The following is a 56,079-nucleotide window of genomic DNA, read 5'->3' on the forward strand; positions in this document are numbered from 1 at the left end:
TCTTTCAGCCGGATGGCTTCTTCGACGGCGATCTCGTCAAACGGGTTCATCGACATCTTGACGTTGGCGAGATCGACACCGCTCCCGTCCGATTTGACCCGGACCTTCACGTTGTAATCGATCACTCTTTTTACGGGGACGAGCAGTTTCATGGGATCAATGCGTCTTTCCTGTTGCAGTCCGCTGCGGGCCCTTGGCGTGGGGTCAGGCGGGCCGGGCCGTGGCGAGGATATGCCGCGCCCGCAGCCGCACCGGGTCGTCGATCATCGCGCCGTCCAGCGCGACCGCGCCTTCGCCGGAGGCCAGCACCCGCCGCGCCCAGTCGATTTCGCGGTCGGTGGGCGCAAAGCCCCGCAGCACCTCCGGCACCTGCCGCGGGTGGATGCAGAGCTTTCCGGTCATGCCAAGCGCGCGCGCATGTTCGGCATCGCCCCGCGTCTCGTCGGGATCGTCGAGCCGGGCGGTGACGCCATCGACCGGGCCGGGCCTGCCCGCAAGGCGCGAGGCAAGCACCAGCTCGCTGCGCGCGGGCAGCAGGATGTCGCGCTCATGCGCGCAGCCCAGATCGGCGCAGAAATCGATGGAGCCGAAGATCAGCCGCGCCACGCCGGGCAGCGCCGCAAGGCGCCGCGCTTCGGCAAGGCCGCGGGCGGTCTCGATTAGGGCCAGCACCGGCACCCGCGCGCCAAGCTGGCGGCAGAGCGCGTCCACCACCGCCGCATCTTCGGCCTTCGGCAGCACGATCCCGGCGACCGGCAGCGCGCTGACCGCCGCAAGATCGGCCTCGTGCCATGGCGTGCCGCTGGCATTGATCCGCACCAGCACGGGTTTTGTGGTGAAATCGCAGCGCAGGGCGCGGCGCGCGGCCTCCTTCGCCTCGGGGGCCACGGCATCCTCCAGATCGAGGATCACCGCATCGGCCTCGCTCGCGGCGGCCTTGGCGAAGCGTTCGGGCCGGTTGGCGGGCACAAAAAGCGGGGCGCGGATCAGATCAAGGCTCACCATTCCGCCCGCGCCTCCATCGCCACCGGACCCTCGGGGCAGGCGGTCCAGAGATCCAGCGCATCCCCGGACGCGCGGGCGTTGAGCAGCAGCGTCGCGCCGCCAAAGACCGGCGACAGGCTGCGGAAGCGGAACCGGGCCGGGGCGGCGCCGCGCAGGTCGGCGGCATAGTGCACCAGCAGCATCGCCTGCAGCGGCCCGTGCACCACAAGGCCGGGATAGCCTTCTTCGGCGGTGGTATAGGGCGCATCGTAATGGATGCGGTGGCTGTTGAAGGTCAGCGCGGAGTAGCGGAACAGCCGCGCGGGCGCGGTGTCGATGCGGCGCTGCTGTGCGCCCGCCGGAGCAGGCGGCGGCGGCGCGGCGGGTGCCGTCCCCGCCGGGGGTTCGTCGCGATAGACGATGTCCTGCCGTTCGGTCAGCATGTCGCGCCCGCCGCTGCGGAAATGATGGGTCACCGTCACGAAACAGAGCCGCCCCGACCGGCCCTGTTTCAGCGTCACATCCTCCACCACCGAGCGCCGGGTCACGGTTTCGCCGATCCGGGGGGCGGTGCGGAAGGTGAAGGCGCCGCCCGCCCACATGCGCCGGGGCAGCGGCACCGGCGGCAGGAAGCCGCCGCGCTGCGGATGCCCGTCCGGGCCAAGTGCGGCGGTGGGGGCGGTCGGCTGGCACAGGCAGTGATGGACCAGCAGCGGCGCCTCGGCACCCTCCCCGGTGGGGCCCTCGCGGTCGAGCGTGGCGTAAAGCCGCGCGACCAGATTGGGCGTCAGCGGTTCGGAGGCATGCTCTTCGCGGCCGATCCAGCCGCGCAGATGGTCAAGATCGAAATCCGGTGTGGCGGGCATGGTCAGCTCTCCAGCGGGTTCAGGGCAGGAACGGCGCCATAGGCGCGGGGCGCGTCGTCCCAGACCGGGGCGGGCGCGGGATAGGAGACGGGGCCGTTCGGGGTGTCGACCGTGATGCGCCGCAGATGCGGGTGGGCGGCAAGCCCCGCCATGTCATTGACGAGGGCCAGCGCGACATCGGCGCGCAGCAGCGTCTCCACCGCCTCGGCGCCGCTGCGGCGGGCAAAGGCCGCCGCGACCAGCGCATCGGTTTCGGCCCGGTGTTCCACCCGCAGCACGTTGCTGCAGAAGCGCGGATCGTCGGCCAGATCCGCATCGCCCAGAAACAGCGCGCAGAGCTTGCGCCATTCCCGGTCGCTTTGCACCGACAGCAGAACCTGCGCGCCGTCCTTCGCAGTGAAGACGCCATAGGGGGCGATGGAGGGATGCGCGAGCCCGGCCCGTTTCGGGCTTTTGCCGCCCTCGTGGTTGAGCAGCGGCACGGTCAGCCAGTCGGCCATCACGTCGAACATGGAAATCGCGATGCTGGCGCCCTGACCGGTCCTGCCGCGCCGGATCAGCGCTTCGAGGATGGCCGACTGCGCGGTGGCGCCGGTGGCGATGTCGACCAGCGAAATGCCGACGCGGGCGGGTTCCGACGGGCCGCCGGTGATGGAGCAGAGCCCGGATTCCGCCTGCACCAGCAGGTCATAGGCCTTGCGGTCGGCCATCGGCCCGCCTTCGCCATAGCCCGAGATCGCGCAGGTGATCAGCTGCGGGAAGTCGCGCGCCAGCCGGTCGGCGCCAAAGCCAAGCCGGGCCAGCGCCCCGCGCTTGAGGTTCTGCACCAGCACGTCGGCGCTGGCGAGAAGCTGCGCCAGATCCTCCTGCCCGGAGGCGGAGGCGAGGTCGAGCGTGCGCGACTGCTTGCCCCGGTTGAGCCAGACGAAATAGCTCGACTGGCCCTTGGCCACATCGTCATAGCCGCGCGCGAAATCGCCTTCGGGGCGTTCGATCTTGATCACCTCGGCCCCGGCATCGGCAAGGCGCGAGGTGCAGAACGGCGCCGCCACCGCCTGTTCGATGGCGACGACCCTGATCCCTTCGAGGGGCCGCATCAGAAGCTCCGGGGCAGGCCGAGCACATGTTCGGCGATGTAGGAAAGGATGAGGTTGGTGGAGATCGGCGCCACCTGATAGAGCCGCGTTTCCCGGAACTTGCGTTCGATGTCATATTCGCAGGCGAAGCCGAAGCCGCCATGGAACTGGATGCAGGCATTCGCCGCCTCCCAGCTGGCCTTGGCGGCGAGATATTTGGCCATGTTCGCCTCGGCGCCGCAGGGCTGGCCCGCGTCATACAGGCGGCAGGCTTTCTGGCGCATGAGATTGGCGGCCTCGATCTCGATATAGGCCTCGGCGATGGGGAACTGCACGCCCTGGTTCTGGCCGATGGCGCGGCCAAAGACCTGCCGTTCAGAGACATAGCGCACCACGCGGTCGGTGAACCAGTAGCCGTCCCCGATACATTCCGCCGCGATCAGCGCGCGTTCGGCATTGAGCCCGGTGAGGATATATTTGAAGCCCTTGCCCTCTTCGCCGATCAGGTTTTCCACCGGAATCTCGAGATTGTCGAAGAACAGCTCGTTGGTCTCGTGGTTGACCATGTTGGGGATCGGGCGCACCTCCATGCCGGAGGCCATCGCCTGCCTGATGTCGACAAGGAAGATCGACAGGCCTTCGGATTTCTTCTTCACCTCCGACAGCGGCGTGGTCCGGGCGAGCAGGATCATCAGATCCGAATGCTGCACGCGGCTGATCCAGACCTTCTGGCCGTTGATCACATAGCGGTCGCCCTTCCGCACGGCGGTGGTCTTGAGCTGGGTGGTGTCGGTGCCGGTGGTGGGTTCGGTCACGCCCATGGACTGCAGGCGCAGCTCGCCGCTGGCAAGCTTGGGCAGGATGCGCTGGCGCTGCTCCTCGGATCCGTGCCGCACCAGCGTGGTCATGTTGTACATCTGCCCGTGGCAGGCGCCGGAATTGCCGCCGGCGCGGTTGATCTCTTCCATGATGACCGCCGCCTCGGTGAGCCCGAGCCCCGAGCCGCCATAGTCTTCGGGGATCAGCGCGGCCATCCATCCGGCCTTGGTCAGGGCATCGACGAACTCTTCGGGATAGCCGCGGGCCGCGTCGATCCGGCGGTGATATTCGTCGGGAAAACTGGCGCAGAGCGCGCGCACCGCGTCGCGGATGTCCTGATGGTCGTCGCTGATCTGGTCGTACACCTGTGCCTCCTCCGGGTCTCGGGACATGGGGTTCCCCCCGTGTTTTCCCGATCATCCACCCCGGCAAGCCATAAATCAAATATCTGAATGGACTTGCTGAAATGCCGAAAATGCATGAATGGCGCGGCGCGCGGGGCGGCACGGAAAAGGCGGCCCGACCAGAGCCGGGCCGCCCCTGCGCGGCTGGAGTGGTGCAGGCCCCGGGGTCAGACCGGATCCCAGCAGAATACGTCCGCCGAGACGTCAAGCGGCACGTAGCTTGCGCGCAGCGCCGGGATGGCATGGCTCGCGACGCTGTCGAGCGACCAGCCCTCGCTGCGCTGCACCGAGCGGACCGGGCGCGGCTGCGAGATGAGGAAAATCTCGTTGTTGCGCACGGCAAAGACCTGCCCGGTGGTGTCGGCGCCCGCGTCCGAGGCAAGATACAGCGCGACGGGCGCGATCTTTTCCGGCGACATCTCCTTCATGCGGTTCACCCGCTCTTCCTGTTCGGGGCTGTCGACCTTGATCGAGGAGGTCATGCGGCTCCATGCGAAGGGCGCGATGCAGTTGGAGCGGATGTTCCAGCGCTGCAGGTCAAGTGCCAGCGATTTCGACAGGGCGGTGATCCCCAGCTTGGCGGCAGAGTAATTGGCCTGCGCAAGGTTGCCGATCAGGCCGGAGGTCGAGGTCATGTGGATCAGGCTGCCCGATCCCTGATCGCGCATCACGTCGGCAGCGGCGCGGCTTACGTTGAACGTGCCATAAAGATGGACCTTCACCACCGCGTCGAAATTTTCATAGGTCATCTTGTGGAAGAAGCTGTCGCGCAGGATGCCCGCGTTGTTCACCACCACATCCAGCCGACCGAAGGCGTCGGTCGCCTGCCGCACCATCGCCTGCGCCCCGGCGGGGTCGGTGACGTCATCGCCATTGGCGACGGCGCGCCCGCCCGCCCTGGTGATCTCGGCGACCGTGTCCTGCGCGGCGGCGCTGGAGGAGCGCTGGCCGTCCAGCGAGGCGCCGATGTCATTGACCACCACCGCCGCCCCGGCTTTCGCCGCCTCCATCGCGATGGCGCGACCGATGCCGCCGCCCGCGCCGGTCACCAGCATGACCTTCCCGTCTAGGGGTTTCATTTCAGACATGTCTCCTCCGTCTTGTCTTGAACCTTAGGTGTCAGGGTCTGCGGGGCGGCCGAACAGGCAGCGTTCGATCTGGGCTGCGGCCCCGGCAAGGGCTGTGGCGATGGCGGCAAGGCTTTCATCGGTCTGCTGCCCCGCGATGGTGATGCTGCTCATGCCCAGCCGGGGCACGCCGCCTGCGTCGCGCGCCAGCGACGCGACGATGTCGAGCCCGCGGAACAGCTGGCTGCGGTCGCAGGCGGTGCGGGTGTCGCGCGCCTTCAGCACATCGGCCCAGTAGCTTTCGAAACTCGGCGCGTCCTGCCAGCGCACGGTGGCGAAACCCTTGCGGGTCTGGGCCTCGGTCAGGCCCTTGGTGGCGGCGTAGCAGCGCCCGATCGCGCCGGAAAATACCGGCAGGCGGCTGTTCTGGGCCAGCACCGCGTGCAGGATGTTGGGCGCGGTGAAGCGGTCGGTCAGCACGATGCGGTCGGTCGGGGTGATCTGCCAGAGCGCGATCATGGTCTGATGGTCCTGCGCGATGGCGGTCAGCGCCGGGCGGATCACGTCAGCCGGGTTGGCCCCCAGCAGCGGCACCGCAAATTCCAGCAGCCCCATGCCCATGCGGTAGGTCTTGGCCGCGGGGTCGAAGCTCAGCAGCCCTTCATGGCTCAGCGTCCTGAGGATGTTGAAGGCGGAGGAGACGTTCAGCCCGGTTTCCCGCGCGATCTGGGTGGCACCCATGGGGCGGCCCTGCGCGGCGACCAGACGCAGGATGCTCATGGCGTTCTGCACCGCGGGGACGAGTTTCTGTCCGGTATCGTCGACCATTCCATTCCTCATGTAGAATTGCATTTACTATACAGAATGATCTTGCTAGATCAAGGCCAGAACGGAATTGTGCCGAGGGAGGAAGGAACGATGCCGGCAGGTGTGGATCGTGATGTATTTGAACAGCTTGTGGACAGCGTGGAGAGATTCGCCCGCGAGCGGCTGATCCCGGCGGAGCGCCGCGTCGAGGAAGAGGACGCCATCCCCGAAGAGATCGTGGCGGAGATGAAGGAGATGGGCCTGTTCGGCCTGTCCACGCCCGAGGAATTTGGCGGCATCGGGCTCAACGTGCCGCAGGAGGCGCGGCTGATCGAGACGCTGTGTTATGCCTCGCTGACCTTCCGCTCGCTGATCGGCACCAATGTCGGCATCGGCTCGCAGGGCATCGTGATGGACGGCACGCAGGCGCAGAAGGAACGCTGGCTGCCCGGCGTGGCCAGCGGCGATGTCATCGCCTCCTTCGCGCTGACCGAACCCGACAACGGGTCTGATGCGGGCGGCATCCGCACCTCGGCGCGGCGCGATGGCGGCGATTTCGTGATCAACGGCACCAAGCGCTACATCACCAACGCGGTGCGCGCCGGGGTCTTCACGGTGTTTGCCCGCACCGATCCCGAAAAGGACGGCGCCGATGGCGTGTCGGCCTTCATCGTGCCGGCGGACACGCCGGGCATCACGGTGGCCAAGCCCGACCGCAAGCTGGGCCAGCGCGGCACCAAAACCTCTGACGTGATCTTTGACGATGTGCGCGTGCCGGACAGCGCCATCCTTGGCGGGCCGGACCGGCTCCATCAGGGGTTCCGCACCGCGATGAAGGTGCTTGACCGCGGGCGCATCCATGTGGGCGCGATGGCCGTGGGGCAGAGCCAGCGCATGCTCGACATTGCCACCGATTACGCGCTGGAGCGCAGGCAGTTCGGCAAGCCCATCGGCGAGCATCAGCTGGTGCAGGGGATGCTGGCGGACTGTCAGGCAGAACTGCACGCGGCGCGCGCGCTGGTCCGGGCCAGCGCCGACACCTTCGACCGCGAGGGCAAGGCGATCATCGAGGCGGCCTGCACCAAGTATTTCTGCACCGAGGCGGCGGGCCGCATCGCCGACCGCGCGCTGCAGATCCATGGCGGCGCGGGCTATATGGCCGACTACGATATCGAACGGCTTTACCGCGACATCCGCCTGCTGCGCATCTACGAAGGCACCAGCCAGATCCAGCAGCTGGTCATCGCCCGGCGCACGCTGGCGCAGCGGGCCGCCTGAGCGATGGCGGCGCAAAGGCCGCGCAGCCTTGCCGACATGCCGCCGCAGTCGAAGTTCTCGATCCTTCTGGGGATCGAGATCCTCCGCTGCACGCCGGAGGAGGTGGTCTGCACGATGACGGTGACCGAGGACATGTCGAACCGCAACGGGGTGCTGCATGGCGGCGCGCTGATGACGCTGTCGGATACTGCGGCGGGGACCGCGTCCTTCATCTGCAGCCCGGCAGAGATCTCCAACACCACGGTCGAGGCAAAGACCAATTTCATCCGCCCGGTCAAGCTGGGCGACACGGTGACCGCGCGCTGCGTGCCGGTCCATGTGGGCCGGGCAACCTCGGTGCTGCAGGTCACCATGACGCGCGGCGACGGCAAGGTCGTTGGCGTGACCAGCCAGACCCACCTGTATCTGGGCTGGAAAGACTGAAAAAAGCGCGAAAGGGGAGGAGCGATGACGGAGATCACGACAGGCAAGGCCGGGCCGCAGGCCACCTATGAGGCCTATCTTGCAGCGGGGCGGTTCATGATCCAGCGCGCCGACAGCACCGGCGAATACGTGTTCTGGCCGCGCGTGCTGGCGCCTTCGGGGGCGACCGATCTGCGCTGGGTCGAGGCGAAGGGCACCGGCACGGTCTATGCCATCACGGTGAACCGGTCGCGCGGCGGGTCGTGGAACGTGGCGCTGGTGGATCTGGATGAGGGCGTGCGCCTGATGTCGGCGCTTCCGGCGGTGGAGACCGCGAGCATCGGCGCCCGGGTGAAGGCGCGGATCGAGACCACCGAGGACGGCCCGCGCGTGGTCTTTGACCTGATCGAGGAGGGCGCGGCATGAGCGACCGGACCCTGCGGGGCAAATCCGCCATCGTCGGCATGGCAACGGCGGGTGTCGGCGAGGCGCCCGGCTTTTCGGCGATGGAACTTCTGGGGCAGGCTGCCGTGGCGGCGGTGGCCGAGGCCGGGCTGAAGATGCAGGACATCGACGGCGTCTTCGCCGCGACAAGCAGCCATGCCTTCCCCACGATGAGCGTCGTGGAATATCTTGGCCTGAAGCCGAAGTTCTTCGACGGCACCAATGTCGGCGGCTCGAGCTTCGAGATGCATCTGCTGCAGGCGACGCTGGCGCTGGATGCCGGGCTCTGCGATGCGGCGCTGGTCTGCTACGGGTCGAACCAGCGCACCGCAGGCGGGCGGCTCGTGTCGATGAGCGAACCGCAATGGCACGAAACCCCCTACAGGCCGCGCCATCCGATCACCGCCTATGCGCTGGCGACCAGCCGGCACATGGCCGAATACGGCACCACGCGCGACCATCTGGCCGATGTGGCGCTGGCGGCGCGGGACTGGGCCAATCTCAACCCCGAGGCTTTTGCGCGCGGCCCGCTGACACGGGACGACATCCTGTCGGCGCGGATGATCTCTGACCCGCTGACCAAGGCCGACTGCTGTCTTGTGACCGATGGGGCTGCGGCCTGCGTGCTGGTGCGGGCGGATCGGGCGAAGGATCTGCCGGGCAAGCCGGTCTATTTCCTTGGCGCGGGGGCGGCGAACCACCACCGTTCCATCGTGGCGATGCCGGATCTGACCACCACCGCCGCCGCCGAAAGCGGCCCCCGCGCCATGGACATGGCCGGGGTGCGGCAGGCGGATCTGGATCTGGTGATGGTCTATGACGCCTTCACCATCAACACGATCCTCTTTCTGGAGGATCTGGGCTTCTGCCCCAAGGGAGAGGGCGGGCGCTTCGTTGCGGACGGGCGCATCGCCCCCGGCGGCGACCTGGCGGTCAACACCAATGGCGGCGGGCTGTCCTGCGTGCATCCGGGCATGTACGGGCTTTTCCTCATCGCCGAGGCGGTGGCGCAGATCCGCGGCGTGGCGGGGGCGCGGCAGATCGCGGACTGCAGCCTTGCGCTCTGTCACGGCAATGGTGGCACGCTGTCCAGCCAGTGCACGGCCATTCTTGGATCGGAGGCGGCGCTATGAGCGATCTTTCCCATATCGACGGGCTGATCGCCCCGCGCTCCGTGGCGGTGATCGGGGCGTCGGACGATGTCACCCGGATCGGCGGGCGCCCCATCGCGGCGATGCTGCGCGCAGGCTTCGCGGGCCGCATCCTGCCGGTCAATCCCAAACGCGACAGGGTGCAGGGCCTGCCCTGTTACGCCAGCGTCGACGACCTGCCCGAAACGCCCGATGCCGCGCTGATCGCGGTGCCCGCGAAGCTGGTGCCCGAAACGATCGAGGCGCTTGGCCGCAGGGGCTGCAAGGCGGCAACGCTGTTTTCGGCAGGCTTCGCCGAGACCGGGGCAGAGGGCGAGGCGGCGCAGCGCGCGCTGGTCGCCCGGGCGCGGCACCACGGCATGCGCCTGCTCGGGCCGAACACGCTGGGTGTCTACAATGTCGGGATCGGCTATTACGGCACCTTTTCCTCCTCGCTCGATACCGGGATGCCGCGCCCGGGCAATATCGGCATCGCCAGCCAGTCCGGGGCCTTTGGCGCGCATCTTGGCGCGCTGGCGCGGGATCAGGGGCTGGGCTGTTCGGTGCTCATCACCACCGGCAACGAGGCCGACATCACCGTGGCCGACGCGATCCGCTGGATGGCCGAAAGCGACAGCACCGACGTGATCTGCACCTATATGGAGGCGATCAATGACGCCCCCGCGCTGCTGGCGGCGCTGGACGCGGCGCGCGCGGCGGGCAAGCCGGTGCTGGCGCTCAAGTCCGGCCGCTCGGCGGTCGGCGCCCGTGCGGCGGCCTCGCACACCGCCTCGCTGACCGGGGATGCGGTGGTTGCGGATGCGGTGCTGTCCGATCATGGCGCGATCGTCCTGCGCGACCCCGAGACGATGATGGACATCGCCTATGCCGCCTCCAAGAAGGTGTTTCCGGCGCGGCATTCGCTGGGGGTCGTCACGGTCAGCGGCGGCGCGGGCATCGTGGCCAGCGACGAGGCGGAACGGGTCGGCCTGCCGATGCCCGCGATGCCAGAGGCGGCGCAGGCGGTGCTGAAGGCGGCGCTGCCCTATGCCTCGCCGGTCAATCCGCTCGACTGCACCGCGCAGGCGCTGAACGATCCCTCGCTGCTGGACCTCTTCACCCGCAGCGGGCTGGAAGAGGGCGGCTACGGGGCGGTGCTGTGTTTCCTGACCTATGTCGCGGGCAGCCGGGCCATGTCTGACGTGATCCTGGAGGCGATGGCGCCGTTGCGCGCGGCCTATCCCGACCGGATCATCGCCTTCTGCGCCTTGGGAGAGCGCGAGGTGCTGCAGCGCTATGACGATGCGGGCATTCTGGTCTTCAACGATCCCTGCCGCGCGGTGCGGGCGCTGGACGCGATCCTGCGGCTTGGCGCCGCGCAGGCGCGCGGACCGGGGCCCGCCCTGCCGGAGGTGGTGCCGGTCGCGCTGCCCGAGGGCCCGCCGGACGAGGCGCAGGCCAAGGCGCTGCTTGCCGGGGCCGGGATCGCCGCCGCCCCCGAACGCGCGGTGCAGAGCGCGGAAGACGCCGTGGCGGCGGCGGAGTCCTTTGGCTTTCCGGTGGTGATGAAGATCCTGTCGCCGGACATCCTGCACAAATCCGATATCGGGGCGGTCAAGCTCAACATCGGCAGCGCCGAGGCGGTGCGCGCCGCCCATGCCGAGATCCTGTCGGCGGCGGCCACCCATGCGCCCGGCGCCGTGGTGACCGGCGTGCTGGTGGCCAAGCAGCTGTCGGGCGGGGTGGAATGCCTGATGGGGATCAGCCGCGATCCGACCTTCGGGCCGGTCGCCGTGTTCGGGCTTGGCGGCATCTTTGTCGAACTGCTCAACGATGTGGCGCTGCGCGCCTGTCCCTTCGGGCCGGAAACCGCGCGGGAGATGATCCTGTCGATCCGCGCCGCCGCGATCCTGCAGGGCGCGCGCGGGCAGCCCCCGGCGGATATCGATGCGCTGGCGCAGATGCTGTCGCGCCTGTCGGTGTTTGCGGCGGGGGCGGGCGCGCGGCTGGTGTCGATCGACCTCAACCCGGTGCTGGCGATGCCCGAAGGGCAGGGGGCCTTTGCGCTTGACGCCGTGATCGAACTCGACGGGCAGGAGGAGGCGGCGCATGGCCATTGACTATGACCACCTGAGGGCCTTCGACATTCCCGAGGTCCGGCAGAGCTATGGCCCGGCGCAGGCCGCGCAGTATGCGCTGAGCATCGGCATGGGGCAGGATCCGATGGATCTGCGGCAGCTGGCCTATGTCGGGGCGCTGGCCGAGGACCGGCGCGCCATGCCCGCCATGGTCAACATCCTTGGCCATCCCGGGTTCTGGCTGGGCCGTCCGGAGACCGGGGTCGACGCGCTTCGGCTGGTGCATGGCGAACAGGGCATGACGCTGCACCAGACCCTGCCCCCCGAGGGCACGGTGATCGCCAAGACCCGCGTGACCGGCCTTGTCGACAAGGGCGAAGGACGCGGCGCGCTGCTGTATTCGGAAAAGCAGATCCGCGAGGCGGAGACCGGCACGCTGCTGGCGACCTGCCGTGGCACCACCTTCCTGCGCGGCGATGGCGGCTTTGGCGGGCCGGACGGGCCGGTGAAACCGCCGCACCCGCTGCCCGACACCGCGCCCGATCATGTGTTCGACACGCCGACCCGGCCCGAGCAGGCGCTGCAATACCGCTGGAATGCCGATCCGAACCCGCTGCATCTGGATCCGCGTGTGGCGGCCAAGGCCGGGTTCGACCGTCCGATCCTGCACGGGCTCTGCAGCTTCGGCTGTGCCGCCCATGCGCTGCTTGCGGTGCTGTGCGATTACGACGCGGACCGATTCGGCGCGATGGACGGGCGGTTCACCGCCGTCGTCTATCCCGGCGAGACGCTGCGGACGGAGATCTGGCAGGACGGCTCGTTCCGCACGCGGGTGCTGGAGCGCGACAAGATCGCCATCGGCAACGGGCTATTCAGGCAGAGGGAGACGGCATGAGCATCGAGACGCAGAGGGGCGAGGACGGGCTGCTTGTCCTTACGCTGAACGAACCGGATCGGCGCAACCCGGTCGGCCATAAGGCACGGCAGGCGCTGTCGGCGGCGCTGTCCGGGGCGGCGGCGGACGATGCGGTGCGCGCCGTGGTCATCACCGGCGCGGGCGGGCATTTTTCCGGCGGGGGCGACATCCGCGATCAGGGCGAACGCAGCCTTGGCGCGCATCGCGAACGGTTCGCGGTGATCAGCGACGTGATCACCCGCATGGCGCGCTTTCCGAAGCCGCTGGTCGCCGCGGTCGAGGGCTGGGCGGCGGGCGGCGGCTTTGCGCTGGCGCTGGCCTGTCCGACCATCGTCGCCTCGCGCGAGGCGCGGTTCGTCGCGAGCTTCACCAAGATCGCGCTGATGCCCGACATGGGGCTGCTGAGCACGCTGCCCGCCCGGATCGGGCCCGCGCGGGCGCGGCGGCTTATCCTGACCAACCGCGTGGTGGGCGCGCCCGAGGCCGAGGCGCTGGGGATCGTCGACGAGCTTGCGGAACCGGGCGAGGCGCTGCGCGCCGCCTCTGCCCTTGCGCTGGCCGAGGCGGAGGGCGCGGCGCTGCCCCGGCAGTTCATCCTTGACTGGTTCGCGCGCGATCTTGCCGAGGCGCTTGAATACGAGCAGACGCTGCAGCCCCTGCTGCTCAACAGTGCGGATGCGGCGGAAGGGCGGGCGGCCTTTGCCGAGAAAAGACCGCCGCGCTTCCGGGGATGCTGAGCCTCCGGGGGCCGCTGTCCCCCGGACCGGCGGCGGCCCCCGCGCCGCTGCCCGTGACCCTGCGCCGGATCGCCATGACGGTGGTCATGGTGGCGGCGCTGCTGCTGATCTTCATCGACTCGCGCGCGCTTACCGCACTGGCGGCGGGCGCGCTGGTGCTGTTCCTGCTGCTGGCGTGGCGGCAGTTCCGCACCGGCACATGGGTGCCGCTGCTGCTGTCGCTGGCGGTTCTGGCGCTGGCGCTCTGGCGGGGCGTTCCCGCCGGGGTGCTCTGGCAGGCCGCCGACCGGATGATCTTTCTTGCCGCGCTTATCGCGATGCTGGGCACGCTGCGGTCGGCAGCGGCCATCGCCCCCGAGGTGCTGCAGGCGGGGGCCTATGTCACCAGTCAGCCCGCCTCACGCCGCTACCTTGCGATGACCTTCGGCGGGCATCTTTTTGGCGTGCTGATCAATTTCGGCGGGCTCGCGCTGCTGCTCGACCTTGCCAAGCGGTCGATGACCGCCGAGACGGCGGCGCGTCTGCCCGAAGAGGCGGTCGAGGCGCGGCTGCGGCGCATGACGCTTGCGGTGGTGCGGGGGTTTTCGATGATCTCGCTCTGGTCGCCCTTCGGCTTTGCCACCAATGCGATCCTGATCGCGCTGCCGGGCGCATCCTACATGGATTTTGGCCCCGCTGGCCTTGCCATGTCCTTTGTCTTTGTCGCCATCGGCTGGGGCTTCGACCGGCGCGACGGGCGCCGGTTCCGGCGGCTTGGCCTGCCGCGCCCAAGCCCGCCGCCGGGCAGCTGGCGCGGGGCTGCGGCGCTGGTGGCCCATGTGCTGGCCTTGGGCGCCGCCGTCTTTGCGGCCCATGCGCTGACGCCGCTGAGTTTCCAGCAGGGACTGATCTGCGCCGTGCCGGTCTATGCGCTGCTTTGGGCCGCCTCCGCCGGGCGGCGCGGCATGGGGCGGGCCCGGGCCGGGCTGGGTGCCGCCGCGCGCGCAACATGGGCGCGGCTTTCCGATCTGGGGGCCGAGGTGGGGGTGTTTGCCGCTGCGGGCTTCCTGCCGGTGCTGCTGCTGGCGCTGCTGCCGACAGAGGATCTGCGGGCGGCGATCCTTGGGCTGGGGCTGGGCCCCATCGTGCTGGCGCTGGGGCTCTGCCTGCTGACGGTGGTGCTGGCGCTCTGCGGCGTGAACCCGATCGTGACGGCGTCGGTCTTTGGCGCGATTGCCGCACAGCTGGCGATGCCGGGGCTGAGCAATACCGCGATCGCGCTGGCGATCACCGGCGGCTGGACGGCGGTGATCGGTCTTTCGCCCTTCATCACGACGCTGGTGGTCGCCGCCGCGATCATGGGGCGCAGCACCGCCCGGATCGGGCTGGTCTGGAACGGCCCCTACTGCCTTGCCATCCTGCTGGTCTGGCTGCTGTTTCTGGCGGGCCTGATGGCGGGCGGCCTGATCTGACCTGCCATGCCGGGCATGGCTGACCTCTCCGGCATGCCGGAGGGGCATGATGCCCGTGTCAGAGCGTCGTTCCGGGCCACTGCCCGGTGGCCACCATCGCATGCACCTCTGCGGTCAGGAATTCCGCAAAGCTGCTGGCCAGCCGGGATCCGGGCCGGTTGAGCGGCGTCATCAGCACCAGCGTCCGGTCGATGGTGCGCTGCACGATGGGCCGCGCGATCAGCCGCCCGTCGCGCACGTGATCGATCACGCTCACCAGCGGCAGGATGGTGCTGCCAAGCCCGCGTTCGACAAAGGCAAGCATGGTCGACAGGATGTCGATTTCCAGCACCACGTCGAGCGCAATCTGCTCTTCCTGCGAGATCGCCTCGACCCGTCCGCGCAGGCCGTGTTCGGGGTTGGGCAGGATCAGCGGTTTGCCAAGCGCGTCGCGCACCGGGATGGGCACGCCGTCGCGCCCGCCTTCGGTCTGTGCCGACTGGATCAGGAAAAGCTGTTCGATGATAATGGGTTGCGCCCGGATCGACGGGGATTTCTGCCCCTCATAGGCCACGCCCAGATCGATCTTGCCGCGCAGCAGCCAGTCCTGCACATGGCCGCTGAACCCCGAGATGACGCGCAGCTTCACGTCCGGAAACCGCGTCATGGTGCGTTCGATCATGTGGGTCGCCAGAATCTCGGCCACCGTGGGCGGCAGGCCCAGCGTCACCGTGCCCGACAGCGGCGCGCTGTTGCCGGAGATGTCGCCCGCCATGTCCTCCACCTCTTCGAGGATGGCCTTGGCGCGCCGGGCCAGCCGGATGCCTTCTTCGGTGGGCATGACGCCGCGCCCGTGGCGGCGCAGCAGCGACACGTTCAGTTCATCCTCCAGCGCCTTGACCTGACGGCTGAGGGCGGGCTGGGCGATGTTCAGGCGTTCGGCGGCGGCGGTGATGCTGCTCAGCTCGACCACCTGGATGAAGTTGCGCAGCTGACGGAAATCCATTCATGCCTCATGGGTATCTCTGATATATGTATAATGCATTTGAATCATGGCTGCCAGTTCGCCAAGCTTGAACCCGGAGGAAGACGTAAATCCCGCAAGGCATGCCACGCGCATCCCCGGGAGGCAGGTCACAGGAGGAGTGACCCGCCCACGTTTTCGGATGCACAGGGAGGAAAGCATGAAAACCGGATTCAAACTTGGGGCCGCTGCGGGCGGCCTGATGGCACTGAGTGCCTTTGGCGCGGCGGCACAGGATCTGCCCGATACGATGGTCTGGACATCCTATGACGTGGGATCGGCCGGATATGCCGAAGCCTCGGCCATCGCCGACGCCTTTGGCAAGGAATTCGGCACCCGCGTGCGGATCCAGCCTTCGGGCAGCGGCATCGGCCGCCTGCAGCCGCTGCTGCAGGGGCGGGCCGATTACGCCTTCCTTGCGACGGAGGCGTTCTTCGTCTCCGAAGGTGCGTTCGATTTCGCGACGCCCGACTGGGGCCCGCGCGCGCTGCGCGCCGTGGCCGGTCGTCCGGCGGGGATCACGCTGATCGCGGCGGGGGATGCCGGGATCGACACGGTGGCCGATGCCCGTGGCAAGCGCATCGCCTTTGTGGCGGGCAACCCGTCGGTGAACGTGAAATGCGAGGCGATCCTCGCCTTTGGCGGGCTGACGCTTGACGATGTCGAGGTCATCACCTTCCCGACCTATGCGGCGGCGATGTCGTCCATGACCCGCAACGAGTCCGATGCCACCTGCACCACGCCGACCACCAGCCAGCTTTACGAACTGGCGGAAAGCCCGCGCGGCATCCATTACGCCCCGCTGGAGGCGGAGAACGCGGCGGGCTGGGAGGGCCTGCTGAAGGTGCTGCCGATCATGGGGCCCTCCGACGAGGATGTGGCCGCCGGTCTGGCCGAGGGCGAGATCGCCAAGATGGCCGCCTACCGCTACCCGGTGATCACCACCACGACCGAGCAGACGGCGGACGAGGTCTATGCCTTCATCAAGGCGCTCGACGAAAGCTATGACCTTTACAAGGACGGCACTGCCACCATGTCGCGCTGGTCGCTCGACATTTCCGGCAGGCCCGCGATCGACGTGCCCTTCCATGACGGCGCCATCCGCTACCTCAAGGAAAAGGGCATCTGGACCGAAGAGGATGACGCATGGAACGCCAAGCGGACCGAGCGCATGGACGCGCTGCTGGCCGCATGGGAGGAGTTCAAGCCGCAGAATGACGGGCTGTCCGAGGACGAGTTCGCCGAGGCATGGATGGCCCGGCGCGCCGAGGTTGTCGCGGGCCTGAACTGACCCGCAGGCCGCTGAATCTCCCCGGCGCGGTCCGCGCCGGGGCACGTCCTGCCTTGGATCGGGAAGAGACCATGGTTTCCGAAAAGACCACAGATGCCGCATTGCCCGAGGGGCAGGGCGCAGGGGCCCGCCCCATCCTTGCCGACCAGACAGCCCGCCGGGTGATCGTCATGGGGCTGGGCGCGCTCGGGATCGTCATGGCGATCAACCAGCAGTTCCTGCTGAACCTTTTCGGGTTCCAGCCTCTGGGCAACGCCTATCTTTATTACCTCATCGGCATCTTTCTGGCCGTCGCCTTCCTGACCCTGCCCGCCAGCACCCTGCATCCGCGCCGCCTCCGCTGGCTTGATCCGGGGCTTGCGGTCGCGGCGCTGGTCAGTGCCGGATGGCTGGGGCTGCACGGGCTCGACATCATCCAGAAGGGCTGGGAATACGACGCCCCGCCCATGGCCGATCTCATGGCCTCGGTGCTGATCGTGCTGGTGCTTGAAGGGGTGCGGCGCGCGGGCGGGACGATCCTGCTGGTGACCGCGCTGCTGTTCGGCACCTATCCGCTTTATGCCGATTACATGCCCGGCTTCCTGTGGGGCACCGAATATTCGCTGATCGGCACCGTCCGGGCGCATGTGCTGGGGGTCGAGTCGATCATCGGCATTCCGATGCAGGTCGTCGCGGAACTGGTGATCGGCTTCGTGATCTTCGGCTCGGTGCTGGTCGCGACCAAGGGCAGCGATTTCTTCATGGAACTGGCCTCGGCGCTGCTCGGGCACAGCCGCGGCGGCCCTGCCAAGGTGGCGGTGATGGGCTCGGGCATCCTTGGCTCGCTGTCGGGCAGCGTGATCTCCAACATCCTGACCTCGGGCCCGTTCTCGATCCCGACGATGCGGCGGGTCGGCTATCCCGCGCATTACGCCGCCGCGGTCGAGGCCTGCGCCTCCACCGGCGCCACGCTGATGCCGCCGGTGATGGGCACCGTGGCCTTCGTCATGGCCTCGTTCCTTGGGGTGCAGTATTCCAGCATCGTGGTCGCTGCGGTCATCCCGGCGCTGATGTTCTACGTGGCGCTGCTGTTTCAGGTCGACATGTACGCGGCCCGCCGCGGGCTGAAGGGTCTGCCGCGCAGCGAGATGCCCGCGCTCTGGCCGGTGCTGAAATCCGGCTGGCCCTATCTGCTGAGCCTTGCTGTGCTGATCTTCGTGCTGATGGGCCTGCGCATGGAAGCGCGCTCCCCCTACTATGCCTCGGTGGTGATGCTGGTGGCGACGGCGTTCAACAAGGACACCCGCCTGACGCTGGCCCGGGCCAAGGCGCTGCTGCTTGACACCTCGGCGAATGTCGCAAACCTTGTCGCCGTGCTGGCGGGCATCGGTCTGGTGGTCGGCGGCCTGTCCTATACCGGCGTGGCGGGCGCGTTTTCCCGCGAACTGCTGCTGTATGCGGGCGGCAACACCGCGCTGATGCTGATTGCCGGGGCGGTGACCAGCTTCGTGCTGGGCATGGGGATGACGGTCACCGCCTGCTACATCTTCCTGTCGATCCTGCTGGCCCCGGCGCTGGTGCAGGCCGGGCTCAACCCGATCGCCAGCCATCTGTTCATCCTTTACTGGGGTATGCTGTCCTACATCACGCCGCCGGTCGCGCTGGCCGCGATCACCGCCGCGAATGTCGCGGGATCAAAGCCGATGCAGACCGGGCTTCATGCCATGCGCCTTGGCATGCCGCTTTTTGTGCTGCCCTTCATCTTCGTCTACGACCCGGCGCTGATCATGGAAGGCACATGGCCGCAGATCCTCGAACGGGTGGCGCTGACGCTTGTGGCGATCTGGGCGATCACCTCCGGGTTCGAGGCATGGATCTACAAGGTCGGTCGCATCGGGGTGCTGAGCCGCATCGCCTTCGCGCTTGGCGGCGTGCTGATCCTTGTGCCCGAACTGACCACAAGCCTTGGCGGGGCCGGGGTGCTGGTGGCGGTGATCGTGGTGAATCTCGGGCTCGGGCGCCGCAGAAGCGCCGCCAAGGCGTGATCCAGACAACGGGAGACCTGCAGATGGACAAAACTGTGACGGACCTTGAAAGCGCGGTGGCCCCGATCCCCGACGGCGCTTCGGTCATGATCGGAGGCTTCGGATCCTCGGGCATCCCCTTCGGGCTGATCGACGCGCTGCTGGCGCAGGGGGCAACGGGGCTTACGGTGATTTCCAACAACGCGGGCGCCGGAGAGACCGGCATCGCCAAGCTGCTGAAGGCGGGGCGGGTGGCCAAGGTCATCTGTTCCTACCCGCGCTCGCCGGGGTCGATCTGGTTCGAAAAGCGCTATGAGGCGGGCGAGGTCGCGCTGGAAGTGGTGCCGCAGGGCACGCTGGCCGAACGCATCCGCGCCGCCGGGGCGGGGCTGGGCGGCTTCCTGACGCCAACGGGTTACGGCACGCTTCTGGCCGAGGGCAAGGAGACCCGGATCATCGACGGGCGCGGCTATGTGCTGGAGGCGCCGCTGCCTGCGGATTTTGCGCTGCTGCGGGCCGACCGTGGCGACCGCTGGGGCAATCTCAGCTTCCACGCCACGGCGCGCAACTTCAACCCGGTGATGGCCATGGCGTCGAAACATGCGGTGGCCGAGGTGCGGCAGCTGTCCGACACGCCGCTTGATCCGGAACGGGTGGTGACGCCGGGCATCTTTGTCCAGAGCGTGGTGGAATACGGGGTGCGGCCATGACGACCGTCTTGAACCTGAACGGCGCGCGGCTGACCGCGCTGGAGGATGCCGAACTTGCCGCCCGCGTGGCGCAGGACATCCCCGATGGCGCCTATGTGAACCTTGGGATCGGCAAGCCCACCCATGTCTCGGCCTATGTGCCCGAGGGCCGCGAGGTGATCTATCATTCCGAAAACGGGATCCTCGGCGTGGGTCCGACCCCGCCCGAGGGCGAAGAGGATCTTGAGCTGATCGACGCCAGCAAGCGCTATGTCACCGCAGCACCGGGGGCCGCCTATTTCGAGCATTCCGACAGTTTCGCGATGATGCGCGGCGGCCATATCGATATCGCCGTGCTTGGCGCCTATCAGGTGGCCGAAACCGGCGATCTGGCGAACTGGGCGACGCTGGACGAAAAATTCCCCCCCGCGGTTGGCGGCGCGATGGATCTGGTGGTGGGGGTGCCGCGGATCCTCGTGATGATGCGCCACGTCAACCACGACGGCACGCCCAAGCTGCTGAAACGCTGCACCTATCCGCTGACCGGGCTTGGCGTCGTCAGCCGCGTCTACACCGATCTGGCCGTGCTCGACGTGACCCCCGGCGGCTTCCGGGTCGTCGAGCTGACCAAGGGCAACAGCCTTGAGGACGTGCAGGCGGTGACCGAAGCGAAACTTCTGACCTGAAGGAAAGACCATGCCCAAACGCAAGGACAAGCTGACCTCGGACATCGGCTGGAGCACGCCCGACCAGATCACCGTGCGCGGGCTCGACCTGCCGAGCGAGATCCTTGGCGAGATGAATCTTGGTGATCTGGCCTTTCTGCTGACGGCGCATCGCAAGCCCTCGCCGGAGGAATCGAAGGTGTTCAACGCCATCGTCATCACGCTGGTGGAACACGGCATCACGCCTTCGGCCATGGTCGCCCGCCTGACCTATATGGGCGCGCCGGAATCGCTGCAGGCGGCGGTGGCGGCGGGGCTGAACGGGCTTGGCACGGTGTTTGTCGGATCCATGGAGGGTGCCGCGCGGCTGCTTTACGAGGCGCTGCCCGCCGAGAGGCTGGGCACCGGCGCGGATCTGGAGGCAATCGCGAAAGAAGTGGTGGCCGATCATGCCGCGCGCGGGCAGATCCTGCCGGGGCTTGGCCATCCGCTGCACAAGCCGGTCGATCCGCGCACGCCGCGCCTGTTCGAGATCGCGGCGCAGAACGGGCTGTCGGGGGAATATGTCGCGCTGATGCAGTGCCTTCAGCGCGAGGCCGAGGCGGCGCGCGGCAAGGCGCTGCCGATCAATGCCACGGGCGCCATCGGCGCGATCTGTTGCGAATTCGGCTTTCCCTGGCAGATCGTGCGCGGCTTCGGGGTCATGGCGCGGTCCATCGGGCTTGTCGGGCATATCCTTGAAGAACGCAGCGATCCCATCGCCTTTGAACTGTGGCAGCGGACCGAGGAGGAGATCCTGCGCAATTCCGGCCCGCAATCCCGCTGATTTCGGCGCCACCGCATCTGCCGGACCCACGGGAGCCCCCTCATGGACATGACCCGCCTCAGCGACCAGACCCCGAGCTTTCCGCTGTTCGTGTCCGCGGCGCGGCCCGACAGCTTTGCCGCGGCCTGTGCGGCGGGGTCGGACATGGTGGTGATCGATCTGGAGGATTCGGTCGCCCCCGACAGCAAGGCGGCGGTGCGGCGCATCCCGCAGCGCGCGTTGCCGCAGGACCGGTCGGTGACGCTTTACCTGCGGGTGAATGGCGCGGGCACGCTGTGGCACCGCGATGACCTTGCCTTTGCGCGCATGGCCGGGGTGGACGGGATCGTGCTGCCCAAAAGCGACAGCGCCGAGCAGATCGCAGCGGTGCGCGGCGCGCTGCGTCCGGGCCAGAAGATCATCGCGCAGATCGAAACGGTGCGCGGCCTGTCGCGGGTCGAACAGATCGCCGAACTGGCGGACCGGCTTGCCTTCGGGTCGATCGACCTTTCCGAGGATCTGGGCTGCGCGCATACCCGGCTTTCCCTGCTGCCGCTGCGCAGCCGTCTTGTGCAGGCGGCCCGGCTGGCGGGGGCTCCGCCGCCGCTGGACGGGGTGACGGTCAGCGTCACCGATGCGGCGGCGATTGCGGATGACGCGCGGCATGCGAGCGAGCTGGGCTTTGGCGGCAAGTGCCTGATCCACCCCCGGCAGCTGGCCCCGGCGCGCGCGGGCTTCCGCACCACGCCGCAGGATCTGGACTGGGCGCGCCACGCGCTGGCGGCGGAAGAGGACGCGCTGCCCGATGCCGAGGCAGAGATGCTGCGCTCTCCGGTCGTGGCGCGGGCCCGGCGGCTGTTGCTGCGCGGTCAGGCGCAGATGGCGCCCGCCGCCGGACCCGAAGCCCCGGCCCGCCGCAGGCCGTCAGGCCCGACCCCATCAGGAAAGTGAGGATCGCATGACCGAGCAACGCCACACCGCGCCGAAGGACCGCCTTGCCGGGCTGCGGGCCGGGCTGAAACTGCCGCTGATCGGGGCGCCGATGTTCCTTGTCTCCGGGGTGGATCTGGTGGTGGCGCAGTGCAAGGCGGGCATCATCGGCACCTTTCCGGCGCTGAACGCGCGCCCCGCCGACCAGCTTGACCTCTGGCTGACCCAGATCCGGACCCGGCTTGAGGCGCACCGGCAGGACACCGGCGAAACCCCGGCGCCGTTCGGGGTCAACCTGATCGTGCATGACTACAACACCCGGCTGGAGGAGGATCTGGCCACGCTCGTGCGCCACGAGGTGCCGCTGGTCATCACCTCGCTTTCGGCGCCCGACAGGGTGGTGGCGGCGGTGCATGGCTATGGCGGGCTGGTCTTTCATGACGTGGTCAAGGCGCGCCATGCCCGCCGCGCCGTGGCGGCGGGGGTGGACGGGCTGATCCTTGTCTGTGCCGGGGCCGGGGGCCATGCGGGCACGCTGAGCCCCTTTGCGCTGGTCGAGGAGGTGCGCGCCTTCCATGACGGGCCGCTGGTGCTGTCGGGGGCCATCGCGAATGGCCGCGCGATCCTCGCCGCCGAGGTGCTGGGCTGTGATTTCGCCTATGCCGGCACGGTCTTCATCCCCGCCGAAGAGGCGATCGCGCCAGAGGGCCACAAGCAGATGATCGTCGCGGCGGCGTCGGACCAGATCCTGTATACGCCGCTGTTTTCGGGCACCCCGGCCAATTACCTTGTCCCCAGCATCGAGGCGGCGGGCGTCGATCTGGAGGAGGCGCGGCTGGCGCAGCCGCGCCGCATGGGGGCGAAGTCCGATCCCGACAGGCCGCGCGCGTGGTCGCAGGTCTGGAGCGCGGGACAGGCGGTGGCGCAGTCGCAGGCGGTTGAACCTGCGGCCCGGATCGTGGCGCGGCTTGACCGCGAGTACCGTGCCGCCAAGGCGGCGCTCTGCGGCTGAGGGGGGCGCATCATGACCAGACCCAGCGCAGGCCCCGTTCCCGACAGCCGGGGCACGAACGCCTATCACGCCGATCCGGCCTTTGCGGCCCTGCTGTCGGTCTATCTGCCCCCCGACCTGCACCCGGTGCTGGAGCCGCAGCTGGCGCGCATGGGCGCGCTGGTCGGGGACCGGCTGGAGCAGCTGGCCCTTGCCGCCGACAGGAACCCGCCCGTGCTGGTGCTGCGCGACCGGACCGGCACGCCGGTGCAGCGCATCGACAAGCATCCCGCCTATGAGGCGCTTGAACGCCATGCCTTCGGTGAATTCGGCCTTGCCGCCATGTCGCATCGGGGCGGGGTGTTCGGGCAGGCGGAGCCGCTGCCGCCCGTGGCGAAATATGCGCTGGTCTACCTGTTCGTGCAGGCGGAATTCGGGCTTTGCTGTCCGCTCAGCATGACGGACTCGCTGACGCGCACCCTGCGCAGGTTCGGATCGGAAGACCTGATCGCGCGCTATCTTGACCGGCTCACCAGTCAGGACATGGACCGGCTGTTTCAGGGCGCGATGTTCATGACGGAACAGGCGGCAGGGTCGGATGTGGGCGCGGTGGAGACCGTGGCGCGCCCGCAGGACGGCGGCTGGAGGCTTTACGGCGACAAGTGGTTCTGCTCCAACCCCGATGCGGCGCTGGCCATGGTGCTGGCGCGGCCCGAAGGCGCCGAAAGCGGCACCCGCGGCCTGTCGCTGTTCCTGCTGCCCCGGCACCTGCCGGACGGGCGGCTCAACCACTACCGGATCATCCGGCTGAAGGACAAGCTGGGCACGCGGTCGATGGCCTCGGGCGAGATCGTGCTGGACGGGGCAGAGGCCTATCTGGTCGGCGCGGCGGGGCAGGGTTTCAAGCAGATGACCGACATGATCAACATGTCGCGGCTTGCCAATGGCGTGCGCAGCGCCGGGCTGATGCGGCGCGCGGTCGGCGAGGCGCTGCACATCTCGCGGCACCGCCGGGCCTTTGGGGCGCGGCTGATCGACATGCCGCTGATGCGGCGGCAGCTGGCCAAGATGCTGCTTGCCGCCGAGCAGGGGCGCAGCATGGTGTTCCACACCGCCCGCGTGCTGGAGGCGGCGGACCGGGGCGATGCCGATATGGCCCGGGTGCTGCGCATTCTTACGCCGCTGGTGAAATTCCGCGCCTGCCGAGATGCCCGTCGGGTGACGGGGGACGCGATGGAGGTGCGCGGCGGCTGCGGCTATATCGAGGAATGGTCCGATGCCCGCGTGCTGCGCGATGCGCATCTGGGCTCGATCTGGGAAGGCACGAGCAACATCGTGGCGCTGGACGTGCTGCGCGCGGCGCGGCGCGAGGGTGCCTTCGACGCGCTTGCGGCGCATCTGCGCACCTGCCTTGCCGAGGTCGAGGCGCCGCTGGCGGAGCAGCTTGGCGCGACGCTGGACCGGGTGGCGGCGCTGCTGCGCGCGGTCTCGGGGCAGGACGGCCCTGCCGAAACCGCAGAGGCGCGCCGCGCGGCGAGTGCGGCCTATCACATCGCCTCGGCGGTTTTCCTTGCATGGGAGGGTGCCCGGCTTGCGGGCAGCCATGCCGCCATCGCCACCGACCGCCAGCGCCTTGCCGGGCTGGTGCTGACGGAAAAGCTGGGCCCCCGCGATCCGCTGGCGCCCGCAGAGCCCGAACCCGACTGGCTGCCGGATCTGCTGGCCCGGGCCGGGCGCGACACCGAACCCCCCCAGACAGCCACGGAATGAAAGACGCCATGACCCTTGCACAGACCCTTGCCCGTTTTGCTGCGGGCCCCGCCACCGGGGACGCGCGGATGCGCAGTTTCGTGCGGCTGTCGCTGTTTGACTGGGCGACGGTCGGCCTTGCGGGCAGGCAGGAACCGGTGGCCCGTGCCGCCCGCGCCATGGCCCGCGACAGCGCCGCCTCTGCCGGGGGGGCCACGCTGATCGGCGGCGGGCGCGCCCCTGCCGCCGCCGCCGCGCTGGCCAATGGGGCGGTGAGCCACGCGCTGGATTACGACGACACGCATTTTGGCCATATCGGCCATCCCAGCGTTGCGGTTATCCCCGCAGCGCTCGCAGCCGCGGAGACGGCGCAGGCGGGGGCTTCGGAGTTTCTGGATGCGGTGGCGGTGGGGCTGGAAACCGCCTGCCGGATCGGCGCGTGGCTGGGGCGGCCCCATTACGAGGCGGGGTTCCACCAGACCGGCACCTCGGGCGCGTTCGGGGCCACGGCTGCCGCCGCGCGGATCTGGGGCCTTGATGCCGCGACCATGGCAGAGGCGCTGTGCCTGACCGCAACCCGGGCGGCGGGGCTGAAAAGCCAGTTCGGCACCATGGGCAAACCGCTCAACGCGGGCTTCGCCGCCGAGGTGGGCGTGACGTCGGCGCTGCTGGCGCGGGCGGGGGCGACATCGGCACCGGACGCGATCGAAGGTCCGCAGGGCTTCGGGCCGACCCATGCGGGCAGCGCGGAAGCGGCGGCGCTTGACGGTCTTGGCACGGACTGGGTGTTTCCGGGCATTTCCTACAAGTTCCATGCCTGCTGCCACGGCCTGCACGCGATGCTTGAGGCCGTGCGGATCCTGCGCGCAGAGGGGCTGCGCCCGGAGGAGGTCACGCAGCTGACCATCCGCACCCATCCCCGCTGGCTGGCGGTCTGCAACCTGCCCGAGCCCGCCACCGGGCTGCAGGCCAAGTTCAGCTACCGGCTTGCCGCCGCGATGATGCTGGCCGGGGTCGATACCGCCGCGCTGGACGTCTATAGCGAGGAAACCTGCGCCCGCGCCGATCTTTGTGCGCTGCGCGACCGGGTGGTGGTGGCGCCGGACAGCAGCCTGAGCGACAGCGAGGCCCGGGTGTCGGTGACCACGCGCGACGGGATCCGCGAGGCGCATCACGACATCCTTGCCGCAGGGGATCCCGAAAGCCTTGCGCCACGGCTGCGCGCCAAATCGGCCACGCTGCTTGGCGTCGGTCCTGCCGAGGATCTGTGGTCGGTGGTCGCAGCACTTGGGGAGGGCGAGCCGACGCTCGCCGCGCTGGTGCAGCGGATGGGCGGCGGTCAGGGGACGCGCTGACAGCGGGCTGACGCCGTGCCATGGGTGAGGGTTACATTACATAACTCTGATTATGGGCATAAACCCCCGCCGCCACGCCCGGCGGTCGGGGCCAGCCTTGCCGGTCCGGTCCCCGTGCGGCAATGGTCTGGCGCGGCCCGGGTGCCGGGGCCGCGCCGTCTGCGGAAACGGGCCGCTCAGCCCTTCCAGGTCTCGCCCGCCGGATCCTGCGTGCCACGGATGCGGTAAAGCCCCGCCTCGCCGGACATGCTGGGCTCCAGCGTCACCGGCAGGTCTTCCGGCACGCTCATCGTGTCGCCCGGGGCAAGGATGGTGCTGCCGCCCTCCCAGACCACGCGCCAATGCCCGAAGACCGGCATCAGCACCGAGGGCCGCGGCTCGGTCACGGGCGTGGTCTGGGCAGAGCCGCGCGTCACCAGTTCAACCTCGAAGCCGGGGCGGTCGGGCAGGCGCCCGGTCTCGCCGATCACCGTGACCGGCGTCTTGGCCGCCATCGCCGAAAGATCGCGATAGCGCGCCACATGGCGCGGCAGCACCTCCAGCGCGCTGGGTTCGGGGAAGGCTTTCAGCTCTTCCTCGCTGAGCACCGGCATGGGAGCGATGCCGTCGGGCAGGGTCTGGCCCTTCTTGCTGTCGTAAAGCTTGCCATTCTCGCCCAGAACCAGCCCGTGATCGCGCGCGTCCTCGATCACCTGCGGCGCCCAGATCACCCCGCCGCCCGCATCATCGCCCCCAAGCACGGCCATGATCATCCCGTAATCGGTGCCGACGTTTTCGAAGCCGCGGAAGATGCCGGTGGGGATGTTGATGATGTCGCCGGGTTCAAGGATCACCTCGCCCGCCGTGCCCCAGCGGCCCCAGAAGAAGCGCCAGCGCCCGGACAGGACAAAGAACACCTCGGCAGTGCGGTGCGAATGCAGCGAGTTGCGGCAATGCGGCGGCTGGCCGGCGGCGCCGATGTTGAACCCGTGCGGCAGGCTGATATGCACATGCTGGTCGGCGCTTTCCGACACGCCGCCGCCGATGATGGTAAAGTTTTCCTTCTGGTTCGAGCCGGGCGTATGCGCGTCGATGAAGGCGGTGCGGCAGGGCTGCAGTTCGCCGTAGCGCACGATGCGCGCGGTCATGTCCATGGCGGGGGTCATTCAGATCTCCTGTGGTGGTTCGGGTTCGGGGGGGCTCCAGCCCTCGGGGATGCGGGCGGACCCGCGCAGCACCAGCGGCGCGGGCATGCGGATCGGCTCCGAAGAGGCCTCGGCGGGGGTCTCGATCTGCGCAAGCAGACGCTCGACGGTGCGCGCCACCATGGTTTCGGCATCCTGCCGCACCGTGGTCAGGTCATAGGCGGGCCATGCGGCGGGGGGCACATCGTCGAACCCCACCACCGAGACATCGCCGGGCACCTTCAGGCCAAGCTCGAAACGCAGCACGTCCATGACGACGAAGGCCATGTGATCGTTGGCGACAAAGACCGCATCGGGCCGCTCCGCCTCGGACTTGCCGGCAAAAAGCTGGCGTGCCGCCGCCTTGGCCGCCGCCGCCTCGTAATTGCCGACGGCGCGGGCAAACAGCGTCTGCCCGGCCTCGGCCAGCCCCTGCAGGAAGCCCGCCTCGCGGTCGCGCTGGGTCGAGGCCTGTTCCCACCCCGCCACATAGGCGATGCGGCGATGCCCGGCGGCGGTGAACAGCCGCGCCACCTGCCGCCCGCCATCGGCATTGTCGGAGGTGACACAGGTCACGCCCTTGCCATCCTGCGCGCGGTTGAACAGCACCACCGGCACGCCAAGCGCTGCGCAGCGGGTGGAGAGTTCGGAGGACAGCGACACCGAGGCCGTCACCAGCCCCGCCACCTGATAGTCGAGGATTTCCTGAATGACGTCGTCCACCGTCTCCGACCCCTGCGAGGACATGAAGACCAGCACATGATAGCCGCGTTCCTGCAGCGCCTTCGACAGCTTCTCCAGCACCTCGGGGTAGAAGTAGTTTTCGAGATAGGCGATCACGAGCCCGATGATCCGGCTCTGCCCGGTGATCAGCGACCGCGCGAGGATGTTGGGGCGGAACCCCAGCGCCTCGGCGGCGAGCCGGACCTTCTCGGCGGTCTTTTTCGACACGGAGGCCCCCGGCGTGAAGTATCTGCTGACTGCGGACCGGCTTACGCCGGCCTTTGCGGCCACTTCCGCCATCGTCACCTTCTCGATTGTCATGCTGCGCGCCTCTTGCGTGTCGTCCAAGGTCACGCCGCCCCGGCCACAGGTCCGGGACAGCCCGCGCATCATAGGCGCGGGCGTGCCGATTGTCCCGTGGGCGGAAGGGGTTATCGGACGACGCAAGGTCACTCTGTCCTCTCTTGCAGCATTGGCGCGACGGGGCCGGGTCAGCCGCCATAGTCCAGAAAGATCCGCGGCAGGCCGAGCGACAGCCCCGGAAGGAAGGAGATGATCAGCAGCGCTACGATCATGGCCAGCACCCAGGGCAGGATGCGCCGCGCGATGGCATCGAACGGGATCCGCCCCACCTGCGCGGCCATGAACAGGTTCGCGCCAAGCGGCGGGGTGACAAAGCCGATGGCCAGCGCCACGATCATGATGATGCCGAAATGCACCGGATCGACGCCCAGCTTCACCATCACCGGCAGCAGCACCGGGGTCAGGATCACGATGGCCGCCAACGTTTCAAGAAAGGTGCCGACGATCAGCAGCAGCGCCAGCGCCGCCAGCAGCACGAGCACCTTCGACTGGGTGAGCGACAGCACCAGCGCGGACAGCGCCTGCGGGATCTGTTCCAGCGCGATGATCCGGCCAAACGCGACCGAGGCGCCGATGATGACCAGCACGGTCGAGACCAGCAGCGCGCTTTCCAGCATCATCCCCGGCAGGGCGCGCAGCGGCAGTTCGCGGTAGACGCAGACCGACACCACCAGCGCATAGACTACGGCCACTGCCGAGCTTTCGGTGGGGGTCACCAGCCCGCCATAGATGCCGCCCAGCACCACGGCGGGCATCAGCAGCGCCAGCTTCGCCTCGTTCAGCGCGGCCAGCAGCGCGCCGCGCGACGGCGGCTCCACCACCACCGGCGCGACCTTGCGGCGGTTCAGCCAGTTGTAGACGATGAGCGTTGCCGCGATCACGAGGCCGGGCACGATCCCGGCCATGAACAGTGCCGTGACCGAAACCCCCGCCTGCACCGCATAGACGATCATCACCACCGAAGGCGGGATCATCACGCCAAGCCCGCCCGCCGAGGCGACCATGGCCCCGGCATAGGCCCGGTCATAGCCGCGCGCGACCAGCGCCGGGATCATTGCAAGCCCGATGGCCGCGACGGTGGCCGAGCCGGTGCCGGAGATCGCTGCGAAGAAGAGGCAGGCCATGATGGTGACGGTGCCCAGATCGCCGGGTGCCCGCCCGAAGGCAAGATCGGCGACCCGCACCAGCCGGTTCGAGATGCCGCCCTGGCTCATGATGTTGCCGGCAAGGGTGAACAGCACGACCGCGATCAGGGTGAAGCTGTCGATCCCCGACACCAGCCCCAGCGCGTAAAGGTCGAAGTTGAGGAAGGGGATATAGGCGATGGCGATCAGCGAGGCCGCGCCAAGTGCGATGCCGATGGGCACGCCGATGGCGAGCAGCAGGAAGAAGCTGCCGAAAAGCAGGGCCGAGGTCATGTCAGACGTCCATCTGCGGAGAAAGCTGCGCGTCGCCCGTCACGGCGATGCGCCAGATCTGCTGGCAGAGCCGCAGCACCGACAGCGCGCCGGTCACCGCGATCACACCGTAAAGCACGGCGGTGGGCCATTCGGTGGCCGACAGGATCTTGCCGCGCGCCGCCGCGTTCTGGGTGATGACGACCCCCAGCCAGCAGACCGCGAGCGAATAGACCAGAAACACCGCCTCGGCCAGCAGCAGCAGCCAGCGGCGCAGCCGGGGCGGCGCCATGTCCACCAGAACCGTGACCCGCATGTGCCGCCGGTCGCGGATCGCGTAGCTGACCCCGAAATAGATCATGTAGACGAAGGCCAGCCGCGCCACTTCTCCCGCCCATGCGATGGAGGTGGAAAAGGCGAACCGCGCCACCACGTCGGCGAAGACGAGGAGGATCACCACGGCCAGCGCCGTGACGATCACCACCGGCTCGGCCCATTTCTCGAGCTTTGCGAGCATGGCCTCCCCCGTTACTGCAGCGCGGACATGAACTGGTCGTAGACGGCGTCGCCGACCTTGCCGCGGATGTCTGCCTCGATGGCGGCATTCATCATCGCGCCCATTTCGGCGCGGTCCTCGGCGGGCAGTTCGTTGACGGCAAGCCCGGCCTCTTCCAGCTTGGCCAGCGTCGCGGCATTGGCCTCGGCGGTCAGCTCGCGCTGCAGGGTCACGGTCTCCTGCGCGGCGGTGTCGATGATCTCCCGCTCCGCCTCGGACAGCCCGGCATACCAGTCGGCATTCGCCATCCAGAGTTCCGGCCAGTAGATATGCCCGGTCAGCGAGACATAGTCCTGCACCTCGAAGAAGCGTTCGACGATCATGGAGGAAAGTGCCGATTCCTGCCCGTCGATCAGCCCCTGCTGCAGCGAGGAATAGATCTCGCCCCATGCCAGCGGCACCGGCACCGCGCCGATGGCACGCCATGCCTTGATCTGCACCGGGTTGTCGGCGGAGCGCATCCGCAGCCCCTCGAAGGCGGCGAGGCTGTCGAGCGGCGCGCGCGAATTGGTGAAGGAGCGGAAGCCCAGTTCCATGAACCCGACCAGATGCAGGTCGCGGCTTTCCATCGCCTTGCCAAGCGCGTCGCCCGCCGCGCCGTCCAGCACCGTGCGGGCGTGGGTTTCGTCGTCAAACAGCAGGAACTGGTCGAGCACGCCAAGCTCCGGCACGGTGGCGGACAGATGCACCGAGGCGCCGGTGGTCATGGTGATGTTGCCGGACTGGACCAGCTCCACCATTTCCTGCACCGATCCGATCTGGCCGCCGGGGAAAATCTCCACCGTGATGTCGCCTTCGGAGCGGTCTTCCACGGTCTGCTTGAACTGCAGCAGCGCCTTGTGGATCGGGGAATCCTCGGGGGTGGCATGGCCGATGCGGATGGTCTCGGCCATCGCGGGCATGGTGACGGCGCAGAGGGCTGCCGCCATGGTGGTGATGAACTTCATGTCTCTCCTCCCTGCCCTGACGGGCTATTCCTGTCGGAGCGCGCAGCAGACCGGGGCGGGCCTCCGCCCGGATCTGGCCGTGGTGATGGGATCGCTGCGCTCCTGCCGTCTCGAGCAGGCGCCTCCTCCGGCCCCCTTTGCACTCGATTGCAAAATGGGTAGCGCGGGAGTCACCTTTGCGCAAGAGATTTTTGCAAGCGAGTGCAATTTTGAATTGTGCGAGATCTGTCAGGGGCTTGAGTGTCAAAGCCACCCCTGCCCCGTGCCGGACATGACGCCGCGCGCCGGGGGTTCAGGCCGGATTTGGGTGGTCGAATCGCGGCGCGGGCCTAGCGCTGCGGGCTGGCCTGCTGCCGGTCAAGGCGCAGCTGCGCCGCGCGGCGGTGCCCTTCAAGCGTTTCCGACGCGGCCTGACGCGCGGCGGGCGGCGCCACCTGCCGCACGCCCTCTTCGGTCAGCCACTGATGCGTGACGGTCTTGATATAGGTGCCGACCCAGAGCCCGCCGGTATAGCGCGCCGCGCCCATGGTGGGCAGCGTGTGGTTGGTGCCCGAACATTTGTCGCTATAGACCACCGAGGAGTTGGTGCCGATGAACAGCGAGCCGTAATGCCGCAGCCGCCGCGACAGCCCGTGCGCGTCTTCGGTATGCACCTGCAGATGCTCTGCCGCGACGATGTCGGAATAGGCGATCATCGTCGCCTCGTCGGGGCAAAGCGCGATCTCGCCATAGTCGCGCCATGCCTGCCCGGCGGTTTCGGCGGTGGAGAGGCTGGCAAGCTGGTGCTCCACCTCGGCCAGCACGGCATGGGCCAGCGCGGCATCGGTGGTGATCAGCCCGACCCGGGTGCGGATGTCATGTTCGGCCTGCGCCAGCAGATCGGTGGCCAGCATTTCCGGATCGCCGGTGTGATCCGCAAGGATGAAGATCTCTGACGGTCCGGCCAGCTGGTCGATGCCCACCGGGCCGAAGACCTGCCGCTTGGCCTCGTTCACGAAGGCATTGCCGGGGCCCACGATCTTGTCCACCGGCGGCACCGTCTCGGTGCCAAAGGCCATGGCGGCGATGGCCTGCGCGCCGCCGATGCGGAAGATGCGGTGCGCCCCGGACAGATGGCAGCCCGCGATCATCGCCTCATGCGCGGTGGGGGGCAGGCAGGCGATCACCTCCTCGCAGCCCGCGACCGCGGCGGGCACCAGCGTCATGACCGGGGCCGACAGCAGCGGATAGCGCCCGCCGGGCACATAGCAGCCGACCCGCTGCAGGGGGATGTTGCGATGCCCCAGATGCACGCCGGGGCGCAGTTCCACCTCGATCTCCGACAGCGCGCCAAGCTGCGCCTCGGCAAAGGCGCGCACATTGGCGATGGCGAATTCGGTATCGGCGCGGGTTTGCGGATCAAGTGCGGCAACCGCCGCCTCGCGCTCTGCGGCGCTGACCTCGATCCGGTCGGGCGTGACCCCGTCGAACCGCGCCGTATAGTCCCGCACGGCGGCATCGCCCTCTGCCCTGACCCGCGCGATGATTTCGGCCACCAGCCCGGCCACGGCGCCGGTATCGGCCCCCGCGTCGCGCCCCGGCGCCTTGATGAAACGGAGGGTCTCGGGCAGGGGCAGGCGGGTCATGGCGTCCTCGTCAGGTGCGGGCTTTCTCGAAGGCGGTCCAGGCGGCTTCGAACTTGGCGAAATCGAACCCCGGCGCGCGCGCGGCGTCGAGAACAATCGCCTCTGTCGCCTGCATTTTGCCGATCGCGGCGGGAAGTTCGGCCAGATGCGAGGCAGGAATGACCAGCGCGCCGTGACGGTCGGCATGGATCCAGTCATCCGGACGCACGGTCAGGCCAAAGACCGTGACCGGACCGCCAACCTCGGTGACATGCACGAACCCATGCGAGGGGCCGATCCCGCCCGCCAGCACCGGAAAGCCGGGGGCAAGATCACCCAGATCGCGCATCACGCCATTGGTCAGCGCCCCGGCAAGGCCGAAGCCCTTGTGCACCGCCGTGTTCAGCTCGCCCCAGAAGGCGCCGATGGCCGCCTCCCCGTCCACATCCTCGACCACGGCAAGGCGTGGCCCCTGCCCCGTGGCCATGTGGCGGTAATAGTCCATCCGCCGGGCGCGCACGGTTTCCGGCGCCTCGGGCGAGGGGGCCAGCGCGCTGATCTTTGCGGTGCGCGCCTGCCCGACGATCACCCCTGTGGGATCGCTGGCCAGCAGCGTGCCGCGGGTGAAGGCATCAAAGCCGCGCCTGCCGTCGATCACCTCGATCGCGTTGCAGACGGTGGGGGTGTCGACGCGGCGCAGGAGCGCCAGAAGATCGGTCAGCTCAGCCATTGGCGCAGCGCCTCCGTGACGGTTTGGGGGGTTTCCAGCGTGGGCAGATGCCCCGCGCCGGCAATCACGTGCAGGGCGGCATGGGGCATCAGGTCGTGCATCAGCCTGTGGCGCGCGACGGGGCAGAGCCGGTCCTCGGCGCCGCAGAGGATCAGCGCGGGCCCGTCATAGCCGCGCAGGGTGGCGCATTGGTCGGGCCGGTCGCGCAGGGCGCGGCTTTGCCGGGCAAAGACCTGCGGCCCCAGATCGCGGGCCATGGCGTGGCAGGTGGCCTCTATGCCGGGATCGGGCGTGGCAAGGTAGCGCGGGATGAAGGTGTCCGCCATCATCTGCGCCAGCTCGCCGCGCGCGGCGCGGTCGATCTGCCCGGCCCGCCCCGCCTGCACCTCCGGCGTTTCGGCCAGCGGATTGGTGTCAAGCAGGGCCAGCCGCGCCACCCGGTCCGGCGCCTGCCGCAGCAGTTCCATCGCAAGGATGCCGCCCATCGACAGCCCGGCCAGCGCGAAGCGGCGCGGCGCGTCGGCCAGAACCATGGCGGCCAGATCCGCCATGCTGTCGGCCCGGGACAGATCGGCGCAGATCAGGCTGCGACCGGCGGAAAGGGCCGCGATCTGGGGCGCAAACAGCCGGGCATCGCACATCATCCCGGGCAGAAGGACCAGCGGCAGGGTCATGACCTGCCCCGCCTCTGGCCGCGCGCTGTGATCCGGTGACGCATGTGACCCTCCCCTGCCGCCTGCTGCCCTTGCACTCGATTGCAACAGCGATAGCGGCAGGCCGCGCGCGGTGCAAGAGCCTGGGCGCCCCGGTCTAGCTCAGGGCAGCCGCGCCAGCGCCTCGACCTCCACCAGAAATTCGGGCCGGGTGAAGCCGCTGACGATCATCAGCGTGGAGGCGGGCAAAACGGGCAGATGTGCCACCCGCGCATCGCGCACCGCCATATAGGCCGCCATATCCTCGCGCCGGGTCACGAAGGCGGAAAAGCGCAGCACATGGGACAGATCCGCGCCCGCTTCGGCAAGAATGGCGGCGATATGGTCGAAACACAGCTCGGCCTGCGCCTGCACGCCCTCCGGAATGGTGCCGTCAGCCGCCAGCGCCAGCTGCCCCGAGGTCGTAATCAGGCCGCCGGAGTCGACGCCATGGGAATAGGCGCCAAAGGGGCGCGGCAGGGAATTGGGAATAAGGGCTTTCATGACGCGCGCTCCGTGTCGCTCAGGCCGCAGCGCAGCAGGAACAGCTGGATCGCCTCTTCGGAGATGCGCGCGGCATCAAGCGGCGCGTCGGGGCCGGTGCCCATCAGCATCCGCGCCTGCATTTCGTAATCGGCGTAATGCTGCGCCACCGCCCAGATGTTGATCTGGAACAGCAGCGGATCCACGGGGGCAATCTTGCCCTCGGCGATCCAGCCCCGGATCACCTCGGCGGCTTCGTCCACCGCCGCGCGGAGTCCGGGCCAGTGCTTGGCCATTTCCGGTGCCCCCCGCGCCATTTCCCGCGCAAACAGCCGCGAGATTTCGGGATGGTCCAGGGCCTGCTGGATCTTGCGCTGGATATAGGTGCGGATCGCCGTCCTTGGATCGTCGCGGTTGGAGGAAAGCAGGAAAATCTCGCGCCATTCGGCAAGGATATGGCCCAGCACCTCCTGATACAGATCCTCCTTGCTGGAGATGTAATAGTGCAGCTGTGCCTTGGAAATACCGGCGGCATCGGCAATCGCCTGCGTCGAGGTGCCGGAGAGGCCGTTGCGCGCGAATTCCCGAATGGCCGCGTCGCGGATGGTTTCCCGCATCCGCGTGCGTTTTGTCTCTACGATGGTCATCGGTTTCCGCATCCCCTCCCGCGCCTGCATGGGGCGACCCCCGCAAGGGTCGGCCCCGGTCTAATTCGTGCCCTTCGCCCGTGGCGACGGTCAGTCCGCGGTCAGCGCGGCCTTGATGTCAAGCCCGTGACCCTTGTTGACGAAGCTGGTATCGGCCACCTTGGACAGATCGACCGAGCCTTCCTCGATGATGCCCGAGGCAATGGCGAGATCGTAAAACGCCTTGACCCGCTCATCGGTCAGCGCGCCAATCCCAAGCGTTTCGGCATCGCCCACGTCGATGATGCCCAGCTTTTCGAACTGCGCCACTTCCTTGTCGAGCTTTTCCACCGTCATTTCCGGATTGGCGGCCATGATCGCCTCATAGGCAGCGGTCCGGTCGCCATAAAGGAAGTTGTTCCAGCCCTCGATGGAGGCATTTACGAAACGCTGCACCAGTTCCGGGTTTTCCTCCACCAGCTCCTGACGGGTTTCAAGCGTGGCGGCATAGGTGCTCCAGCCGTGATCGGCCAGCAGGAAGGTGTCGACCTCGGCGCCCTGATCGGCGGCATAGATCGGCTCCGCCGTGCCATAGGCCTGCTGCACCACGGCCTCGTCGCTCAGGAACTGCGCCAGATTGAAGCCGTAGGGGCGCAGCTGTTCGTCGCGGAAGCCGTGGTCATCGACCAGCCACTGCCAGAAGCTGAATTGCCCGTCCTTGGAAATCAGCACCGTCGGCGCCTCGGTCAGAGCCGCGAAGCTGTCATATTGCCCGGCATGGGTCATCAGGGTCTGCGGGTCTTTCTGGTAAAAAGCCGCGACGACTGTGGTGGGAATGCCGTTGCGCACATTGTCGAAAGACAGCAGCAGATTGCCCGCCATCAGGAAATCGAGCCGCCCGGCGGACAGCATGGGGCGGTTGTTGACCTGCGGACCGCCGGGCTGGATCTCCACCTCCAGCCCGTATTTTTCGTAAGTGCCGTCGACCAGCGCCTGATAAAAGCCGCCATGTCCGCCCTGTGCCAGCCAGTTGGTGCCAAACACCACCGGATCGGCGGCCCATACCGCACCTGCCGCCCATATCGCGCCAAAGGCGCCAAGGACCGTTGTCTTTGCAAACATTCTAGTTCTCCGTGTTGGGGTCTTCGCCGCGCGCCATGTCGGCGGTCCAGCCCCGGGTTTTTCCCGGGTTCATCAGGCCATAGGGATCGGCCAGTTTCTTGAAGGCGATCTGGCTGTCGTCGATTTCCTTCATGCCGCCATCCTCGATGGTGACGACATGGGGATCAAAGATCGTGCAGCCGTCCTTTTCCTCCAGCTCCGCGATCAGGTCATACATCGCGTCCTTGCCGCGATAGCGCACCAGCGGCAGCGCGAAGATCTGGATCTCGCCATCCATGCGCGCCATTTCGTGATGCCAGAACAGATCCTCGCCATGGCGCTGCATCTGCCGCATCACCAGTTCGGGATCAAAGGGCCGGGGATAGGCGACCTGAAGATAGGTCCAGCCCTTGTCCATCTTCAGCGCCTGCAGCGTGGTGTGATTCCAGCCGCATTCATAGGCGGGCTGCAGCCCGGCCTCCTGAATTTCGGTCTTGGTCATGGCAAAGGACACCCGCCCGCCCTTGGCCTCGACATCGGCGCGGAACCGGTCCATTTCCTCGGGCGCCACCATGGCGAAGATCGCGTCGCGATCCGCCGGGAAATAATCGCCGAATTTGCGGTAATAGGGCGCAAAGCGCCGCTCCACCGCCGACAGCAGATAACAGTCAAGCCCGTCCTGCTGCACGTCGATGGCGAAATCGAGCGCGCGGTCATATCCGTCAAACAGCGCTGCGGTGTGAATCCAGTCGGTCGCCTTGGTCAGCGCCAGCCCGATTTCCACGACAATGCCATTGGTGCCATAGGCGTGCTGCACTTTCTGGATCTCGTCCCCATGCAGTTCGATGACCTGCGGCTCCGGCTCCACCGTCACCACCTTGACATAGGAGATATTGCCGGGATCGCGCAGCATCCCGTGCCGCAGCGAGCCGATGCCGCCGGATCCGCCCGCCAGAAAGCCGCCGATCGTCGCCATCTGCCGGGTGGAGGGATACATCAGCAGTTCCTGCCCGGTCTCCCGCGCCGCATCGTCCAGCCGCGAGATCCGCGCCCCCGCCTGCACCCGGGCATGGCCGGGCGTGATCTCGATCACCTCGCTGAGCCGGGTCAGATCCATGATGACCCCGCCCTCCAGCGGCACGCATTGCCCGTAATTGCCGGTGCCGCCGCCGCGCAGGGTCAGGGGCACCCGGTGCCGCGCCACCAGCGAGGCGACATGTTTCACCTCCTCCACGGTCTGCGGCATCACCAGCAGTTCGCCGCGCAGATCCTTCAGCTGGTCGTTGAGGATGGGGCTATACCAGAAATAGTCATGCGACCGCGCCGCGAGGTATTTCTCGTCGGCATGGACGCGGATCTTGCCCAGTTCGGCGGTAAAGGCGGCCTGATTCCAAGTCTTCGTCATGCGTGCTCTCCTTGAATTCCCGGCATCCGCCTGCCGTCCTGCCAGATCTCGCGCGCAGCGCTCGCCCGGCTCACCGCATCCGCCGGGCCGCTGGCCGCGATGCGGATGAACGAGGCGGGACCGCCCTCGCGCAGGCTCAGATCGCGGCCCATCCAGCGGGCCGGCGTGGCGCTGATCGCGTCGAGCCATGTTTCGGGATCGAGATGCCCGGTCAGGACTGCCAGCCGGTAGAGATCCCACAGGTCATAATCGCCATAGGGGAAGAAGCCGTCGCGGACATTGTCCGACCCCAGCATCACCGGCACCCCGGCATGGCGCGCCTCCTGCAGCGGGGCAAGGCCGCGCAGGCGTGGCGTGCGGCCCGCGCTGGCATCCTGCAGATAGCTGTTGGCGCCGGGCAGCACGGTCAGCCCCACGCCCGCCGAGGCCGCGCGGTCCAGCAGCCGCTGCACCTCTGCGGCATCGCGCACCGACAGCGCGCAGCCATGCCCGCAAAGCACGCGCCCCGCCATGCCGCGCCGCGCCGTCTCGGCGATGATGGCGTCGATGCCCTGCGCTTCGGGGTCGAGCCCTTCGTCCACGTGGAAATCCAGATCGAGCCCGTGCCGTTCCGCCAGATCGAAGACCGTGGCCAGCTTGGCGGGCAGATCGTCGTTGCGATAGACAAAGGCGCCCATCACGCCGCCTTCGGCTTGCAAGGTCTGCGCCACGGCGGGGCCGATGTCCTGCAGCGCATCAAGCGGCGTCAGCGAGGCGAGCTGCAACTCGATCCGGTCTCCCCAGTCCTGCGCCAGTTCCCGCAGGACGTGCCATGCCAAGGGCGGCGCGGCCTTGTGCCAGTCGACATGGCTGCGCATCAGACGGGTGCCATGGGCGGCGGCGCGCGCCAGCCCGGACCGCGCCCGCTGCCGCAGATCGGCTTCGGTCCATGTTTCGGCATCCGCCGACATCATGTCGATGGCGTCAAACAGCGAGGCGGCGCGGTGCGGCATCCGCTCGGCGGTGAAGGTCTTGTCGAGATGGACGTGAATGTCCGCAAGCGGCGGCATCACGAAGCCGCCGCCGCTGCTGGCAGAGGGGCGGAGCGCGGTGATCCGGCCCTCGCGATGGGTCAGATCCCAGTGCCCGGCGCGGCCCGCCAGCGTAAGGCCGGTCAGGGTGGCGCCGGATCCGTCGGGCGTGGTCATTTGGGTCATCCTTCGCGCTTGATCTCGCTCTCGTGCCAGTGGCCGAGAACGGCGCGGGACAGCCACGAGGTCGCGAGGAAAATGATGACGCCCAGCACCGACACCAGAAACAGCGCCGCGAACATGCGCGGGATTTCATTGCGGAAGCTCGATTCCAGAATGCGCGAGGCAAGCCCGGTATTCTGCCCCGCCGTGCCCGCGACAAATTCGGCCACCACCGCGCCGATCAGCGCCAGCCCGCCCGCGATCTTCAGCGCGGCCATGAAATAGGGCAGCGCCGAGGGGATCAGCAGATAGCGCAGCCGCTGCCACGGCGTCGCCTGATAGAGCCGGAACATGTCGCGCAGGTTGTGATCGGCGCTGCGCAGGCCGATGGCGGTGTTGGACAGGATCGGAAAGAAGGCGACGATCCATGCGCAGATCAGCAGGGCCGCGAAGGTGTTGCTGACATAGATCAGGATCAGCGGCGCGATGGCGACCACCGGCGTCACCTGCAGGATCACCGCAAAGGGAAAGAGGCTCATCTCGATCGGGCGGGACAGGGCAAAGACCATGCCCAGCGACACGCCGCCGATGATGGCCAGCGCCAGCGACAGCAGGGTAAGCTTGACGGTGAACAGCGCGCTCTGCATCAGCGACGCGCCGTCGGTGACCAGCGTCTTGGCGATCAGGCTCGGCGCCGGGATCAGGTAATGCGGCACCTCGTGATACCAGACCAGAAATTCCCAGAGCCCGATGGCGCAGCCAAGTGCCGCCACCGGCAGGATCAGCTGCAGCCGCCGCTCCCGCCGTTCGCGCAGCAGGCGCGGGTCGGGCGCGTGGAGGTCGACGGCAAGGCCGGTTTCGGGGTCAATGGTTGAGATCGACATGGGTCATGGTCCCTTCCAAGGCGGTGCTGACCTGTTTGCAGGTCTCGGCATAGGTGGTGGACATGCGGTAATCGGCGGTGCGCGGAATGTCGGTGGCCAGCGGGATGTCATGCACCACGCGCCCGGGCCGGGCCGCCATCACCACGACGCGGCTGGACAGGTAGACGGATTCAAACACCGAATGCGTGACGAAGATCACCGTCAGCCCATGCGATTTCCAAAGCGCCAGCACCTCGTCATTCAGTTTGGACCGGGTCATTTCGTCCAGCGCCGCGAAGGGCTCGTCCATCAGCAGGAGCTTGGGCCGGGTCACCATCGCCCGCGCGATGGACACCCGCATCCGCATGCCCCCCGAAAGCTCGCGCGGATAGGAGGTGGCGAAGTTCGACAGCCCGACCATGGCCAGCGCCTCGTCGACCCGTTCGCGGGCTTCGGCCTTGCCCAGCCCGTGCAGCTTCAGCGGCAGGTGGACATTGTCGAACACCGTGGCCCATGGCATCAGCGTCGCCTCCTGAAAGACGAAGCCGATATCGCTGCCGTCGCGGCTTTGCCCGGCGGGGTGGCCGTTGACGGTGATGGCGCCCTTGGAGACGGACAGCAGCCCCGCGATCATCTTCAGCGCCGTGCTTTTGCCGCAGCCCGACGGGCCCAGAAAGCTGACGAATTCGCCCTGTTTGATGCTCAGCGACATGCCGCGCAGGGCGATGGTGCCGTTGCTGAACACCTTGTCGACATCGCGCATGTCGATCAGATCGGGCGCGGTCGCGCCGTGCGGAAGCGTGCTCATCGCTCAGATCTCCGGTTTGCGGTCAAGCCAGGACAGCGGCAGGCTGTCGATCTCCGCCATGGCGGCGACCAGCTTTGTCACGGCATGGGCAAGCGTGGCCTCGCCCTTTTCGGCGCTGGCCAGATGCGCCTCGCCACAGGCGCCGCTGGTGCTCAGATCCTGCGTTTTCCAGCCGGGTTTGACGGCGCGGCCCAGACCCAGATGCTGCGTCTGTTCCGCCAGATCCTGCCCGCGCGAGCGGAAATCGCGGGCAAGGCTCATGTCCACATTGGCAGGATCCAGCGCCAGCATGACCGAGGTTTCCATGTCGCCCGCATGGATGCCATGGGCAAGCTCGGTGCCGGAATAGATCCCCTCCGGCATGCCGAAGCCGAACCAGTTGGCCGAGAACGCCATCATGCCATGGCGGATGCGCAGATCCCGCGCGGCCATGTCCATGGCGGGGATATTGCCGCCATGCCCGTTGAGAAAGACCAGCTTGCGCACCCCGGCCCGGGCCACGCTGGCGCCGATCTCGCGCAGGACATGGCCGAAGGTTTCGCCGGTCAGGGTCAGCGTGCCGGGAAAATCGATGTGCTCGTCGCTTTTGCAGATCGCCTGCGTGGGCAGGATCAGCACCGGGCTGGTGTCGGGCAGCGCCGCCGCCAGCCGCTGCGCCACATTGTGCACGGTGCAGGCATCCACCGACATCGGCAGATGCGGGCCATGCTGTTCGATGGCGCCGATGGGCAGCACCGCGATCAGGCGGTCATGGTCCAGTTCCGCAAAGGCCTGTCTGGAATAATCGGCCCAGAACCGCTTCATCGGGCCCGCCCCGCCGTAGGGGGTGTCTGGTTGGTCTTGGTCATTCTGGTCTCCCTCGGGGAAACAGTAGAAAAAAAGATAGCAAATGGTCAAACTAATTGGTCAGTTTTTCGGGCAGGTGTGGGCGGCTGCATGTTTTTCGGGCAGTTGCCCCGGACGCGCGCGACCAGCTTGGGGCAAAAACCGCTTGCACGACTCAAATTGGTCTGACCTATTACCAATATGACCGAGCCCGTCCTCTCCCCTGACCCCGTCTCCGACGATCTGGCCGCCCTGCCGCCGCTTGGCCGCAGCCGTCAGATCATGGATGCGCTGGCGCGCTACATTCAGGCGCGCAACCTGCAGCCGGGCGACCGGCTGCCGCCCGAACGGGAGCTGACCGCAGCGCTCAAGGTCGGGCGCTCCAGCATCCGCGAGGTGGTGAGCCAGCTTTCCGCGCTTGGCATCGTCGAGGCGCGGATCGGCTCCGGCACCTATCTGCTGCGCCAGATCTCCGCCGAAACCATCTACATGCCGCTCAGCCTGTCGGCGGACGGTCTGGCCGAGGCGCTGCTGATGACGCTGGAGGTGCGGCGCGGCATCGAGATCGAGGCCTCCATCGCCGCCGCGCGCCGCCGCACGCCCGAAGACATGGCGCGGATGCAGGAGGCGCTGGAAGAGATGGAGCGCACCCATCACCGCGAAGGCGGCAGCGGCAAGGCGGATTTCGCCTTTCACATGACCGTCTATGACGCGGCGCATAACCCGCTGTTCCGCCAGCTTCTGGAACAGATGCGCGACATCTTCGAACGGTTCTGGGACCGGCCCTTTGACCGGCCCGATTTTGCCGCCCGGTCCTTTCCTTATCACCGCACCCTCTTCAACGCGATCTGCGCGGGAGACACGGCGGCTGCGGCAGAAGAAACCCGCAAGATCCTCGACGTGGTCGAGGAGGACATCAGGAACATGCGTCCATGACCGACCTCTACGAGGCCTCCCGCCTGATCGTGGCCCACGATGCCGAAAGCCTGCTTGGCGCCGTGGTGCCGCCCATCGTGCAGACCTCGCTGTTCACCTTCGACAGCTATGACGAGATGATCGCGGCCTATCGCGGCGAGATCACCCGCCCCATCTACAGCCGCGGCCTTAACCCCACCGTGCGCGCCTTCGAGGTGAAGCTGGCGGAGCTGGAACAGGCCGAAGACGCGCTCGCCTTCGCCTCGGGCATGGCGGCGATCTCGGCCTCGGTGCTGGCCAATGTGGCGCCGGGCGACCGGATCGTGGCGGTGCGCAACGTCTATCCCGATGCGTTCCGGCTGTTCGGCACCCATCTGCAGCGCATGAAGATCACCGTGGACTATGTGGACGGCACCGATCCGCAGGCGGTGGAACGGGCCCTGCCCGGCGCCAAGCTGCTGTATCTAGAAAGCCCGACAAGCTGGGTGATGGAGGCGCTCGACGTGGGCGCGCTGGCGGCGGCGGCACAGCGGCATGGCGTGTTTTCGGTCATCGACAACAGCTGGGCCACGCCGGTGTTTCAGAACCCGCTGACGCTGGGGGTCGATCTGGTGGTGCATTCCGCCTCCAAATATATCGGCGGGCACAGCGATGTGGTGGCGGGCGTCATCGCCGGATCCAAGGCGAATGTCGACCGGGTGCGGGCAGAGATTTACCCCTATCTGGGCGGGCGTATCGCGCCGATGGATGCGTGGCTGCTGCTGCGCGGGCTGCGGACGCTGCCGCTGCGGGTCGCCGCCCATCAGGACAGCGCGCTGGAGATCGCGCGCCGCCTGCAGCAGCTCGACTGTGTCGACCGCGTGCTGCATCCGGGCCTTGCGCCGCTGCCGCCGGGGCTGCGCGGCACCACCGGCCTGTTCTCATTCCTTTTCCACGATGGCATCGACCTGCGCCGCTTCTGCGACGCGCTGCGGCTTTTCAAGCTGGGCGTCAGCTGGGGCGGGCATGAAAGCCTCGTGGTGCCCGGAGATGTCGTGCTCGAACAGAAGGCCAGACCCAACTCGGCCCATGAATTCGGCATCTCCGCCCGCTCGGTCCGGCTGCATGTCGGGCTGGAGGGGACAGAGGCCCTCTGGGCCGATCTGACTGCGGCCATCGCTGCCGCGCGGTGACGGCCCATCCCGGGCCGACACGCACCGACCGCCGTTCAACAGGGAGAGAAGACCATGAAAAACCTTATCAGCGCCAGCACGCTTGCGCTTCTGGCGGCCAGCGGGGCGGCCAGCGCCGACACCACGCTGCGCCTTGTCGAGGTGATCACCAGCCCGGCCCGCACCGAAACGCTCCGCCAGATCGTCGCCACCTTCGAGGAGGCCAATCCCGGCACCACGGTCGAGATCATCTCGCTGCCCTGGGGCGAAGCCTTCCAGAAATTCGCCACCATGGTTTCGGCGGGCGATCTGCCCGACGTGGTGGAAATGCCGGACACGTGGCTGTCGCTTTATGCCAATAACGGCCTGCTCGAAAGCCTTGAACCCTATCTTGCGGATTGGGACACCACCGCCGATCTTACCGACCGCGCGCTGGAACTGGGCCGCGATGTCGATGACACCGCCTATATGCTGCCCTATGGCTTCTATCTGCGGGCGCTGTTCTACAACAAGGATCTGCTGGCCGAAGCCGGGGTGGAGCCGCCGACCACGCTCGCCGAATTCCGCAGCGCATCCGAGGCGATTTCCGAACTGCCCGGCAAATCCGGCTACTGCATGCGCGGCGGGCCGGGCGGGCTCAACGGCTGGATGATGGCCGCCGCGACCATGGCGGGCGACAACCGCTATTTCACCGAAGACGGCACCTCTACCATGGACAGCGAAGGCTGGGCCAAGGGGATCGAGTGGTATGTGAACCTTTACAAGGACGGGCTCGCCCCCCGGGACAGCGTGAACTGGGGCTTCAACGAGATCGTCGCGGGCTTCTATTCGGGCACCTGCGCCTTTCTGGATCAGGATCCCGATGCGCTTATCGCCATCGCCGAACGCATGACCGAAGACCAGTATGGCGTGATCCCGATGCCGAAAGGCCCGGATGGCAAGTCCTTCCCGACCATCGGCTATGCGGGCTGGTCGATGATGGCCGCGTCCGAACACAAGGATCTGGCATGGGATCTGATCGCCACGCTGGAAGGCCCCGAGGGCAACATCGCGTGGAACAAGACCATCGGCGCGCTGCCGGTGCTGAAATCCGCCGAAGAGGATGAATTCTACGCCGCCCCCGCCTTCGAGGGCTGGTTCGACGCGCTGGCGGACGAGGACGTGGTGCCCACCACCATGCCGACCTATCTGGAAGAATTCGCCTATTTCAAGGACTCGCTCTCCATCGCCTCCGGCCAGCGGGCGCTGCTGGGAGAGATCACGCCGCAGGAGCTTGCCTCCGAATGGGCGGCCTATCTGACCAAGGCGCAGCAGAACTTCCTCGCCGACTGATCCGAGGCCGGGGCCGGGCGCGCGCGTCCGGCCCTTCCCCCTTTCCGGAGGACCGATGACCGCCACGCCCATCCCCATCCCGACCCGGCGCCCGCTGCGCCAGCGCGTCGCCCTGACGCTGGAGCCATGGCTTTACTGCGCGCCGGTGCTGATCCTGATCACCGCCGTGATGCTGGTGCCGCTGATCCTTGGCATTTCCTACGCCTTCCGCGACATCCAGCTGCTCAACCCGTTTTCGGGCGGCTTTGTCGGGCTCGACCATTTTCAGGCGCTGGGGCAGGACGCGGCTTTTCTGCGGGCGCTGCGCAACACCCTGTGGTGGACCGGCGCCAGCGTCTTTCTGCAGCTGAGCTTCGGGCTGATCCTCGCGCTGCTGCTCAACGTGCCCTTCGCCGGGCGCGGCATCGCGCAGTCGCTGGTCTTCCTGCCATGGGCGGTGCCGACCTTTCTGGCCGGGCTCAACTGGGCGTGGCTGTTCAACCCGGTGATCGGGCCGATCCCGCACTGGCTGACTGCGCTGGGGCTGATGGAGGAGCCGTCCAACATCCTGTCCGATCCGCAGATCGCCATGTGGGGGCCCATCGTCGCCGCGACATGGTGGGGCATCCCCTTCTTTGCCATCACGCTGCTGGCCGCGCTGCAGTCCATCCCCAAGGATCTGTATGAGGCCGCCTCCATCGACGGTGCCTCGCCGATCCAGCGCTTCTTCTCCATCACCCTGCCCTATCTGGCGCCGGTCATCGCCATCACCGTGCTGCTGCGCACGGTCTGGGTCGCCAATTTCGCCGACCTCATCATCGTGATGACCAATGGCGGACCGGCGGACCGCACGCAGACCGTGGCCAGCTACATCTTCACGCAGGCGTTCCGGCGGCTGGATTTCGGCTATGCCTCCGCCGTGGCGCTGGTGCTGCTTGCGCTGCTGCTGGCCTATTCCATGGTCATCCTCGTCTTCCGCCAGAAGCTTTCCAACAGGGACAGGTGACATGACCGCGACCCGCATCTTCGGCACGCTGGCGCATCGCGCCGCCATCCTTGCCTTCATCACCTTCGCGCTGTTTCCGCTGTTCTGGCTGCTCAAGGTCTCGGTCACGCCCAACGACCTGCTCTATTCCGAAGGCGTGCGGCTCTGGCCCTCGGCCACGACGCTGGACCATTTCCGCTTCGTGCTGGCCAACAGCGAGTTTCCCCGCTTCTTCGCCAACAGCCTCATCGTCTCGGGCACCACCGCGCTTGTCTCCACCGTGCTGGCAGCCCTCATGGGCTATGCGCTGTCGCGCTTCCGGTTCCGGGGCAAGATGTGGCTGGCGGGCCTGCTGCTGGTGACGCAGATGTTCCCGCTGGTCATGCTGGTGGCGCCGATCTTCAAGATCCTGTCGCCGCTGGGGCTGACCAACAGCCTGACCGGGCTGATCCTTGTCTATACCGCCTTCAACGTGCCCTTCGCGTCCTTCCTGATGCAGGGCTTTTTCGACGGAATCCCGCCGGATCTGGAACAGGCCGCGATGATCGACGGCGCCGACCGCTTCACCGCCTTTCGTCAGATCATCCTGCCGCTGGCGCTGCCGGGGGTGGCGGCAACGCTGGGCTTCGTCTTCACCGCCGCATGGTCCGAGATGATCTTTGCGCTGATGCTGATCTCTGGCAGCGAAAAGGCCACCTTCCCGGTGGGGCTGCTGACCTTCGTGTCGAAATTCTCCGTCGATTACGGGCAGATGATGGCGGCGGGCGTGCTGGCGCTGATCCCCGCCTGTCTCTTCTTCCTGCTCATCCAACGCTATCTGGTGCAGGGCATGACCGCCGGCGCCGTGAAAGGATAACCCCATGGCCACGATGGAAATCCGCTCCGTCAGCAAGAATTACGGCACGATCCGCGTTCTGGACGACATCAACCTGCAGATCGGCGACGGCGAATTCATCGTGCTGGTCGGGCCTTCGGGCTGCGGAAAATCGACGCTGCTGCGCATGATCGCGGGGCTGGAAGAGATCACCGGCGGCGAAATCCGCATTGATGACCGGGTGATGAACACGCTGCCGCCCAAGGGACGCGACATCGCCATGGTGTTCCAGAGCTACGCGCTTTACCCGCATATGAGTGTGGCCGACAACATGAGCTATTCGCTGCGGCTGCGGAAGACCGACAAGCCCACCATCACCCAGAAGGTGCGCGCGGCCTCGGTCAAGCTGGGCCTCGACGCGCTGCTGGAGCGCAAGCCGAAGGCGCTGTCGGGCGGGCAGCGCCAGCGGGTCGCCATGGGCCGGGCCATCGTGCGCCAGCCCAAGGCGTTCCTGTTCGATGAACCGCTGTCCAACCTTGATGCCCGGCTGCGCGAACAGATGCGGGCCGAAATCCGCAAGCTGCACCGCGAACTTGGCGCCACCTCCATCTATGTCACCCACGATCAGGTAGAGGCGATGACCCTTGCCGACCGCATCGTTGCCATGCATGGCGGCCATATCCAGCAGGTCGGCACGCCGCTTGATCTGTATGACCGGCCCGCGAACCTGTTCGTGGCGGGGTTCATCGGCTCGCCGGGGATGAATTTTCTGGCCGGTGACGTGGCGGGCGGGGTGCTGCGCCTGTCCGACGGGCGGCAGGTGGCGCTGCCCGAGACGATGCCCGCCGCCATGGGCGGGGCGACGCTGGGCATCCGGCCCGAACATGTGCTGCCCGCCCCCGCCGGGCAGGGCGCGCTGGATGCGACCGTGGATCTGGTGGAACCCACCGGGCATGGCATCATCCTGCATCTCACGCTGGCGGGCGCCGTGTTCAAGGTGCTGACCCATGACCGGCGCTGGCTGTCGCCGGGTCCGGCCATCGCGGTCAGCTTCCCGCCCGAGGCGCTGCATCTGTTCAATGCCGAAGGGCTGCGGGTCTGATCCCGCGCCCGCGCGCCCTGGCTCAGATGATCGCCTGCCGCACCCGTGACGACACCCATTCGCTCAGCACCACGGTGCCAAGGATCAGCAGCAGGATCACCGACACCTGACTCCATGCAAGGGTGTTGAGCGAGCCCTGCAGCTTCAGCCCGATGCCGCCCGCGCCGACCAGACCAAGGATGGTGCTTTCGCGGATGTTGATGTCCCAGCGGAAGACGGTGATGCCCCAGAAGGCGGGCATGATCTGCGGCACGATGCCATAGCTCAGCACCTGCGCGGCGCTGGCGCCGGTCGCCTCGATCGCCTCGATCTGGCGGGCATCGGTCTCTTCGATCGCCTCGTACAGCAGCTTGCCCACAAAGCCGATGGAGCGCAGGGCGATGGCCACGATCCCGGCCAGCAGGCCCGGCCCGATGATCGCCACCAGCAGCAGCGCCCAGATCAGCGAATTGATCGACCGCGACGCCACGATGATGAACAGCGCGACGGGCCGCAGCAGCGTGACCGACGGCGTGGTGTTGCGCGCGGCAAAAAACGCCACCGGCACCGCCATGATGACCCCGCCCAGCGTGCCCAGCGTCGCGATGTTGAGCGTGTCCCAGAGCGGCTGCATCAGTTCGGGCAGGTAGGACCAGCGCGGCGGCAGCATCCGCCGGCCGATATCGGCGGCCTGCTGCGGCGCGTCGGCGACGAAGAACCAGATCGTGTCCTGCGTCATCACCTGCCAGCACCAGACGAACAGCGCCACCAGCGCCAGCCAGCCCGCCCACAGCAGCAGCCGCGCGCGCGGGGTGCGGTGCGACCAGATCTGGCGGTAATGGGAGATCTCGGTCATTGCAGGAACTTCCGCAGATAGCTGGAGCTGTATTCGGCGATCATGACGATGCCGATGATGATCAGCAGGATGGCTCCGGCGCTGTCATATTCGTAACGGTCGATGGCGGTGTTGAGCGTGGCACCGATCCCGCCCGCCCCCACGATGCCGATCACCGCGCTTTCGCGGAAGTTGATGTCCAGCCGGTAGAGCGACAGCCCGATCAGCCGGGGCATCACCTGCGGCTGCACCGCGTAATTCACCAGCTGCGCCCATGACGCGCCGGTGGCGCGCACCGCCTCCACCTGCGCCTCGTCGATCTCCTCGATGTCATCGGCCACCAGCTTGGCGATGAAGCCGATGGTGGCAAAGGACAGCGTCAGGAAGCCCGCGAAGGGGCCAAAGCCGAACATCGCCACGAAGAAGATCGCGATGATCACCTCCTGCAGCGCGCGGCTGACCGCGATGATGGCGCGGCAGACATAGTAGACCCAGCGCGGCGCAAGATTGCGGGCCGCCCCGATGCCGATGGGCACGGAAATGGCGACGCCGATCACGGTGGAGGTCAGCGTCATGGTCAGGCTTTCCACCAGACCCTGACTGATGTCGCGCCAGCGGCTGGTGAAATCGGGCTGCAGGAACCCCATGACAAAGCGCTGGCCGCGCTCCAGCCCGTCATAGACGCGGGACCAGTTCACCTCGACCGTGCCGATGGCAAGGAAAAGATAGACCACGATGCCGATCTGGATCGCGATCCGCCAGCGCCGGTCCTTGAGGATCTGCGGCGGGCGGCGCCATGTGGTGGGATAGCGCTGCGTTGTCATCGGGCCAGCGCCGCCATGCGGTCGCGCGCCTCTGCCTCGGCCTGCGACTGTTCGTCATCGCCCTGCCGCATCGCGTTCCAGTCCTCTTCGCCATAGATCGCGGTCAGCGCGTCATGGGTCAGCTGGTCGGGTGCGCCATCGAACACCACGCGGCCCGCGCGCAGCCCGACGATGCGCTGCATGAACTGCTGGGCCAGCGGCACGTCATGGATGTTGACGATGGCGGGCAGGCCGCGTTCGGCGCAGATCTCGGTCAGCAGGCGCATGATCTGGCGGCTGGTCTTTGGATCAAGGCTGGCGGTGGGTTCGTCCACCAGCAGCAGTTCGGGATCCTGCGCCAGCGCCCGCGCGATGCCGACCCGCTGCCGCTGCCCGCCGGACAGCGCATCGGCGCGCTTGTCGGCATGGTCGATCAGCCCGACCCGGTCGAGCAGCTGATAGGCGCGCTGGATGTCGGGGCCGGGATAGCGGCGCAGGAAGCTGCGCCAGAACGGCACATAGCCCAGACGGCCCGACAGCACATTTTCCATCACCGTCAGCCGTTCGACCAGCGCGTATTCCTGAAAGATCATGCCGATGCGGCGGCGCTGGCGGCGCAGGTCGGCCTTGCCCAGTCGGACCAGATCCACATCGCCCAGCAGGATCCGCCCCGCGGTGGGATCGACCAGCCGGTTGATGCAGCGGATCAGCGTCGACTTGCCCGCGCCGGAGGGACCGATCAGCCCCATGATCTGGCCCTTGGGCACGCTGAGCGACACCTCGGTCAGCGCGGCGTCGCCGGTCTTGTAGGTCTTGGACAGACCTTCGAGGGTCAGCATCTTGGGCACTCCGCAAAAAAAGTCATGGGCAGCAGAGTGCCGCCCATGAGCATTCAGGACTGTCGGGGGATTATTCGCAAGCGTAGACGACGCCGGTGGCCTCGTCGATCGTGCGGATCACGGCCCAGTCTTCCTGGAAGGTGATCGGGATGAACTTCTCTTCGCCCGACTTGCTGAACTCTTCGGCCAGCGCGGAGCCTTCCCAGTCAAAGCTGAAGAAGGCTTCCTGAATGGACTCCTGCAGTTCCGGGGTCAGGTTGTAGGCGGTGCCGTAGCCGGTCGTCGGGAAGGTTTCCGAGGTATAAAGCGTGACAAGCTGGTCGGGGGTGACCACCTCGCGCTCGATCATGCGGGCCTTGACCGAATTGGCGATGGCGGCGGCGGGGTAATCCTTGTTGGCGACGCCAAGGATCGAATTGTCATGCGCGCCCGAGAAGACCGGTTCGAAATCCGCGCCCGCGCTCATGCCGAATTCGGCGGAAAGGATCGCGGAAGGTGCCTTGAACCCCGAATTCGAGGTTTCGGAGGTGAAGGCCATCTGCTTGCCCTTGATCGCCTCGATGCTGTCGATGCCCGAGTCGGGGTAGGTGATGATTTCCATCTCATAGCCGAAAGAGCCGTCTTCGGCGGCCATCATGGCAAAGGGGCGGAAGCCCGCGCAGGCCACGGCCAGCGGGTTCGACCCGGTGTTGAAGCCCGCCACATGCAGGCGCCCGGCCCGCATCGCCTCGATCTGGGCGGCGTTGGACTGGACCGGGAAGAACTGCACGTCCTTGCCGGTGACTTCGGCCATGTGGTCAAGGAACCCCTGCCAGACCTCGGCATAGACCGCCGGATCCTCGACGGGGGTATAGGCGAAGATCAGCGTGTCGGGATCGACCTGCTGGGCCGCATCGCTGGGAATATCGGCGATCAGATCGCCATCGGCATCGGTGAACCGGCTGTCGAGCGCGAATTCGGCATGGGCCGGGATTGCGAGTGCGAGCGTGGCGGCAGCCGTCAGAGTGCAGAGAGCTTTCATGTTTTTCCCCATATTTTGCGTTTGGCCCGGGGGTAGCGGGCTTTGGTGACAGTCCTGTGACGTTGCGGAACAAAGATACGGCACCTGCGGCCATTCCCCCAAACGCTTCGGCCGCAGGCGGCGGACAGTCCTTTGTGGGGGCTTTTTGCGCGAAAGCGGGCTGCTTTCTGGCGCTCCGCCTCTGCTGCCAGTCGTGCCCCCCATCCCCAACGTGGCCCCGGTCCCCGTTTTCCGCACCGTGCCTTCCATAAGGTCAGGCCGGGAGGTTCCGTTGAAATCTTGTCCGGACCACATCGAAGTACGGGGGGACGCTGACGCCAACCAAAGGCGCATCAGTTCCGTGATGCGCTTTTCCGCCGCATCAGGCCAAGGCTCTGCCCGGTCTCGCCCTTGGCGCATAACAGGACGAGCGCGGGATCGACATTGAGGTTTTCAGCCGCAAGCTGGCACGCGGCCTGAACGCGCGGTGGGGGATGAACCTTGCGGATGCGGTCGAAAACCTGTGGGCTGGCATAGACGCCAAGCCCGAACCTCCAGCTTCCGGCGATCCAGGATCAACAGGCGGGGCAGGTTGCCCCCTGTGCCCCTGTGCCCCTGCGGCCCAAAATCCATGGAGATGACGCAACTGTCACGGCCCGACCCGGCGCCGCTGTGCCCGAGGCTGCCTGCAGGGAATTCTGCCATGGCCAAGAAAGGTCGAACCTTGTTACAAAACTGTCACCAATAATTTGCATAAGGATTACCGAATCCACTTAGCGGTCGGACCGAGGTCAATGACTGGCCGCAACCGTTGCAACAGGAGCATCCACATGCAATCCGTCAAACTCGCAGTCTCGGCTCTGGCGCTCGCCGCAGCATCGGCCACCGCTGCCGCTGCCCGTGACAACGTTCAGGTCGCCGGTTCGTCGACCGTTCTGCCTTACGCCTCGATCGTGGCAGAAGCTTTCGGCGAAAACTTCGACTTCCCGACCCCGGTGATCGAATCCGGCGGCTCCTCCTCGGGTCTGAAGCGTTTCTGCGAAGGCGTGGGCGAAAACACCATCGACATCGCCAACGCATCGCGCGCCATCCGTGACAGCGAAGTCGAAGCCTGCGCCGCCAACGGCGTGACCGACATCATGGAAGTCCGCATCGGCTATGACGGCATCGTCTTCGCCAGCCAGAAGACCGGCCCGGATTTCACCGCGTTCGAGCCCGCCGACTGGTTCAACGCTCTGGCCCCCAAGGTCATGGTTGACGGCGAACTGGTCGACAACCCCCACACCATGTGGTCGGATTTCAACGCCGATCTGCCGGAAGTCGAAATCGCCGCCTTCATCCCGGGCACCAAGCACGGCACCCGTGAAGTGTTCGAAGAGAAGGTTCTGGCAGCTGGCTGCGAAGAAACCGGCGCGATGGAAGCCATGATCGCGGGCGGCATGTCCGAAGACGACGCCGAAGGCGCCTGCCTGCAGGTCCGCACCGATGGCCGTTCGGTCGACATCGACGGCGACTACACCGAGACCCTGGCCCGTATCGACAGCAACACCAACGGTGTGGGCGTGTTCGGTCTGGCGTTCTACGAGAACAACACCGACAAGCTGAAGGTTGCGACCATGTCCGGCGTCGCCCCCTCCACCGACACCATCTCCACCGGTGAATACCCGGTGTCGCGCCCGCTGTTCTTCTACGTGAAGAAAGCCCATATCGGCGTGATCCCCGGCCTGAAGGAATATGCCGAGTTCTTCGTCTCTGACGAGATCGCCGGCCCCTCCGGCCCGCTGTCCAACTATGGCCTCGTGGCCGACCCCGAGCTGGGCGACACCCAGCAGAAGGTCGCCGACGAAGTGACCATGGGCGAAAGCATGTAATCGGAAATTTTCCGATGACCGGAGGGCGGCACGCTGCCGCCCTCCGGTTGCGTTTGGTGATTGTCACCGAGACCTGACCTGGGGGCCCAATGCCTGTTCTCTGGCTGATCCTGATCATATTCGCGCTGGCCGTGGCGGGATATTTCGCCGGACGTGTCCGCGCGATCTCCTCCGTCGGCGGCAACAGCCGCAACCTGCATTCCCTGCCCAATTATTATGGGTGGAACGTGGCCATGAAGGTGATGACCCCGGCCCTGCTGGCGCTGGTCATCTGGCTGCTGGCGCAGCCTTTCGTGGTCAACAACCAGGCCGCACAGCAGCTTCCCCAGACCGCAATTCCCGAAGGCTCCACGCTGGGGCTGGTGATGTCGGACGTGCGCCGGGTGGCGGACGGGCTCGATCTTGCCGTGTCGCGCGGCCTGATGGGGCAGGAGCAGGCCTCCTCGCTGCGCACCGAATTCACCGATGTGCGCGAACGGCTGGCGGAAGCGGGCATCGCGCTTGGCTCCAATGTCAGTCCGGACCTGCTGCGCGCCGCGCAGACCTACCGCTCTGTGAACGCCACCGGCGGGCTGCTGATGACCGTGGTGGTTCTGGCGCTGGCCGCAGGCGGGCTCGCGCTGGGTGTCCGGGAATCCCAGGGGGAGTTCCGCGCCCGCAATGCCGTGGAAAAGGGCGTCCGCGCCCTGCTGCTGGCCGCCGCCTCCATCGCGGTGCTGACCACCATCGGCATCGTGCTGTCGCTGATCTTCAACACGGTCGAATTCTTCCGCGTCTATCCGGCCGCGAAATTCTTCGGCTCCTTCACATGGTCGCCCTCCTTTGGCGGCGGGTCCGAGCTGGGCATCTGGCCGCTGCTCTGGGGCACGTTCTACATTTCGCTGATCGCGCTGCTGGTGTCGGTGCCGATCGGGCTTTTTGCGGCGGTCTACCTGTCGGAATATGCCGGGCCGAAGCTGCGGGCATGGGCCAAGCCGCTGCTGGAACTGCTGGCTGGCATCCCCACCATCGTCTACGGTCTGTTTGCGCTGCTGACCGTGGGTCCGCTGCTGCTTGAGGTCTTCGGGCGCGAGGGTCTGGGCTGGATGCAGTCGGGCACCGCCGTGATGACCGCAGGGCTCGTCATGGGCATCATGCTGATCCCCTTCGTCTCCTCGCTGTCGGATGACATCATCAACTCGGTGCCGCAGTCGCTGCGCGACGGCTCTTACGGGCTGGGCGCCACCAAGTCGGAAACCATCCGCGAAGTGATCCTGCCCGCCGCCCTGCCGGGCATCGTGGGCGCCGTGCTGCTGGCCGCCTCGCGCGCCATCGGCGAGACGATGATCGTGGTGCTGGGCGCGGGTGCCGCCGCGCGGCTGTCGCTGAACCCCTTCGACGCCATGACCACCGTCACCGCCAAGATCGTCAGCCAGCTGACCGGGGATGCCGATTTCTCCAGCCCCGAGGCTCTGGTGGCCTTCGCCCTTGGCATGACGCTGTTCGTCATGACGCTGGGGCTCAACGTCTTCGCGCTTTATATCGTGCGCAAATACCGGGAGCAGTACGACTGATGACCGACGCAACCCATTCCGGTGCCGCAGCGCCCGCCACCGGGCTGCTGGCCACCGATGCCCGCACCCGCCGCCGCAACGCCGCCGAAAAACGCTTCCGCGCCTATGGTCTGGCCGCCATCGGCACCGGCCTGTTCTTCCTTGTCGTGCTGCTGGGGTCGATCCTTTACAACGGGGTCGGCGCCTTCCAGCAGACCTTCATCAACGTGCCGGTCTATCTGGACCCGGAACGGCTGGACAAGACCGGCACCGGCGACATCGCGGAAATCCAGAAAGTGTCGACCTTCGGCTATACGCCGCTGGTGCAGGAAGGCCTCTGGGCCGTCGTGCAGGAGCAGGGCATCACCACAGAGCTTGCCGATGCCAATGACATGAAGGCGCTGCTGTCGCCCGCCGGTCCCGCCGAAATCCGCGACTTCGTGCTCGCCAATCCCGACCGCATCGGCGAGACGGTGGAATTCCGGCTGCTCGCCTCCTCGCGGGTGGACGGCTATCTCAAGGGCCGGGTCAGCCGCGAAGGCATCGCCGATGACCGCAACATCGCGGTGGAGCATCTGGACCTGACCGACGCGCTGCGCGACGCGGGCGTTGTGCACAAGGGCTTCAACTCTGCCTTCATCTTCGGCGCCGACGCCTCGGAAAGCCGGGCAGAGCAGGCCGGGCTTGGCGTGTCGATGATCGGCTCGTTCTTCATGATGCTGACCGTGCTGCTGCTGGCGCTGCCCATCGGTGTCGCCGCCTCCATCTATCTGGAGGAATTCGCGCCGCAGAACCGCATCACCGACATCATCGAGGTGAACATCTCCAACCTCGCAGCGGTGCCGTCGATCGTGTTCGGGATCCTTGGCCTTGCCGCCTTCATCCAGTTCGCGCATCTGCCGCAATCCGCGCCGCTGGTCGGCGGTCTGGTGCTGACCCTGATGACGCTGCCGACCATCATCATCTCCACCCGCGCCTCGCTGAAGGCGGTGCCGCCCTCGATCCGGGACGCGGCGCTGGGGGTCGGGGCCTCGAAGATGCAGTCGGTGTTCCACCATGTGCTGCCGCTGGCCATGCCCGGCATCCTGACCGGCACCATCATCGGTCTGGCGCAGGCGCTTGGCGAAACCGCCCCGCTTCTGCTGATCGGGATGGTGGGCTATATTGCCACCAACTACCCCGAAGGGATCGCGGCCGGCTTCATGTCGCCCAACTCCGCCATGCCCGCCCAGATCTACGAATGGGCAAAGCGCGCGGATCCCGCCTATTACGAACGCGCCTGGGGCGGGATCATCATTCTGCTGGTGTTCCTGCTTGCCATGAACGTGATCGCCATCGTCCTGCGCCGCAAGTTCGAGCGCCGCTGGTAACCCGGGTAAAGGACAAGACACATGTATGACTCCCCATTGAGGAAGACCGAAGTGGAAGCCACGGACACCAAGATTGTCGCCAAGGACGTGCAGGTCTATTACGGCGAAACCCACGCCATCAAGGATGTGAACATCGACATCCTCGACAAGACCGTCACCGCCTTCATCGGACCG

54 protein-coding genes and 1 pseudogene (1 of these 55 only partly in view) are annotated in these 56,079 nt (G+C 67.3%); 27 read left to right on the forward strand and 28 right to left on the reverse strand.

Features of this window, described 5'->3' with window-relative positions; all coding sequences use genetic code 11:
* From BLR51_RS14455 to BLR51_RS14485, 7 genes and pseudogenes are all read right to left on the reverse strand, one after another.
* Positions 1-152, reverse strand: a pseudogene (locus BLR51_RS14455) (electron transfer flavoprotein subunit beta/FixA family protein); the annotation flags it as partial.
* Positions 153-204: 52 nt separating this feature from the next.
* Entirely contained in the window at positions 205-1,005 is an 801-nt protein-coding gene (locus BLR51_RS14460; RefSeq protein ID WP_089848185.1) for an HpcH/HpaI aldolase/citrate lyase family protein, read from the reverse strand.
* The gene (locus BLR51_RS14465; RefSeq protein WP_089848187.1) at positions 999-1,850 is read right to left on the reverse strand and encodes an HTD2 family dehydratase; all 852 of its coding nucleotides are present in this window, start codon (positions 1,848-1,850) and stop codon (positions 999-1,001) included. The genes BLR51_RS14460 and BLR51_RS14465 overlap by 7 nt, the downstream gene beginning before the upstream one ends.
* 2 nt (positions 1,851-1,852) lie before the next feature.
* On the reverse strand, positions 1,853-2,947 hold the full coding sequence (locus BLR51_RS14470) for a CaiB/BaiF CoA transferase family protein (RefSeq protein WP_089848189.1): 1,095 nt from the start codon (positions 2,945-2,947) through the stop codon (positions 1,853-1,855).
* Positions 2,947-4,137, reverse strand: coding sequence for an acyl-CoA dehydrogenase family protein (locus BLR51_RS14475; RefSeq protein WP_089848191.1), 1,191 nt, complete (start codon positions 4,135-4,137; stop codon positions 2,947-2,949). Before BLR51_RS14475 ends, BLR51_RS14470 begins: the two co-directional genes overlap by 1 nt.
* A gap of 179 nt (positions 4,138-4,316) precedes the next feature.
* Positions 4,317-5,237, reverse strand: a complete 921-nt coding sequence (locus BLR51_RS14480; protein WP_089848193.1) for an SDR family NAD(P)-dependent oxidoreductase — start codon at positions 5,235-5,237, stop codon at positions 4,317-4,319.
* A 24-nt stretch (positions 5,238-5,261) separates the two neighbouring features.
* A complete protein-coding gene (locus BLR51_RS14485; RefSeq protein WP_165616827.1) occupies positions 5,262-6,044 on the reverse strand; it encodes an IclR family transcriptional regulator in 783 nt (260 codons plus the stop codon).
* Between the two features lie 102 nt (positions 6,045-6,146).
* Here BLR51_RS14485 and BLR51_RS14490 point away from each other — a divergent pair, with 102 nt between their 5' ends.
* Genes BLR51_RS14490 through BLR51_RS14525 form a run of 8 tightly spaced genes read left to right on the forward strand, consistent with a single transcriptional unit; the run spans position 6,147 to position 14,459 of the window.
* Positions 6,147-7,301, forward strand: coding sequence for an acyl-CoA dehydrogenase family protein (locus tag BLR51_RS14490; protein ID WP_311135841.1), 1,155 nt, complete (start codon positions 6,147-6,149; stop codon positions 7,299-7,301).
* A gap of 3 nt (positions 7,302-7,304) precedes the next feature.
* The gene (locus BLR51_RS14495) at positions 7,305-7,724 is read left to right on the forward strand and encodes a PaaI family thioesterase (RefSeq protein ID WP_089848199.1); all 420 of its coding nucleotides are present in this window, start codon (positions 7,305-7,307) and stop codon (positions 7,722-7,724) included.
* 24 nt (positions 7,725-7,748) lie between these two features.
* A complete protein-coding gene (locus tag BLR51_RS14500) occupies positions 7,749-8,129 on the forward strand; it encodes a Zn-ribbon domain-containing OB-fold protein (protein ID WP_089848201.1) in 381 nt (126 codons plus the stop codon).
* Positions 8,126-9,280 carry a thiolase family protein gene (locus tag BLR51_RS14505; RefSeq protein WP_089848203.1) on the forward strand — a complete coding sequence of 385 codons (1,155 nt, stop codon included), beginning with the start codon at positions 8,126-8,128 and terminating at the stop codon, positions 9,278-9,280. The genes BLR51_RS14500 and BLR51_RS14505 overlap by 4 nt, the downstream gene beginning before the upstream one ends.
* Complete coding sequence (locus tag BLR51_RS14510; protein ID WP_089848205.1) at positions 9,277-11,397, forward strand: acetate--CoA ligase family protein; 2,121 nt, start codon at positions 9,277-9,279, stop codon at positions 11,395-11,397. Before BLR51_RS14505 ends, BLR51_RS14510 begins: the two co-directional genes overlap by 4 nt.
* Positions 11,387-12,250 carry a MaoC family dehydratase gene (locus BLR51_RS14515; protein WP_089848207.1) on the forward strand — a complete coding sequence of 288 codons (864 nt, stop codon included), beginning with the start codon at positions 11,387-11,389 and terminating at the stop codon, positions 12,248-12,250. The genes BLR51_RS14510 and BLR51_RS14515 overlap by 11 nt, the downstream gene beginning before the upstream one ends.
* A complete protein-coding gene (locus tag BLR51_RS14520; RefSeq protein WP_089848209.1) occupies positions 12,247-13,008 on the forward strand; it encodes an enoyl-CoA hydratase/isomerase family protein in 762 nt (253 codons plus the stop codon). Before BLR51_RS14515 ends, BLR51_RS14520 begins: the two co-directional genes overlap by 4 nt.
* The gene (locus BLR51_RS14525; RefSeq protein WP_089848211.1) at positions 13,002-14,459 is read left to right on the forward strand and encodes a hypothetical protein; all 1,458 of its coding nucleotides are present in this window, start codon (positions 13,002-13,004) and stop codon (positions 14,457-14,459) included. The genes BLR51_RS14520 and BLR51_RS14525 overlap by 7 nt, the downstream gene beginning before the upstream one ends.
* A 58-nt stretch (positions 14,460-14,517) precedes the next feature.
* Here BLR51_RS14525 and BLR51_RS14530 read toward each other — a convergent pair whose 3' ends face one another.
* The gene (locus BLR51_RS14530; protein ID WP_089848216.1) at positions 14,518-15,444 is read right to left on the reverse strand and encodes a LysR family transcriptional regulator; all 927 of its coding nucleotides are present in this window, start codon (positions 15,442-15,444) and stop codon (positions 14,518-14,520) included.
* A gap of 178 nt (positions 15,445-15,622) precedes the next feature.
* On the opposite strand from BLR51_RS14530, the gene BLR51_RS14535 reads away from it, so the two are divergent.
* The 9 genes from BLR51_RS14535 (at position 15,623) to BLR51_RS14575 (ending at position 25,940) form a co-directional block, all read left to right on the forward strand.
* A complete protein-coding gene (locus BLR51_RS14535) occupies positions 15,623-16,753 on the forward strand; it encodes a TAXI family TRAP transporter solute-binding subunit (RefSeq protein WP_089848468.1) in 1,131 nt (376 codons plus the stop codon).
* 71 nt (positions 16,754-16,824) lie between these two features.
* Positions 16,825-18,777, forward strand: coding sequence for a TRAP transporter permease (locus BLR51_RS14540; protein ID WP_089848218.1), 1,953 nt, complete (start codon positions 16,825-16,827; stop codon positions 18,775-18,777).
* Positions 18,778-18,800: 23 nt separating this feature from the next.
* A complete protein-coding gene (locus BLR51_RS14545) occupies positions 18,801-19,466 on the forward strand; it encodes a 3-oxoacid CoA-transferase subunit A (protein ID WP_089848219.1) in 666 nt (221 codons plus the stop codon).
* Complete coding sequence (locus tag BLR51_RS14550) at positions 19,463-20,131, forward strand: 3-oxoacid CoA-transferase subunit B (RefSeq protein ID WP_207543631.1); 669 nt, start codon at positions 19,463-19,465, stop codon at positions 20,129-20,131. Before BLR51_RS14545 ends, BLR51_RS14550 begins: the two co-directional genes overlap by 4 nt.
* Before the next feature lie 10 nt (positions 20,132-20,141).
* Entirely contained in the window at positions 20,142-20,936 is a 795-nt protein-coding gene (locus BLR51_RS14555) for a citryl-CoA lyase (protein WP_089848220.1), read from the forward strand.
* Positions 20,937-20,978: 42 nt separating this feature from the next.
* The gene (locus tag BLR51_RS14560; protein ID WP_207543632.1) at positions 20,979-21,866 is read left to right on the forward strand and encodes an HpcH/HpaI aldolase/citrate lyase family protein; all 888 of its coding nucleotides are present in this window, start codon (positions 20,979-20,981) and stop codon (positions 21,864-21,866) included.
* Positions 21,867-21,873: 7 nt separating this feature from the next.
* Positions 21,874-22,857, forward strand: coding sequence for an NAD(P)H-dependent flavin oxidoreductase (locus tag BLR51_RS14565; protein ID WP_089848221.1), 984 nt, complete (start codon positions 21,874-21,876; stop codon positions 22,855-22,857).
* 12 nt (positions 22,858-22,869) lie between these two features.
* Positions 22,870-24,606: an acyl-CoA dehydrogenase family protein gene (locus BLR51_RS14570; RefSeq protein ID WP_089848222.1), complete on the forward strand. Its 1,737-nt coding sequence runs from the start codon at positions 22,870-22,872 to the stop codon at positions 24,604-24,606.
* Positions 24,607-24,614: 8 nt separating this feature from the next.
* Positions 24,615-25,940 carry an MmgE/PrpD family protein gene (locus BLR51_RS14575; RefSeq protein WP_089848223.1) on the forward strand — a complete coding sequence of 442 codons (1,326 nt, stop codon included), beginning with the start codon at positions 24,615-24,617 and terminating at the stop codon, positions 25,938-25,940.
* Positions 25,941-26,116: 176 nt separating this feature from the next.
* Here the strand turns inward: BLR51_RS14575 and BLR51_RS14580 are convergent, their stop codons facing one another.
* From BLR51_RS14580 to BLR51_RS14655, 16 genes are all read right to left on the reverse strand, one after another.
* On the reverse strand, positions 26,117-27,085 hold the full coding sequence (locus tag BLR51_RS14580; protein WP_089848225.1) for a cupin domain-containing protein: 969 nt from the start codon (positions 27,083-27,085) through the stop codon (positions 26,117-26,119).
* A complete protein-coding gene (locus BLR51_RS14585; protein WP_089848474.1) occupies positions 27,086-28,147 on the reverse strand; it encodes a LacI family DNA-binding transcriptional regulator in 1,062 nt (353 codons plus the stop codon).
* Between the two features lie 170 nt (positions 28,148-28,317).
* On the reverse strand, positions 28,318-29,607 hold the full coding sequence (locus BLR51_RS14590; protein WP_089848227.1) for a TRAP transporter large permease: 1,290 nt from the start codon (positions 29,605-29,607) through the stop codon (positions 28,318-28,320).
* 1 nt (position 29,608) lies between these two features.
* The gene (locus BLR51_RS14595; protein ID WP_089848230.1) at positions 29,609-30,103 is read right to left on the reverse strand and encodes a TRAP transporter small permease; all 495 of its coding nucleotides are present in this window, start codon (positions 30,101-30,103) and stop codon (positions 29,609-29,611) included.
* Positions 30,104-30,114: 11 nt separating this feature from the next.
* A complete protein-coding gene (locus tag BLR51_RS14600; protein WP_089848231.1) occupies positions 30,115-31,089 on the reverse strand; it encodes a TRAP transporter substrate-binding protein in 975 nt (324 codons plus the stop codon).
* 329 nt (positions 31,090-31,418) lie between these two features.
* Positions 31,419-32,714, reverse strand: a complete 1,296-nt coding sequence (hisD, locus tag BLR51_RS14605) for a histidinol dehydrogenase (RefSeq protein WP_089848232.1) — start codon at positions 32,712-32,714, stop codon at positions 31,419-31,421.
* Positions 32,715-32,724: 10 nt separating this feature from the next.
* Positions 32,725-33,423 carry an RraA family protein gene (locus BLR51_RS14610; RefSeq protein WP_089848233.1) on the reverse strand — a complete coding sequence of 233 codons (699 nt, stop codon included), beginning with the start codon at positions 33,421-33,423 and terminating at the stop codon, positions 32,725-32,727.
* Positions 33,411-34,097, reverse strand: a complete 687-nt coding sequence (locus tag BLR51_RS14615) for an alpha/beta fold hydrolase (RefSeq protein WP_089848234.1) — start codon at positions 34,095-34,097, stop codon at positions 33,411-33,413. The genes BLR51_RS14610 and BLR51_RS14615 overlap by 13 nt, the downstream gene beginning before the upstream one ends.
* A 141-nt stretch (positions 34,098-34,238) precedes the next feature.
* Entirely contained in the window at positions 34,239-34,619 is a 381-nt protein-coding gene (locus BLR51_RS14620) for a RidA family protein (protein ID WP_089848237.1), read from the reverse strand.
* Positions 34,616-35,245 (reverse strand): TetR family transcriptional regulator C-terminal domain-containing protein, encoded by a 630-nt coding sequence (locus BLR51_RS14625; RefSeq protein WP_207543633.1) that lies wholly within the window; start codon positions 35,243-35,245, stop codon positions 34,616-34,618. Before BLR51_RS14625 ends, BLR51_RS14620 begins: the two co-directional genes overlap by 4 nt.
* Positions 35,246-35,335: 90 nt before the next feature.
* Positions 35,336-36,346 (reverse strand): ABC transporter substrate-binding protein, encoded by a 1,011-nt coding sequence (locus BLR51_RS14630; RefSeq protein ID WP_089848249.1) that lies wholly within the window; start codon positions 36,344-36,346, stop codon positions 35,336-35,338.
* A gap of 1 nt (position 36,347) precedes the next feature.
* Entirely contained in the window at positions 36,348-37,730 is a 1,383-nt protein-coding gene (locus BLR51_RS14635) for an FAD-binding oxidoreductase (RefSeq protein ID WP_089848251.1), read from the reverse strand.
* Positions 37,727-38,917 carry an amidohydrolase family protein gene (locus tag BLR51_RS14640; RefSeq protein ID WP_089848253.1) on the reverse strand — a complete coding sequence of 397 codons (1,191 nt, stop codon included), beginning with the start codon at positions 38,915-38,917 and terminating at the stop codon, positions 37,727-37,729. The genes BLR51_RS14635 and BLR51_RS14640 overlap by 4 nt, the downstream gene beginning before the upstream one ends.
* Positions 38,918-38,922: 5 nt before the next feature.
* Complete coding sequence (locus BLR51_RS14645; RefSeq protein WP_089848255.1) at positions 38,923-39,786, reverse strand: ABC transporter permease; 864 nt, start codon at positions 39,784-39,786, stop codon at positions 38,923-38,925.
* Positions 39,767-40,573 (reverse strand): ABC transporter ATP-binding protein, encoded by an 807-nt coding sequence (locus tag BLR51_RS14650; RefSeq protein WP_089848257.1) that lies wholly within the window; start codon positions 40,571-40,573, stop codon positions 39,767-39,769. The genes BLR51_RS14645 and BLR51_RS14650 overlap by 20 nt, the downstream gene beginning before the upstream one ends.
* A 3-nt stretch (positions 40,574-40,576) precedes the next feature.
* Entirely contained in the window at positions 40,577-41,377 is an 801-nt protein-coding gene (locus tag BLR51_RS14655) for a creatininase family protein (RefSeq protein ID WP_089848259.1), read from the reverse strand.
* Between the two features lie 222 nt (positions 41,378-41,599).
* Here BLR51_RS14655 and BLR51_RS14660 point away from each other — a divergent pair, with 222 nt between their 5' ends.
* The 6 genes from BLR51_RS14660 to BLR51_RS14685 are packed head-to-tail and all read left to right on the forward strand — an operon-like array spanning position 41,600 to position 47,676.
* Positions 41,600-42,334, forward strand: a complete 735-nt coding sequence (locus tag BLR51_RS14660; protein ID WP_089848261.1) for a FadR/GntR family transcriptional regulator — start codon at positions 41,600-41,602, stop codon at positions 42,332-42,334.
* A complete protein-coding gene (locus BLR51_RS14665) occupies positions 42,331-43,485 on the forward strand; it encodes a PLP-dependent transferase (protein WP_089848263.1) in 1,155 nt (384 codons plus the stop codon). The genes BLR51_RS14660 and BLR51_RS14665 overlap by 4 nt, the downstream gene beginning before the upstream one ends.
* A gap of 54 nt (positions 43,486-43,539) precedes the next feature.
* Entirely contained in the window at positions 43,540-44,796 is a 1,257-nt protein-coding gene (locus BLR51_RS14670) for an ABC transporter substrate-binding protein (RefSeq protein ID WP_089848265.1), read from the forward strand.
* Between the two features lie 55 nt (positions 44,797-44,851).
* Positions 44,852-45,781: a carbohydrate ABC transporter permease gene (locus BLR51_RS14675; protein ID WP_089848267.1), complete on the forward strand. Its 930-nt coding sequence runs from the start codon at positions 44,852-44,854 to the stop codon at positions 45,779-45,781.
* Position 45,782: 1 nt separating this feature from the next.
* On the forward strand, positions 45,783-46,616 hold the full coding sequence (locus tag BLR51_RS14680; protein ID WP_089848269.1) for a carbohydrate ABC transporter permease: 834 nt from the start codon (positions 45,783-45,785) through the stop codon (positions 46,614-46,616).
* A 4-nt stretch (positions 46,617-46,620) separates the two neighbouring features.
* Complete coding sequence (locus tag BLR51_RS14685; protein WP_089848271.1) at positions 46,621-47,676, forward strand: ABC transporter ATP-binding protein; 1,056 nt, start codon at positions 46,621-46,623, stop codon at positions 47,674-47,676.
* Between the two features lie 22 nt (positions 47,677-47,698).
* On the opposite strand, the gene phnE (BLR51_RS14690) is transcribed toward BLR51_RS14685, so the two are convergent.
* The 4 genes from phnE (BLR51_RS14690) to phnD all read right to left on the reverse strand — a co-directional run bounded on the left by phnE (BLR51_RS14690) (position 47,699) and on the right by phnD (position 51,153).
* Complete coding sequence (gene phnE, locus BLR51_RS14690) at positions 47,699-48,511, reverse strand: phosphonate ABC transporter, permease protein PhnE (RefSeq protein WP_089848273.1); 813 nt, start codon at positions 48,509-48,511, stop codon at positions 47,699-47,701.
* The gene (phnE, locus tag BLR51_RS14695) at positions 48,508-49,314 is read right to left on the reverse strand and encodes a phosphonate ABC transporter, permease protein PhnE (RefSeq protein ID WP_089848275.1); all 807 of its coding nucleotides are present in this window, start codon (positions 49,312-49,314) and stop codon (positions 48,508-48,510) included. Before phnE (BLR51_RS14695) ends, phnE (BLR51_RS14690) begins: the two co-directional genes overlap by 4 nt.
* Entirely contained in the window at positions 49,311-50,132 is an 822-nt protein-coding gene (phnC, locus tag BLR51_RS14700) for a phosphonate ABC transporter ATP-binding protein (RefSeq protein ID WP_089848277.1), read from the reverse strand. Before phnC ends, phnE (BLR51_RS14695) begins: the two co-directional genes overlap by 4 nt.
* 70 nt (positions 50,133-50,202) lie before the next feature.
* Positions 50,203-51,153: a phosphate/phosphite/phosphonate ABC transporter substrate-binding protein gene (gene phnD, locus BLR51_RS14705; RefSeq protein ID WP_089848477.1), complete on the reverse strand. Its 951-nt coding sequence runs from the start codon at positions 51,151-51,153 to the stop codon at positions 50,203-50,205.
* An 809-nt stretch (positions 51,154-51,962) separates the two neighbouring features.
* Here phnD and BLR51_RS14710 point away from each other — a divergent pair.
* The 4 genes from BLR51_RS14710 to pstB form a co-directional block, all read left to right on the forward strand.
* Positions 51,963-53,003, forward strand: a complete 1,041-nt coding sequence (locus BLR51_RS14710; RefSeq protein WP_089848279.1) for a substrate-binding domain-containing protein — start codon at positions 51,963-51,965, stop codon at positions 53,001-53,003.
* A gap of 89 nt (positions 53,004-53,092) precedes the next feature.
* The gene (pstC, locus tag BLR51_RS14715) at positions 53,093-54,556 is read left to right on the forward strand and encodes a phosphate ABC transporter permease subunit PstC (RefSeq protein WP_089848281.1); all 1,464 of its coding nucleotides are present in this window, start codon (positions 53,093-53,095) and stop codon (positions 54,554-54,556) included.
* Positions 54,556-55,905 carry a phosphate ABC transporter permease PstA gene (gene pstA / locus BLR51_RS14720; protein WP_089848282.1) on the forward strand — a complete coding sequence of 450 codons (1,350 nt, stop codon included), beginning with the start codon at positions 54,556-54,558 and terminating at the stop codon, positions 55,903-55,905. The genes pstC and pstA overlap by 1 nt, the downstream gene beginning before the upstream one ends.
* Before the next feature lie 21 nt (positions 55,906-55,926).
* Positions 55,927-56,079 carry the 5' end (the start) of a phosphate ABC transporter ATP-binding protein PstB gene (gene pstB, locus BLR51_RS14725; protein ID WP_089848283.1) on the forward strand. The gene runs 645 nt beyond the window's last position, so only the first 153 of its 798 coding nucleotides appear in the window; its start codon is at positions 55,927-55,929; its stop codon lies off the right edge, out of view.

The organism is Salipiger marinus, assembly GCF_900100085.1.
GTDB classification, from domain to species: domain Bacteria; phylum Pseudomonadota; class Alphaproteobacteria; order Rhodobacterales; family Rhodobacteraceae; genus Salipiger; species Salipiger marinus.

Bases quoted from the DNA above. Each gene is read 5' to 3' on its own strand.
- BLR51_RS14460 (WP_089848185.1), bottom strand. From the start codon at position 1,005: ATGGTGAGCCTTGATCTGATCCGCGCCCCGCTTTTTGTGCCCGCCAAC.
- BLR51_RS14465 (WP_089848187.1), bottom strand. From the start codon at position 1,850: ATGCCCGCCACACCGGATTTCGATCTTGACCATCTGCGCGGCTGGATC.
- BLR51_RS14470 (WP_089848189.1), bottom strand. From the start codon at position 2,947: ATGCGGCCCCTCGAAGGGATCAGGGTCGTCGCCATCGAACAGGCGGTG.
- BLR51_RS14475 (WP_089848191.1), bottom strand. From the start codon at position 4,137: ATGTCCCGAGACCCGGAGGAGGCACAGGTGTACGACCAGATCAGCGAC.
- BLR51_RS14480 (WP_089848193.1), bottom strand. From the start codon at position 5,237: ATGTCTGAAATGAAACCCCTAGACGGGAAGGTCATGCTGGTGACCGGC.
- BLR51_RS14485 (WP_165616827.1), bottom strand. From the start codon at position 6,044: ATGGTCGACGATACCGGACAGAAACTCGTCCCCGCGGTGCAGAACGCC.
- BLR51_RS14495 (WP_089848199.1), top strand. From the start codon at position 7,305: ATGGCGGCGCAAAGGCCGCGCAGCCTTGCCGACATGCCGCCGCAGTCG.
- BLR51_RS14500 (WP_089848201.1), top strand. From the start codon at position 7,749: ATGACGGAGATCACGACAGGCAAGGCCGGGCCGCAGGCCACCTATGAG.
- BLR51_RS14505 (WP_089848203.1), top strand. From the start codon at position 8,126: ATGAGCGACCGGACCCTGCGGGGCAAATCCGCCATCGTCGGCATGGCA.
- BLR51_RS14510 (WP_089848205.1), top strand. From the start codon at position 9,277: ATGAGCGATCTTTCCCATATCGACGGGCTGATCGCCCCGCGCTCCGTG.
- BLR51_RS14515 (WP_089848207.1), top strand. From the start codon at position 11,387: ATGGCCATTGACTATGACCACCTGAGGGCCTTCGACATTCCCGAGGTC.
- BLR51_RS14520 (WP_089848209.1), top strand. From the start codon at position 12,247: ATGAGCATCGAGACGCAGAGGGGCGAGGACGGGCTGCTTGTCCTTACG.
- BLR51_RS14525 (WP_089848211.1), top strand. From the start codon at position 13,002: ATGCTGAGCCTCCGGGGGCCGCTGTCCCCCGGACCGGCGGCGGCCCCC.
- BLR51_RS14530 (WP_089848216.1), bottom strand. From the start codon at position 15,444: ATGGATTTCCGTCAGCTGCGCAACTTCATCCAGGTGGTCGAGCTGAGC.
- BLR51_RS14535 (WP_089848468.1), top strand. From the start codon at position 15,623: ATGAAAACCGGATTCAAACTTGGGGCCGCTGCGGGCGGCCTGATGGCA.
- BLR51_RS14540 (WP_089848218.1), top strand. From the start codon at position 16,825: ATGGTTTCCGAAAAGACCACAGATGCCGCATTGCCCGAGGGGCAGGGC.
- BLR51_RS14545 (WP_089848219.1), top strand. From the start codon at position 18,801: ATGGACAAAACTGTGACGGACCTTGAAAGCGCGGTGGCCCCGATCCCC.
- BLR51_RS14550 (WP_207543631.1), top strand. From the start codon at position 19,463: ATGACGACCGTCTTGAACCTGAACGGCGCGCGGCTGACCGCGCTGGAG.
- BLR51_RS14555 (WP_089848220.1), top strand. From the start codon at position 20,142: ATGCCCAAACGCAAGGACAAGCTGACCTCGGACATCGGCTGGAGCACG.
- BLR51_RS14560 (WP_207543632.1), top strand. From the start codon at position 20,979: ATGGACATGACCCGCCTCAGCGACCAGACCCCGAGCTTTCCGCTGTTC.
- BLR51_RS14565 (WP_089848221.1), top strand. From the start codon at position 21,874: ATGACCGAGCAACGCCACACCGCGCCGAAGGACCGCCTTGCCGGGCTG.
- BLR51_RS14570 (WP_089848222.1), top strand. From the start codon at position 22,870: ATGACCAGACCCAGCGCAGGCCCCGTTCCCGACAGCCGGGGCACGAAC.
- BLR51_RS14575 (WP_089848223.1), top strand. From the start codon at position 24,615: ATGACCCTTGCACAGACCCTTGCCCGTTTTGCTGCGGGCCCCGCCACC.
- BLR51_RS14580 (WP_089848225.1), bottom strand. From the start codon at position 27,085: ATGACCCCCGCCATGGACATGACCGCGCGCATCGTGCGCTACGGCGAA.
- BLR51_RS14585 (WP_089848474.1), bottom strand. From the start codon at position 28,147: ATGACAATCGAGAAGGTGACGATGGCGGAAGTGGCCGCAAAGGCCGGC.
- BLR51_RS14590 (WP_089848227.1), bottom strand. From the start codon at position 29,607: ATGACCTCGGCCCTGCTTTTCGGCAGCTTCTTCCTGCTGCTCGCCATC.
- BLR51_RS14595 (WP_089848230.1), bottom strand. From the start codon at position 30,103: ATGCTCGCAAAGCTCGAGAAATGGGCCGAGCCGGTGGTGATCGTCACG.
- BLR51_RS14600 (WP_089848231.1), bottom strand. From the start codon at position 31,089: ATGAAGTTCATCACCACCATGGCGGCAGCCCTCTGCGCCGTCACCATG.
- hisD (WP_089848232.1), bottom strand. From the start codon at position 32,714: ATGACCCGCCTGCCCCTGCCCGAGACCCTCCGTTTCATCAAGGCGCCG.
- BLR51_RS14610 (WP_089848233.1), bottom strand. From the start codon at position 33,423: ATGGCTGAGCTGACCGATCTTCTGGCGCTCCTGCGCCGCGTCGACACC.
- BLR51_RS14615 (WP_089848234.1), bottom strand. From the start codon at position 34,097: ATGACCCTGCCGCTGGTCCTTCTGCCCGGGATGATGTGCGATGCCCGG.
- BLR51_RS14620 (WP_089848237.1), bottom strand. From the start codon at position 34,619: ATGAAAGCCCTTATTCCCAATTCCCTGCCGCGCCCCTTTGGCGCCTAT.
- BLR51_RS14625 (WP_207543633.1), bottom strand. From the start codon at position 35,245: ATGACCATCGTAGAGACAAAACGCACGCGGATGCGGGAAACCATCCGC.
- BLR51_RS14630 (WP_089848249.1), bottom strand. From the start codon at position 36,346: ATGTTTGCAAAGACAACGGTCCTTGGCGCCTTTGGCGCGATATGGGCG.
- BLR51_RS14635 (WP_089848251.1), bottom strand. From the start codon at position 37,730: ATGACGAAGACTTGGAATCAGGCCGCCTTTACCGCCGAACTGGGCAAG.
- BLR51_RS14640 (WP_089848253.1), bottom strand. From the start codon at position 38,917: ATGACCACGCCCGACGGATCCGGCGCCACCCTGACCGGCCTTACGCTG.
- BLR51_RS14645 (WP_089848255.1), bottom strand. From the start codon at position 39,786: ATGTCGATCTCAACCATTGACCCCGAAACCGGCCTTGCCGTCGACCTC.
- BLR51_RS14650 (WP_089848257.1), bottom strand. From the start codon at position 40,573: ATGAGCACGCTTCCGCACGGCGCGACCGCGCCCGATCTGATCGACATG.
- BLR51_RS14655 (WP_089848259.1), bottom strand. From the start codon at position 41,377: ATGAAGCGGTTCTGGGCCGATTATTCCAGACAGGCCTTTGCGGAACTG.
- BLR51_RS14660 (WP_089848261.1), top strand. From the start codon at position 41,600: ATGACCGAGCCCGTCCTCTCCCCTGACCCCGTCTCCGACGATCTGGCC.
- BLR51_RS14665 (WP_089848263.1), top strand. From the start codon at position 42,331: ATGACCGACCTCTACGAGGCCTCCCGCCTGATCGTGGCCCACGATGCC.
- BLR51_RS14670 (WP_089848265.1), top strand. From the start codon at position 43,540: ATGAAAAACCTTATCAGCGCCAGCACGCTTGCGCTTCTGGCGGCCAGC.
- BLR51_RS14675 (WP_089848267.1), top strand. From the start codon at position 44,852: ATGACCGCCACGCCCATCCCCATCCCGACCCGGCGCCCGCTGCGCCAG.
- BLR51_RS14680 (WP_089848269.1), top strand. From the start codon at position 45,783: ATGACCGCGACCCGCATCTTCGGCACGCTGGCGCATCGCGCCGCCATC.
- BLR51_RS14685 (WP_089848271.1), top strand. From the start codon at position 46,621: ATGGCCACGATGGAAATCCGCTCCGTCAGCAAGAATTACGGCACGATC.
- phnE (WP_089848273.1), bottom strand. From the start codon at position 48,511: ATGACCGAGATCTCCCATTACCGCCAGATCTGGTCGCACCGCACCCCG.
- phnE (WP_089848275.1), bottom strand. From the start codon at position 49,314: ATGACAACGCAGCGCTATCCCACCACATGGCGCCGCCCGCCGCAGATC.
- phnC (WP_089848277.1), bottom strand. From the start codon at position 50,132: ATGCTGACCCTCGAAGGTCTGTCCAAGACCTACAAGACCGGCGACGCC.
- phnD (WP_089848477.1), bottom strand. From the start codon at position 51,153: ATGAAAGCTCTCTGCACTCTGACGGCTGCCGCCACGCTCGCACTCGCA.
- BLR51_RS14710 (WP_089848279.1), top strand. From the start codon at position 51,963: ATGCAATCCGTCAAACTCGCAGTCTCGGCTCTGGCGCTCGCCGCAGCA.
- pstC (WP_089848281.1), top strand. From the start codon at position 53,093: ATGCCTGTTCTCTGGCTGATCCTGATCATATTCGCGCTGGCCGTGGCG.
- pstA (WP_089848282.1), top strand. From the start codon at position 54,556: ATGACCGACGCAACCCATTCCGGTGCCGCAGCGCCCGCCACCGGGCTG.